Source organism: Nonomuraea sp. AD125B, assembly GCF_041402765.1.
Taxonomy (GTDB): domain Bacteria; phylum Actinomycetota; class Actinomycetes; order Streptosporangiales; family Streptosporangiaceae; genus Nonomuraea; species Nonomuraea bangladeshensis.
This window is the reverse complement of sequence record NZ_JBGLOU010000010.1, coordinates 1-54,685: the sequence shown is the minus strand read 5'-3', so window position 1 is coordinate 54,685 and position 54,685 is coordinate 1. Positions and strand designations below refer to the sequence as shown.

The 54,685-nt window shown below is 73.3% G+C and carries 53 protein-coding genes (1 of these 53 cut by a window edge); 25 read left to right on the top strand and 28 right to left on the bottom strand.

What is annotated here, in order from left to right; genetic code table 11:
- Window positions 1–110, top strand: the end of a protein-coding gene (locus tag ACBR40_RS25880) for an Lsr2 family protein (RefSeq protein ID WP_344206354.1). 229 nt of this gene lie to the left of the window's left edge; the window shows 110 of its 339 coding nt (coding positions 230–339); its start codon lies beyond the left edge, outside the window; its stop codon occupies window positions 108–110.
- Window positions 111–257: 147 nt separating this feature from the next.
- On the top strand, window positions 258–935 hold the full coding sequence (locus tag ACBR40_RS25875) for a DNA alkylation repair protein (RefSeq protein ID WP_371250409.1): 678 nt from the start codon (window positions 258–260) through the stop codon (window positions 933–935).
- Between the two features lie 134 nt (window positions 936–1,069).
- Here ACBR40_RS25875 and ACBR40_RS25870 read toward each other — a convergent pair whose 3' ends face one another.
- The 9 genes from ACBR40_RS25870 to ACBR40_RS25830 all read right to left on the bottom strand — a co-directional run bounded on the left by ACBR40_RS25870 (window position 1,070) and on the right by ACBR40_RS25830 (window position 11,328).
- Window positions 1,070–1,942 (bottom strand): aldehyde dehydrogenase family protein, encoded by an 873-nt coding sequence (locus ACBR40_RS25870; protein ID WP_371250408.1) that lies wholly within the window; start codon window positions 1,940–1,942, stop codon window positions 1,070–1,072.
- Window positions 1,935–3,356: an aldehyde dehydrogenase family protein gene (locus ACBR40_RS25865; RefSeq protein ID WP_371250621.1), complete on the bottom strand. Its 1,422-nt coding sequence runs from the start codon at window positions 3,354–3,356 to the stop codon at window positions 1,935–1,937. Before ACBR40_RS25865 ends, ACBR40_RS25870 begins: the two co-directional genes overlap by 8 nt.
- A 14-nt stretch (window positions 3,357–3,370) precedes the next feature.
- Entirely contained in the window at window positions 3,371–4,291 is a 921-nt protein-coding gene (gene deoC, locus ACBR40_RS25860) for a deoxyribose-phosphate aldolase (RefSeq protein WP_371250407.1), read from the bottom strand.
- Window positions 4,284–5,282, bottom strand: a complete 999-nt coding sequence (locus tag ACBR40_RS25855; RefSeq protein WP_344206349.1) for an ABC transporter permease — start codon at window positions 5,280–5,282, stop codon at window positions 4,284–4,286. Before ACBR40_RS25855 ends, deoC begins: the two co-directional genes overlap by 8 nt.
- Window positions 5,279–6,775, bottom strand: coding sequence for a sugar ABC transporter ATP-binding protein (locus ACBR40_RS25850; protein WP_371250406.1), 1,497 nt, complete (start codon window positions 6,773–6,775; stop codon window positions 5,279–5,281). Before ACBR40_RS25850 ends, ACBR40_RS25855 begins: the two co-directional genes overlap by 4 nt.
- Complete coding sequence (locus tag ACBR40_RS25845) at window positions 6,772–7,707, bottom strand: sugar-binding transcriptional regulator (protein ID WP_344206347.1); 936 nt, start codon at window positions 7,705–7,707, stop codon at window positions 6,772–6,774. The genes ACBR40_RS25850 and ACBR40_RS25845 overlap by 4 nt, the downstream gene beginning before the upstream one ends.
- Complete coding sequence (locus tag ACBR40_RS25840) at window positions 7,697–9,205, bottom strand: ribulokinase (protein WP_371250405.1); 1,509 nt, start codon at window positions 9,203–9,205, stop codon at window positions 7,697–7,699. The genes ACBR40_RS25845 and ACBR40_RS25840 overlap by 11 nt, the downstream gene beginning before the upstream one ends.
- Before the next feature lie 2 nt (window positions 9,206–9,207).
- Window positions 9,208–10,272 carry a galactitol-1-phosphate 5-dehydrogenase gene (locus tag ACBR40_RS25835; RefSeq protein ID WP_344206345.1) on the bottom strand — a complete coding sequence of 355 codons (1,065 nt, stop codon included), beginning with the start codon at window positions 10,270–10,272 and terminating at the stop codon, window positions 9,208–9,210.
- Between the two features lie 66 nt (window positions 10,273–10,338).
- On the bottom strand, window positions 10,339–11,328 hold the full coding sequence (locus ACBR40_RS25830) for a substrate-binding domain-containing protein (protein ID WP_344206344.1): 990 nt from the start codon (window positions 11,326–11,328) through the stop codon (window positions 10,339–10,341).
- A gap of 309 nt (window positions 11,329–11,637) precedes the next feature.
- On the opposite strand from ACBR40_RS25830, the gene ACBR40_RS25825 reads away from it, so the two are divergent.
- Together ACBR40_RS25825 and ACBR40_RS25820 are read left to right on the top strand one after the other, a co-directional pair.
- Complete coding sequence (locus tag ACBR40_RS25825; RefSeq protein ID WP_371250404.1) at window positions 11,638–13,227, top strand: pectate lyase; 1,590 nt, start codon at window positions 11,638–11,640, stop codon at window positions 13,225–13,227.
- A 66-nt stretch (window positions 13,228–13,293) separates the two neighbouring features.
- The gene (locus ACBR40_RS25820) at window positions 13,294–13,767 is read left to right on the top strand and encodes a hypothetical protein (protein WP_344206342.1); all 474 of its coding nucleotides are present in this window, start codon (window positions 13,294–13,296) and stop codon (window positions 13,765–13,767) included.
- Here ACBR40_RS25820 and ACBR40_RS25815 read toward each other — a convergent pair.
- The 10 genes from ACBR40_RS25815 to ACBR40_RS25770 form a co-directional block, all read right to left on the bottom strand.
- Window positions 13,764–14,729, bottom strand: a complete 966-nt coding sequence (locus tag ACBR40_RS25815) for a helix-turn-helix domain-containing protein (protein ID WP_344206340.1) — start codon at window positions 14,727–14,729, stop codon at window positions 13,764–13,766. The two genes, ACBR40_RS25820 and ACBR40_RS25815, sit on opposite strands and share 4 nt — an antisense overlap.
- 51 nt (window positions 14,730–14,780) lie before the next feature.
- Complete coding sequence (locus ACBR40_RS25810; RefSeq protein WP_371250403.1) at window positions 14,781–15,500, bottom strand: SDR family NAD(P)-dependent oxidoreductase; 720 nt, start codon at window positions 15,498–15,500, stop codon at window positions 14,781–14,783.
- The gene (locus tag ACBR40_RS25805; protein WP_371250402.1) at window positions 15,497–16,552 is read right to left on the bottom strand and encodes a 2,3-butanediol dehydrogenase; all 1,056 of its coding nucleotides are present in this window, start codon (window positions 16,550–16,552) and stop codon (window positions 15,497–15,499) included. The genes ACBR40_RS25810 and ACBR40_RS25805 overlap by 4 nt, the downstream gene beginning before the upstream one ends.
- Complete coding sequence (locus ACBR40_RS25800) at window positions 16,549–17,826, bottom strand: MFS transporter (RefSeq protein WP_371250401.1); 1,278 nt, start codon at window positions 17,824–17,826, stop codon at window positions 16,549–16,551. The genes ACBR40_RS25805 and ACBR40_RS25800 overlap by 4 nt, the downstream gene beginning before the upstream one ends.
- A 33-nt stretch (window positions 17,827–17,859) precedes the next feature.
- Entirely contained in the window at window positions 17,860–18,393 is a 534-nt protein-coding gene (locus tag ACBR40_RS25795) for a 2,4'-dihydroxyacetophenone dioxygenase family protein (protein WP_344206335.1), read from the bottom strand.
- Window positions 18,394–18,508: 115 nt separating this feature from the next.
- Entirely contained in the window at window positions 18,509–20,455 is a 1,947-nt protein-coding gene (locus ACBR40_RS25790; protein ID WP_371250400.1) for an ABC transporter ATP-binding protein/permease, read from the bottom strand.
- An 84-nt stretch (window positions 20,456–20,539) separates the two neighbouring features.
- Complete coding sequence (locus ACBR40_RS25785; protein ID WP_344206332.1) at window positions 20,540–21,016, bottom strand: (2Fe-2S)-binding protein; 477 nt, start codon at window positions 21,014–21,016, stop codon at window positions 20,540–20,542.
- Window positions 21,017–21,033: 17 nt separating this feature from the next.
- The gene (locus tag ACBR40_RS25780) at window positions 21,034–23,343 is read right to left on the bottom strand and encodes a molybdopterin cofactor-binding domain-containing protein (protein WP_371250399.1); all 2,310 of its coding nucleotides are present in this window, start codon (window positions 23,341–23,343) and stop codon (window positions 21,034–21,036) included.
- The gene (locus tag ACBR40_RS25775; RefSeq protein WP_344206327.1) at window positions 23,340–24,548 is read right to left on the bottom strand and encodes an oxygenase MpaB family protein; all 1,209 of its coding nucleotides are present in this window, start codon (window positions 24,546–24,548) and stop codon (window positions 23,340–23,342) included. Before ACBR40_RS25775 ends, ACBR40_RS25780 begins: the two co-directional genes overlap by 4 nt.
- Window positions 24,549–24,578: 30 nt before the next feature.
- The gene (locus ACBR40_RS25770; protein ID WP_371250398.1) at window positions 24,579–25,793 is read right to left on the bottom strand and encodes an oxygenase MpaB family protein; all 1,215 of its coding nucleotides are present in this window, start codon (window positions 25,791–25,793) and stop codon (window positions 24,579–24,581) included.
- A gap of 159 nt (window positions 25,794–25,952) precedes the next feature.
- On the opposite strand from ACBR40_RS25770, the gene ACBR40_RS25765 reads away from it, so the two are divergent.
- Window positions 25,953–26,633 (top strand): TetR family transcriptional regulator, encoded by a 681-nt coding sequence (locus ACBR40_RS25765; protein ID WP_344206324.1) that lies wholly within the window; start codon window positions 25,953–25,955, stop codon window positions 26,631–26,633.
- Window positions 26,634–26,891: 258 nt separating this feature from the next.
- On the top strand, window positions 26,892–27,308 hold the full coding sequence (locus ACBR40_RS25760; protein WP_344206322.1) for a winged helix-turn-helix domain-containing protein: 417 nt from the start codon (window positions 26,892–26,894) through the stop codon (window positions 27,306–27,308).
- Between the two features lie 161 nt (window positions 27,309–27,469).
- Here the strand turns inward: ACBR40_RS25760 and ACBR40_RS25755 are convergent, their stop codons facing one another.
- Window positions 27,470–28,333: an SDR family oxidoreductase gene (locus tag ACBR40_RS25755; RefSeq protein WP_344206321.1), complete on the bottom strand. Its 864-nt coding sequence runs from the start codon at window positions 28,331–28,333 to the stop codon at window positions 27,470–27,472.
- 154 nt (window positions 28,334–28,487) lie between these two features.
- Here ACBR40_RS25755 and ACBR40_RS25750 point away from each other — a divergent pair, with 154 nt between their 5' ends.
- The 4 genes from ACBR40_RS25750 to ACBR40_RS25735 all read left to right on the top strand — a co-directional run bounded on the left by ACBR40_RS25750 (window position 28,488) and on the right by ACBR40_RS25735 (window position 31,978).
- Complete coding sequence (locus ACBR40_RS25750; protein ID WP_371250397.1) at window positions 28,488–28,892, top strand: winged helix-turn-helix transcriptional regulator; 405 nt, start codon at window positions 28,488–28,490, stop codon at window positions 28,890–28,892.
- 459 nt (window positions 28,893–29,351) lie between these two features.
- Window positions 29,352–30,278: an arabinan endo-1,5-alpha-L-arabinosidase gene (locus ACBR40_RS25745; protein ID WP_371250396.1), complete on the top strand. Its 927-nt coding sequence runs from the start codon at window positions 29,352–29,354 to the stop codon at window positions 30,276–30,278.
- Between the two features lie 98 nt (window positions 30,279–30,376).
- Window positions 30,377–31,561, top strand: coding sequence for an MFS transporter (locus ACBR40_RS25740; RefSeq protein ID WP_371250395.1), 1,185 nt, complete (start codon window positions 30,377–30,379; stop codon window positions 31,559–31,561).
- 54 nt (window positions 31,562–31,615) lie between these two features.
- Window positions 31,616–31,978: an anti-sigma factor antagonist gene (locus ACBR40_RS25735; protein WP_344206315.1), complete on the top strand. Its 363-nt coding sequence runs from the start codon at window positions 31,616–31,618 to the stop codon at window positions 31,976–31,978.
- Between the two features lies 1 nt (window position 31,979).
- Here ACBR40_RS25735 and corA read toward each other — a convergent pair whose 3' ends face one another.
- Window positions 31,980–32,981 carry a magnesium/cobalt transporter CorA gene (gene corA, locus ACBR40_RS25730; protein ID WP_344206313.1) on the bottom strand — a complete coding sequence of 334 codons (1,002 nt, stop codon included), beginning with the start codon at window positions 32,979–32,981 and terminating at the stop codon, window positions 31,980–31,982.
- A 21-nt stretch (window positions 32,982–33,002) separates the two neighbouring features.
- Window positions 33,003–35,297 carry a WD40 repeat domain-containing protein gene (locus tag ACBR40_RS25725; RefSeq protein ID WP_371250394.1) on the bottom strand — a complete coding sequence of 765 codons (2,295 nt, stop codon included), beginning with the start codon at window positions 35,295–35,297 and terminating at the stop codon, window positions 33,003–33,005.
- A 208-nt stretch (window positions 35,298–35,505) separates the two neighbouring features.
- Here ACBR40_RS25725 and ACBR40_RS25720 point away from each other — a divergent pair, with 208 nt between their 5' ends.
- The 4 genes from ACBR40_RS25720 (at window position 35,506) to ACBR40_RS25705 (ending at window position 38,277) form a co-directional block, all read left to right on the top strand.
- Window positions 35,506–35,997, top strand: a complete 492-nt coding sequence (locus ACBR40_RS25720) for a hypothetical protein (RefSeq protein ID WP_371250393.1) — start codon at window positions 35,506–35,508, stop codon at window positions 35,995–35,997.
- Between the two features lie 36 nt (window positions 35,998–36,033).
- Complete coding sequence (locus ACBR40_RS25715; RefSeq protein ID WP_344206308.1) at window positions 36,034–36,447, top strand: hypothetical protein; 414 nt, start codon at window positions 36,034–36,036, stop codon at window positions 36,445–36,447.
- Between the two features lie 70 nt (window positions 36,448–36,517).
- Window positions 36,518–37,372 carry an aldo/keto reductase gene (locus tag ACBR40_RS25710; protein WP_371250392.1) on the top strand — a complete coding sequence of 285 codons (855 nt, stop codon included), beginning with the start codon at window positions 36,518–36,520 and terminating at the stop codon, window positions 37,370–37,372.
- Between the two features lie 68 nt (window positions 37,373–37,440).
- Entirely contained in the window at window positions 37,441–38,277 is an 837-nt protein-coding gene (locus tag ACBR40_RS25705; RefSeq protein ID WP_371250391.1) for a hypothetical protein, read from the top strand.
- Here the strand turns inward: ACBR40_RS25705 and ACBR40_RS25700 are convergent.
- Both ACBR40_RS25700 and ACBR40_RS25695 read right to left on the bottom strand, forming a co-directional pair.
- Window positions 38,267–38,725, bottom strand: a complete 459-nt coding sequence (locus ACBR40_RS25700) for a hypothetical protein (protein WP_364455975.1) — start codon at window positions 38,723–38,725, stop codon at window positions 38,267–38,269. The two genes, ACBR40_RS25705 and ACBR40_RS25700, sit on opposite strands and share 11 nt — an antisense overlap.
- Before the next feature lie 100 nt (window positions 38,726–38,825).
- A complete protein-coding gene (locus ACBR40_RS25695; protein ID WP_344206303.1) occupies window positions 38,826–39,266 on the bottom strand; it encodes an SRPBCC family protein in 441 nt (146 codons plus the stop codon).
- A gap of 178 nt (window positions 39,267–39,444) precedes the next feature.
- Between ACBR40_RS25695 and ACBR40_RS25690 the strand changes: the two genes are divergently transcribed.
- Entirely contained in the window at window positions 39,445–41,139 is a 1,695-nt protein-coding gene (locus ACBR40_RS25690) for a hypothetical protein (protein ID WP_371250390.1), read from the top strand.
- Between the two features lie 15 nt (window positions 41,140–41,154).
- Here the strand turns inward: ACBR40_RS25690 and ACBR40_RS25685 are convergent, their stop codons facing one another.
- Together ACBR40_RS25685 and ACBR40_RS25680 are read right to left on the bottom strand one after the other, a co-directional pair.
- Complete coding sequence (locus ACBR40_RS25685) at window positions 41,155–42,417, bottom strand: NAD(P)/FAD-dependent oxidoreductase (protein ID WP_371250389.1); 1,263 nt, start codon at window positions 42,415–42,417, stop codon at window positions 41,155–41,157.
- A gap of 28 nt (window positions 42,418–42,445) precedes the next feature.
- Entirely contained in the window at window positions 42,446–43,327 is an 882-nt protein-coding gene (locus ACBR40_RS25680) for an MBL fold metallo-hydrolase (RefSeq protein ID WP_371250388.1), read from the bottom strand.
- A 60-nt stretch (window positions 43,328–43,387) separates the two neighbouring features.
- On the opposite strand from ACBR40_RS25680, the gene ACBR40_RS25675 reads away from it, so the two are divergent.
- Both ACBR40_RS25675 and ACBR40_RS25670 read left to right on the top strand, forming a co-directional pair.
- Entirely contained in the window at window positions 43,388–43,960 is a 573-nt protein-coding gene (locus ACBR40_RS25675) for a TetR/AcrR family transcriptional regulator (RefSeq protein WP_344206297.1), read from the top strand.
- 2 nt (window positions 43,961–43,962) lie between these two features.
- A complete protein-coding gene (locus ACBR40_RS25670) occupies window positions 43,963–45,696 on the top strand; it encodes an SDR family oxidoreductase (protein WP_371250387.1) in 1,734 nt (577 codons plus the stop codon).
- A gap of 82 nt (window positions 45,697–45,778) precedes the next feature.
- Here ACBR40_RS25670 and ACBR40_RS25665 read toward each other — a convergent pair whose 3' ends face one another.
- A complete protein-coding gene (locus ACBR40_RS25665; RefSeq protein WP_371250386.1) occupies window positions 45,779–46,246 on the bottom strand; it encodes a hypothetical protein in 468 nt (155 codons plus the stop codon).
- A 217-nt stretch (window positions 46,247–46,463) separates the two neighbouring features.
- Between ACBR40_RS25665 and ACBR40_RS25660 the strand changes: the two genes are divergently transcribed.
- Together ACBR40_RS25660 and ACBR40_RS25655 are read left to right on the top strand one after the other, a co-directional pair.
- The gene (locus ACBR40_RS25660; protein ID WP_344206292.1) at window positions 46,464–47,255 is read left to right on the top strand and encodes a DUF1206 domain-containing protein; all 792 of its coding nucleotides are present in this window, start codon (window positions 46,464–46,466) and stop codon (window positions 47,253–47,255) included.
- Between the two features lie 143 nt (window positions 47,256–47,398).
- Window positions 47,399–47,887: a hypothetical protein gene (locus tag ACBR40_RS25655; RefSeq protein ID WP_364455993.1), complete on the top strand. Its 489-nt coding sequence runs from the start codon at window positions 47,399–47,401 to the stop codon at window positions 47,885–47,887.
- A gap of 64 nt (window positions 47,888–47,951) precedes the next feature.
- On the opposite strand, the gene ACBR40_RS25650 is transcribed toward ACBR40_RS25655, so the two are convergent.
- Window positions 47,952–48,428 (bottom strand): MarR family winged helix-turn-helix transcriptional regulator, encoded by a 477-nt coding sequence (locus ACBR40_RS25650; RefSeq protein WP_371250385.1) that lies wholly within the window; start codon window positions 48,426–48,428, stop codon window positions 47,952–47,954.
- A 76-nt stretch (window positions 48,429–48,504) separates the two neighbouring features.
- Between ACBR40_RS25650 and ACBR40_RS25645 the strand changes: the two genes are divergently transcribed.
- The 6 genes from ACBR40_RS25645 to ACBR40_RS25620 form a co-directional block, all read left to right on the top strand.
- Window positions 48,505–50,634, top strand: coding sequence for an MMPL family transporter (locus ACBR40_RS25645; RefSeq protein WP_371250384.1), 2,130 nt, complete (start codon window positions 48,505–48,507; stop codon window positions 50,632–50,634).
- A gap of 47 nt (window positions 50,635–50,681) precedes the next feature.
- Window positions 50,682–51,365, top strand: a complete 684-nt coding sequence (locus ACBR40_RS25640; protein ID WP_371250383.1) for a transglutaminase domain-containing protein — start codon at window positions 50,682–50,684, stop codon at window positions 51,363–51,365.
- A gap of 9 nt (window positions 51,366–51,374) precedes the next feature.
- Window positions 51,375–52,340, top strand: coding sequence for a helix-turn-helix domain-containing protein (locus tag ACBR40_RS25635; RefSeq protein ID WP_344206284.1), 966 nt, complete (start codon window positions 51,375–51,377; stop codon window positions 52,338–52,340).
- A 124-nt stretch (window positions 52,341–52,464) separates the two neighbouring features.
- On the top strand, window positions 52,465–52,614 hold the full coding sequence (locus tag ACBR40_RS25630; RefSeq protein ID WP_344206282.1) for a putative ATP-grasp target RiPP: 150 nt from the start codon (window positions 52,465–52,467) through the stop codon (window positions 52,612–52,614).
- Between the two features lie 102 nt (window positions 52,615–52,716).
- Window positions 52,717–53,718 (top strand): hypothetical protein, encoded by a 1,002-nt coding sequence (locus ACBR40_RS25625; RefSeq protein ID WP_371250382.1) that lies wholly within the window; start codon window positions 52,717–52,719, stop codon window positions 53,716–53,718.
- Window positions 53,715–54,685, top strand: a 971-nt coding sequence (locus ACBR40_RS25620) for a TIGR04500 family putative peptide maturation system protein (RefSeq protein WP_371250381.1), incomplete at its 3' end; no start/stop codon positions are given. The genes ACBR40_RS25625 and ACBR40_RS25620, both read left to right, overlap by 4 nt.

The following is a 54,685-nucleotide window of genomic DNA, read 5'->3' as shown; positions in this document are numbered from 1 at the left end:
GGGAGAAGGCGACGGAGATCCGCAAGTGGGCCAAGGCGCAGGGCCTGCCCGTGAGCGAGCGGGGCCGGATTGCCGCGACGCTGATCAAGCAGTACGAGGCCGCGCATTAAGAAGTGACCGCATTTGCCGGCCACTCCTGTATCAGCTTCCGCGCCCTCGCCGTGACACCCCGGTCCCGGCGAGGGGCATCATCGAGAACCACCGCGCATTTGTTGTGAACAGCCCGGGATTTCGCGCCGAAACGACAGGAGACCGGCATGACGGTGGCCGAAGTGACGGTGGCCGAGGTGATGGCCGAGCTGGCCGAGCTGGAGGACCCGAAGATCCGCGCGGTCAACGCGCGGCACGGCGACGATCACGGCGTCAACCTCGGCGCGTTGCGCGCCCTCGCCAAGCGGCTGAAGACGCAGCAGGAGCTCGCGCGCCGGCTCTGGGAGACCGGTGACACCGCGGCCCGGCTGCTGGCGCTGCTGATCTGCCGCCCCAAGGCGTTCGAGCGCGACGAGCTGGACGCCATGGTGCGCGAGGCGGGCGCGCCCAAAGTGCACGACTGGCTCGTCAACTACGTGGTGAAGAAGAGCCCGCACGCCGAGGAGCTGCGGCAAGCCTGGCTCGCCGACCCGGACCCGGTGGTCGCGAGCGCCGGATGGGCGCTGACCACCGAGCGCGTGGCGAAGAAGCCCGCCGGTCTCGACCTCGCGGGGCTGCTCGACGTCATCGAGGCCGAGATGAAGGCCGCGCCCGACCGCCTGCAGTGGGCGATGAACCACTGCCTGGCGCAGATCGGCATCGAGCACCCCGAGCACCGCGCCCGCGCCGTCGGCATCGGCGAGCGCCTGGAGGTGCTGAAGGACTACCCGGTCTCGCCGGGGTGCACGTCCCCGTACGCGCCCGTCTGGATCGAGGAGCTGGTGCGCCGGCGGGACGGCGCGTAGGCCCGGGGCAGAGGCGCCTGGCCTCGTCACCGATCCCGGTCCACCCGGCCGCGTCCGTGCCGTCCCAGGCGATCCACCGCTCATGACCCCCGCCGCCATCCCCCGTAAGGCACGGGGGATGGCGTTGAGGGCGGTCAGCGGCCGATCGGGTGCCAGACGGTCTTGATCTCCAGGAAGGGGCGGACGCGGGCGAGCCCGGGGTCGGCGTCCGTCCAGTCGTCCTCGGGCCCGGGCCGCAGGACGCGCTTGAGCGTGGTCGCCGCCAGCTCCTCCAGCTCGCCCGCGAGGCCGCCCGCGCCCGCGAGATCCAGCGCGTTCACGTCGGCGTGCCCGGCGAGCGGCGGGGCCAGCTCGGCGAGGCGGCCGGTCAGGATGTTGGCCACGCCGCCCGGCAGGTCGGAGGTGGCGAGGGCCTCGGCGAGCGTGACCGCGGGCAGCGGGGCGCGCTCGTCGGCGACCAGCACCGCCGTGTTCCCCGACGTGATCACCGGGGCGAGCACGGAGACCAGCCCGAGCAGCGAGGAGCCGGCGGGCGCGAGCACGCCCACGACGCCGGTCGGCTCCGGCTCGGAGAGGTTGAAGAACGGGCCCGCCACCGGGTTCGCGCCGCCCACCACCTGGCTGATCTTGTCGGCCCAGCCGGCGTAGTAGACCCACCGGTCCACGGCGGCCGACACCAGCTCCTGGGCCCGCGCCGCGCTCACGCCGTCGGCCGCGGCGACCTCGGCGGCGAACTGCTCGCGCCGCCCCTCCATCATCTCGGCGACGCGGTAGAGGATCTGGCCCCGGTTGTAGGCGGTGCGGCCCGACCAGCCGGGGAACGCCTTGCGCGCCGCCACCACGGCGTCGCGCACATCCTTGCGCGAGGCCAGCGCGGCGTTGGCGAGGTGGGATCCGTCCGCCGACGTCACGGGGTAGGACCTCCCTGATTCCGAGCGCGGGAACGCGCCGCCGACATAGAGCTTGTACGTCCTGCGCACCGCGATGCGCGGCGGGGTCTCAGCCAAGGTAGGCCTCCAATCCGAGCAGCCCGCCCTCGCGGCCGTACCCGGACTCCTTGTAGCCGCCGAAGGGACTGGCGGGATCGAACACGTTGAAGGTGTTGGACCAGACGACGCCGGCGCGCAGCCGGCTCGCGGTCCAGAGCATGAGGGAGCCCTTCTCCGTCCAGACGCCGGCCGACAGCCCGTACGGCGTGTTGTTCGCCTTGGCGACGGCCTCCTCCGGCGTGCGGAAGGTGAGCACCGACAGGACCGGCCCGAAGATCTCCTCGCGGGCGATCCGGTGCGCCTGCGTGACCCCGGTGAACACGGTGGGACGGAACCAGTAGCCGCGCTCGGGCAGCGGGCAGGACGGCGACCAGCCCGTGGCGCCCTCGGCCTCGCCGGCGGCGGCCAGCTCGCGGATCCTGGCGAGCTGCGCGGCCGAGTTGATCGCCCCGATGTCGGTGTTCTTGTCCAGGGGGTCGCCCAGGCGCAGCAGCTCGATGCGGGCGCGCAGCCGCGGCAGCAGCTCCTCGGCGATCGACTCCTGCACCAGCAGCCGCGAGCCGGCGCAGCAGACGTGGCCCTGGTTGAAGAAGATGCCGGACACGATGCCCTCGACGGCCTGGTCGATGGCCGCGTCGTCGTAGACGATGTTGGCGCCCTTGCCGCCGAGCTCCAGCGTGAGCCGCTTGCGGGTGCCCGCGACGGCGCGGGCGATCTGCCGGCCCACCTCGGTCGAGCCGGTGAAGGCCACCTTGTCGGCCTCGGGGTGGGAGACGACGGCCCGGCCGGTGTCGCCGGCGCCGGTCACGATGTTCACGACGCCGGGCGGCAGGCCGGCCTCCTGGCAGATCTCGGCGAACGCGAGCGCCGTCAGCGGCGTGGTCTCGGCCGGCTTGAGCACGACCGTGTTGCCGGCGGCCAGGGCGGGCGCGACCTTCCACGCGAGCATGAGCAGCGGGAAGTTCCACGGGATGACCTGCGCGGCCACGCCGAGCGGCCTGGTGCCGAGGCCGGTGTGCGCGAGCTTGTCGGCCCAGCCGGCGTAGTAGAAGAAGTGCTGCGCGACGAGCGGCAGGTCGACGTCGCGGGTCTCCTTGATCGGTTTGCCGTTGTCGAGCGACTCCAGCACGGCCAGCTCGCGGGCGCGCTCCTGGATGATGCGCGCGATGCGGAACAGGTACTTGCCGCGTTCGGCGCCCGGCAGCCGCGACCACACCCGGTCGAAGGCGCGGCGGGCGGCGGCGAAGGCGCGGTCCACGTCGGCGTCGCCGGCGGCGGCCACCTCCGACAGCGGCTCCTCGTCGGCCGGGTTGACGGTGACGATGCGCGCGTCGCTCTCGGCCGCGACGAACTCGCCGTCGATGAACAGGTCGTACGACGGCCGGATGGACACGATGGCTCGTGACTCCGGCGCGGGCGCGTACTCGAAGATCTCCACGCCTCTCCCTAGTCGATGGTGTAGTAGTCGGGCCCGGAGTACTGGCCGGTGCCGAGCTTGGTCCGCTGCATGAGCAGGTCGTTCAGCAGCGTCGAGGCGCCCAGCCGGAACCACGCGGGGTCCAGCCAGTCGTCCCCGGCGATCTCCTTGACCAGCACGAGGTAGCGGATGGCGTCCTTGGTGGTGCGGATGCCGCCGGCCGGCTTAACGCCGGCCTGCCGGCCGGTGGCGGCGCGGTAGTCGCGCACGGCCTCCAGCATCACCAGCGTGACCGGCAGGGTGGCGGCGGGGGCGACCTTGCCGGTCGAGGTCTTGATGAAGTCGGCCCCGGCGTGCAGCGCCAGCCACGACGCGCGGCGCACGTTGTCGTAGGTGACCAGCTCGCCGGTCTCCAGGATGACCTTCAGGTGCGCCTCGCCGCACTGCTCCTTGACGGCGACGATCTCGTCGAAGACCTTGGCGTAGTCGCCCGCCAGGAACGCTCCACGGTCGATGACCATGTCGATCTCGCTCGCCCCCGCCGCGACCGCGGAGGCCGTGTCGCTCAGCTTGACCTCCAGCGACGTACGCCCGGCGGGGAAGCCGGTGGCGACCGAGGCGAGCTCGACGTTGGTGCCGGCCAGCGCCCGCGCCGCCGTCGGGATCATGTCGGGGTAGACGCAGAGCGCGGCGACCGACGGCACGCTCGGGTCGGCCGGGTCGGGGCGCACGGCCTTGGCGGCCAGCGCGCGTACCTTGCCGGGGGTGTCGGACCCTTCGAGCGTGGTGAGGTCGACCATGCGGATGGCGAGGTCGATGGCCTGCCGCTTGGCCGTGGTCTTGATCGACCGGGTGGCCAGGCCGGCGGCCCGCCGCTGGACGCCGACCTCGTCGACGCCCGGCAGTCCGTGCAGATAGGCCCGCAACGAGCCGGGGATGGTGTCAGGCACGAGCGCCACGCCTCTCGATGAGCAGGTTGAGTACGAGGGCGACCAGCAGGATGAGGCCGGTCACCACCATCTGGAAGAAGGAGCCGAGGCCGAGCAGGTTGCACAGGTTGCGCAGCACCGACAGCAGCAGCACCGCGACGAACGTGCCGAACACCCCGCCCCGGCCGCCGAACAGGTTCGTGCCGCCGAGCACGACGGCCGCGATCGCGTCCAGCTCCAGCCCGTTGAACGCGGTGGGCTGGCCCACGGTCAGCCGGGAGGTGAGCAGCACCCCGGCCAGCGCGGCCAGGCCGCCCGACACGGCGAACACGGTCGTGATCACGCCGCGTACGGGCAGGCCGGACAGCCGGGCGGCCTCCTTGTTGCTGCCGACGGCGTAGACGTACTCGCCGAAGGTGGTGCCGCGCAGCACCACGGCGGCGAGCACGGTGATCACCACGAAGATGACGCCGACGATCGGCACGTAGCCGATGAACCCGCCGCCGAGGAGCTGGAACCCCTCCGAGCCGCCCGCCTCGGCGGGCTTGCCGTCGGTCAGCAGGTACGTGAGCCCGCGCACCGCCGTCAGCCCCGCCAGCGTCGTCATGAACGACGGCAGCGTCAGGTACGCCGACAGCCCGCCCATGAACGCGCCGAACGCCGCGCCGGCCGCCACGCTGATGAGGATGGCCGGCAGCACGGGCACGCCCGACCCCATGAGCAGCGCGATCGTCATGCCGCCGAAGGCGGCCACGCTGCCCACGGACAGGTCGATGCCGGCCGTGAGCACGACCATGGTCATGCCGATGGCCACGATCCCGGTGAGCGAGGACTGCTGGAGCAGGTTGGCGATGTTGCGGCCGGTCAGGAACTGCGGCGCGAGCAGCGAGGCGACCACGCACAGGCCGAGGAAGACCAGCAGCAGGTTGGACTTGACGATCAGGTCGGCGCCACGGCGGGCGCGGGGGCGGCCTTCCTGGGTGGCGGTGTCGGCCACGGTGGAAGCTGTCATGGTGCGGCTCCTGTGATGACGGTGTGCGCGATGACGTTCTCGGGGCTGACCCGGGGGTCGAAGTGCGCGACGTTGCGGCCCTCGTACAGGACCTCGATCCGGTCGGCGTTGGCGGTCAGCTCGTTCAGCTCACTGCTGGCGAGCAGGACGGCCACGCCCTGGTCGGCCAGGTGGCGCACCTGGCGGTAGAGGTCGGCCTTGGCGCCGACGTCGAGGCCGCGGGTGGGCTCGTCCAGCAGCAGGACCCTGATCCCGCCGCGGGTGATCCACTTGGCCAGCACGACCTTCTGCTGGTTGCCGCCGGAGAGCTGGCCGACGAGCTGGCCGGGGCCGGACGCCTTGACGCCGAGGTCGGCGAGCGACGGCGCGGTCAGCCGGCGGCCGGTCCTGCCGGGCAGCAGCCACGGCGGCCTGCCGAGCGCGCCGATGGCGGCGTTGCGGCTCACGGACAGGCCCAGCATGAGGCCCTGTTCCTTGCGGCTCTCCGGCACCAGGGCGAGGCCGGCGCGGACGGCGGCGGCCGGGCTGGTGGCCTTGAGCGGGCGGCCGTCCAGCCGGGCGTCCACCTGGGCCTTGAGGTCGCCGAACAGGGCGCGCAGCAGGGTGGTGCGGCCCGCGCCGCCGAGCCCGGCCAGCCCGACGACCTCGCCGGGCCGTACGTCGAGGTCGCGTACGTCGAGCAGCCCCGGCACGTGCGCCCGTTCGACGCGGAGCAGCGGCTCGCCCTGCGGGGCGGGCCGGTCGGTCGCGCCCACGAGCTCACCGGCCTCGCCGATCATGGCGGCGACGAGCTCGTCCGGGCCGGTCGAGGCCAGGTCGTAGACGCCGACCGCGCGGCCGTCCCGCAGCACCGTGGCCCGGTCGCCGATCTCCATGACCTCGTCCATGCGGTGCGAGATGAAGATCACCGACCGGCCCTCGGCGGTGAGCGACCTGATGACCTCGAACACGGCCAGCAGCTCGCTCTCGCCGAGCGTCGCCGACGGCTCGTCCATGACGATCACGCGGGCGTCGGCCGTCAGCGCCTTGGCGATGGCGGTGAGCTGCTGCGAGGCGATCGGCAGGTCGCCGACGCGGGCGGTCACCGGGAAGCTCGCGCCCACCCGGTCGAGCGCCGCGCGGGCCAGCTTGGCGCGCTGCCCCCGCCGGACGAACGGGCCGAGCGCGGGCGCCCGGCCCAGCAGCAGGTTCTGCGCCACGGTGAGGTCGGGCAGCAGGTCGAGCTCCTGGTAGATCACGGCGATGCCGGCCGCCAGCCCGGCGTGCGGGGTGGCTGGCGCGTACGGCTGCCCGTCCAGCAGGATCGTGCCCTCGTCAGGACGGTACGACCCCGCGAGGATCTTCATGAGCGTGCTCTTGCCCGCGCCGTTCTCGCCGAGCAGGCAGTGCACCTCGCCGGGCCGCACGCTCAGCTCGACGCCGTCGAGGGCGACGGTGCCGGGGAACCGTTTGACGATCCCCGTCATGCGCAGGCGTTCCGTGGTGGCCGTCATGCCGCCTCCAGCAGGTGTCGGGCGTTCTGGTCGTCGGTGATGAGCACGTCGCACAGCCCGCTCGACACCACCGCCCGGCACACCGCCCGCTTGGCCGTGCCGCTGACCAGCGCCACCGAGGTGGTGGCCGAGCGCAGCACGTCCAGGGACAGGCCGAGGGTGCGGCCGTCGAGGTCGGGGTCGACGATCTGCCCGCGCGCGTCGATGAAGCGGCCGAGCACGTCGCCCACCGCGCCGGCCCGCGCGAGCCGGGCCAGGTCGCCCGCGTCGATCTGGCCGGAGTCCACCAGCACCGAGTCGCTGCCCATGCCGCCGGGGCTGTAGAGGAACAGGTCGGCCCGGGTGGCGAGGGCCAGCACGTCGGCGACGGCCCGGTCGCTCTCCAGCACCGCGCGGGTGCTCTGCTGCTGGAGTATCGCCGGCGCGGCCAGCAGCGTGGCGGTGCCGCCGCCGCGGTGGGCGATCGTGCTGGCCATGCTGTGCGCGCTGGTCGGCTGCCGCGAACGGCTGAGCGCGCCGTTGATCTGCACCACGTGGACGCCGTTGGCCCAGCCACGGGTCAGCGCCTCGGCCAGCCGGTCCAGGGTGCGGCCCCACGACACGCCGATCAGGCGGGGCGCGGGCCGCATCTCCATGAGGTGGTCGGCGCCGGCCGCGCCCACCCGGTCGCGGATCTGCTCGGGGTCGCCGTCCACCGAGACCACGACGGCGTCGCGGAGCCCGTACCGCTCCTTGATCGCCTGCTCCAGCGAGCGCACCCGGGAGCGCGGGTGCAGCACCTCGATGCGCACGATGCCGGCCTCGCGCGCCTCGGCCAGCATCCGGCCCACCTTCCAGCGGGTCAGGTGCAGGGCGTGCGCGATCTGCTCCTGGGTCTCGCCGTCCTCGTAGTAGCGCACGGCCACCTGGTAGAGCTGCTCGTCATCGCTCATGGCGGGCTCCGCTCAGCTTGTGGGAGATGCCCGTCGTCGCGGCCGTGGCCTCCAGGTAGTCGGCGTAGCCGGCCCGGTACGCCTGCGCGTGCGCGGCGTCCGGTTCGACGGTGCGGCACTTGGGCGCGTACGCGGCCGCCGCCTCCGCCAGGGAGGCGTGCCGCCCGGTGCCTGCGGCGGCCAGCACCGAGCAGGCCCGCAGCGTCAGGTTGTCCCCGGTGACCAGGTGGACCGGGCGGCCGAGCACGTCGGCGGTGGTCCGCAGCCACAGCTCGTTGTGCTGGATGCCGCCCGAGACGAAGATCTCCTCCACGGGGACGCCGCCGGCGGTGAAGGAGTCGATGACCTGGCGGGTGCCGTACGCGACGCCCTCCACGGCCGCCCGGTAGACCTGCTCGGGGGTGCTGGCCAGGGTGAGGCCCAGCACCGCGCCCCTCAGCCGCGGGTCACGCAGCGGGGTCCTGTTGCCCATGAAGTAGTCGAGCACGATCAGGCCGTGCTCGACCGGCGGCACTTCCGCCGCCGCCTTGATGAGCCCGCCGATCTCGGCGCGGGGGCGGCCGATGAGTTTCTCGCCGGTCCAGGCGAGGACCGAGCCGGCGCTCACCTGCCCGCCCTCGACCAGCCAGCGCCCGGTGCGCAGCGCGTCCGGGTACGGCCCCCACACCGTGGGCGGGAAGACCGGCTCGGTGATCTCGGTGACGAAGGCGTTGGAGGTGCCGCAGACGATCGACACCTGGCCCTCGTGGCCGCCGCCGATCGCCAGCAGCGACAGGTGGGCGTCGATCCCGCCGGACACCACCGTGGCCGGTCCTGCGACGCCCAGCTCCTCGCGGGCGGCCGCGGCGAGCGGCCCGACGGGGTCGCCGACGGGCACGATCTCGTCGGGGAGCTTGGCGGCCAGGTCGGCGACGCCGAGCCGCTCGTACAGGTCGTGCGGGAAGCCGGCGCCGCGCGGGTCGTAGTTGCTCTTGCAGACCGCGTTCATGCGCGAGCCGGCCCAGCGGCCGGTGAGCCGCCACACCATGTAGTCGACGGCCTCGACGATCCGCGCGGCCGCCCGGTAGGTCTCCGGCTCGTGCCTGGCCAGCCACATCGCCTTGGGCACCAGCCACTCGACGGCGTCGCTGCCGCCCGCGTAGCGGAGGACCGGGTGGCCGGTCCGCGCGGTCAGCTCCGACTCCTCGCCGGCCCGGCCGTCCATCCACAGCAGCGCCGGGCGCAGCGGGCGGCCCCGCTCGTCGAGCACGGCCACCGTCGAGGCGGTGGTCGCCACGGCGACGCCCTCGACCTGCGGGCCGCCGGCCTCGGCGAGCGCCTGCCTGGCGGCGGACACGCTCGCCCGCCACCAGTCGTCCGGGTCCTGTTCGGCCCAGCCCGGCCTGGGGAAGCGGGTCGGGTACCGCTCGGCGCCCGACCCCAGCAGCGCCCCGTCTGCGCCGTAGACCGCCGCGCGGGCGCCTTCGGTCCCCAGATCGAGGGCGAGGAAGCCAGCCATGCTCACTCCTCGTTCGGCAGGAAGAGAACCTTGGAGCTGAAAATGGAACGTTCCCCGAGAGCCGCCATGGTCTCCGGCAGGGCGTCCAGCCCCAGCTCGTGCGTGATCATGAACTTCCACGCCAGCTCGCCCGAGGCCAGCGCGCGGGCCGCGACCCGCCACTCCTCACCGGGGAACGGCGCGGAGAAGGAGTTCCAGGCGCCGTGCAGGGTCACCTCGCGGCGCAGGAACGAGCTGAACGTGGCCTTCGGCAGCACCACGGGGTCGTGCGGGATGCCGATGAACACCGCCTCGCCGTGCCGGGCCGTCAGCGCCACCGCCTGGTCCACCGTGGCGGGCACGCCGGCCGACTCGATCACGATGTCGTAGCCGTCGCCGGCCACCTCGTCGGCGGCCTCGGCGGCGGTCGCGGTGCGGGTCGCGCCCGCCTCCACCGCCATGGCGGCCTTCTGCTCGTTCAGCTCGACGACCAGCACGTCGGAGGCCCCGGCGAGCCTCGCCCACTGGACGGCGAACAGCCCGATCGGGCCCGCGCCCACCACCGCCACCCGGCGGCCGCCGCGCATCTTCGTCCGCCAGAGGGCGTGCAGGGCGATCGCCGCCGGGTCCAGCATGGCCGCGGCCCGGGGGTCGAGGTCGGCCGGCAGGACCATGAGGTTCTCGTCGGGGACGGTGACGTACTGGGCGTACGCGCCGTCGCGGCGGCTGCCGAAGTAGCCGTAGTTCTTGCACAGGCTGAAGTGGCCCTGGCTGCAGGGCTCACAGACCTTGCAGGGGATCAGCGGGGGGACCGTGACGAGGTCGCCCTCGCGTACCCGGCCCTTGGCGGCCAGACGGTCGCCGAGCCGGACGACGTGTCCCGAGAACTCGTGGCCGCAGATGATCGGGAAGTGGTAGGCCACTCCCGGGTGCAGCATGCGTGCGATGTCCGATCCGCACACCCCGCAGGCCGCCACCCGCACGAGCGCCTCGTCCGGGCCGGGCTCGGGGACGGGCACCTGCTCGACCCTGATGTCGCCCGGGGCGTGGAGCACCGCCGCCTGCATGGTTTCCGCCGTCTGGAACAACCGTCTCGCCTTCCTACTGTCGATTGCCTGGGTCCTGGGCGCCCGGGTCGCGGGCGCCTCGGGCCCCTATTTCGTGGATGCCTGGGCGAACTCGCCCTCGCCGACGAACCCGGCCGCGTTGGCCTTGTCGATCAGCTCGGTGCCCGCGTCGATGGAGGCCTCGACCTGCTCGCCCTTCTGGACCTTGAGCACGGTCTCGATGGCCTTCGAGCCCAGGGAGATGGGGTCGTTGAGCGCGGTGGCGACGTACTGGCCGTCCGGGATCTGCTTGACCGCCTCCATGAGGCCGTCGACGCCGGAGACCAGGACGTCGTCCTTGCCGTTCTCCTTGAGGACCTGCAGCGCGCCGAGCGCCATGTCGTCGTTGTGCGCGTACACGGCGGCGACGTCGGGGTGCACCTGGAGCAGGTCCTGCATCGCGGTGACCGCCTTGGAGCGGACGTAGTCCGAGTACGGCCCCTCGACGATCTTGATCTTGTCGTTGCCCGCGACGGCCTCGTGGAAGCCGGCGCTGCGGTCGCGCGCGACCGCGCCGCCCGCGTCGCCGCGGATCTCGATGACCTTGCCGCCCTTGTCGCCGAGCGCCTCGCTCAGGCGCTTGCCGACGAGCGCGCCCATCGCCTTGTTGTCGCGCCCGACGTGGGCGACCGCGCCTTCGGGGACCGGCCGGTCCACGGTCACGACCTGCACGCCGGCCGCCTTGGCCGCGGCGATGCCCGGCTGCACGCCCTGGGGGTCGACCGGGTTGACGAGCAGCACGTCGACCTGGCGGGTGATCAGGTCCTGGATGTCGTTGTTCTGCTTGGTCACGTCGCCGCCCGCGTCGGCGAAGTAGAGCGTGGCGCCCGCCTCCTTGGCGGCGGCCTCCGCGCCCTCGCGCAGTTGCACGTAGAAGGGGGACTGCTGGGTCGCCTGGCTGAAGCCGATGGCGACGGGGCCGGCGGACTTCTGGTCGCCCGCTTCGGCGGACCCGCCGGGGTTCGAGGACACCGAGCAGGCGCTCAGCGCGGTGACCAGGAGGAGAGCGGGGATTGTGAGCAGCCGAAACTTACTCATAGGGGCCTCCGTATGTGACGTAGGTAACGCACCGTAAGTCGTGAATTAACCTCAGTGCAACACTTGAGCCGAAGATTGCTCATATGAGCAGAGTTGGGGCCCTTGCCCTGTTCGTCCGTTGACGGTCACAGGCGTTTTCGCAGGTCACAGCCGCATCACCGATCGTACGCGAGGAGCGTGATGAAAGTTTCAGGGCGCATTGACACCTAGGAAAGCGCTTTCCTACGGTGTGGGGGCGATGCGCACGCGCTGGGGGGACCCGGACGCAGGCCCGACGGGCCTGCCGGACCAGCAAGGAGTTCGGCTGTGATGAGCAAGTTCGACAGGAGGGCCGTGGCCGCCCGTGGACCGAGGACGAGACGGGCGGTCGCGGCACGGCTCGCGGCCGCGCTGGCCGCGGTGACCGCCGCGGCCGCCGTCGGCGCGGCCCTGCCGGGCCTCCAGGCGTCGGCGGCGACCGGCACCGTCACCGGCTACGCCGCCGTCAACGGCGGCACCACCGGCGGCGCGGGCGGGCAGACGGTGCGCGCCACCACGGGCACCGCGATCCACCAGGCCCTGTGCAACCGGGCCAGCAGCAGCACCCCGATCACCATCCAGGTCGAGGGGACCATCAACCACGGCAACACCGCCAAGGTGTCGGGCGGAAGCTGCAACACCGCCGCCGGCGTGATCGAGCTCAAGCAGATCAGCAACGTCACGATCGTCGGGGTCGGCGGCGGGGCCGTCTTCGACCAGCTGGGCATCCACATCCGCGAGGCCAGCAACATCATCATCCAGAACGTGACCGTCAGGAACGTCAAGAAGTCCGGCTCCCCCACCTCCAACGGCGGCGACGCCATCGGCATGGAGAGCGACGTCCGCAACGTGTGGGTCGACCACGTCACGCTGGAGGCGTCGGGCGGCGAGTCGGAGGGCTTCGACGGCCTGTTCGACATGAAGGACAACGTCCAGTACGTGACGCTGTCGTACAGCACCCTGCGCAACTCCGGCCGCGGCGGGCTCATCGGCTCCAGCGAGAGCGACCGCTCCAACGGCTACGTCACCTTCCACCACAACCTGTACGAGAACATCGACTCCCGCACCCCGCTGCTGCGCGGCGGCATCGCCCACATCTACAACAACCACTACGTGAGCCTGCACGAGTCCGGCATCAACTCCCGCGCCGGCGGCCGCGCCAAGGTGGAGAACAACTACTTCGAGGACTCCAAGGACGTCCTCGGCACCTTCTACACCAGCGAGGCCGGCTACTGGCAGGTCGCGGGCAACATCTTCGACAACGTGACCTGGTCGAGCCCCGGCAGCGAGAACAACCCGGCCGGGCCGAACGTGCAGTCCAACACCTCCGTCAGCGTCCCCTACTCCTACGGCCTGGACCCGGCGAGCTGCGTGCCGGACGTCGTGCGGCGGACGGCGGGCGCCAACAAGGGCCTGCAGGTGTCGAACGGCAGCTGCACGCCCCAGTCCCCCACGGCCTCACCCACGTCGTCCCCGACGTCCAACCCCACGACGACCCCGACCACGTCGCCCGGCGGGACCAACCTCAGCATCGGGGCCGGCTCCGACGGCTCCAGCAAGGCGAGCGGCACGAGCTACGGCAACGTGCGCGACGGCGACCTGAGCACGTACTGGTCGCCGTCCGGCTCGACCGGCGACATCTCGATCAAGTGGGGCTCGGCCACGACGGTCTCCAGGGTCGTCATCCGTGAGGCGGCCGGCTCCTCGGGCGCCATCGGCTCCTGGCAGCTCCTCAACGCCGGCACCGGCGCGGTGCTGAAGTCGGGCAGCGGCGCGGGCACCATCACCTTCACCGCGACCCCGCTCACCAAGATCACCTTCAGGATCACCGGCGCGTCCGGCACCCCGAAGGTCGCCGAGTTCGAGACCTACGCCTCGTGAGGCGACCGGCCGGGGCGCGACACCGTCCCGCCCCGGCCGGCGCTCCTCCGTGAGAGGCTACGGCGCATGAGGCGAAGATCATCCGCCGTCCTGGCCGTCGCCCTGCTCGCGGCGAACGCCGTCGCCGCGACCGGCTGCGCCGCGTGCACCGTCGTCAAGGGCCCGCCCGTGAGCCCGCCGGCGGCCGGCGCGCCCGCCGACGCCGTGGTCCGGGCCTACCTGGCGGGCATCAGGGCACGCGACGCCGAGGTGGTCCGGGCCGTGACCGCGCCGTCCTTCCACCAGCGCTACCACGACTACTGGAGTGACCCGATCAGGAGCTGGATCGACGTGCGGGTGTCCGAGGTCGGCGCGCCGGCTCCCGACACGTACGGGCCCGGCGGCTATCGGCAGGTGCGGCGGGTCTTCGTGACCGTCGACGTCCGCCGCTGCGACGAGGAGCCGCCGAACGACGACCCGCACTACCCGTACACCTTCCTCCTCGGCAGGCAGTCGGACGCCGCCCCGTGGAAGATCATCGACATGGGCGGGCTGGGCTAGCGCGTCACCTCCGCGCGGGCCTCGCTCGGGGTGAGGCCGAAACGGGAGCGGAAGAGCCGGGCGAAGTGCGCCTGGCTGGAGAACCCCCACCGGTGCGCGACGTCGGCGATCGTCGTCTCCCGCGCCCCGGGCCCGGTGAGCTCCTGGTGCGCCCTGGCCAGGCGCCGCTCCGTGATGTGCCGGGCCGGGGTGCGCCCGGTCGGCTCGAAGATGCGCGCCAGGTGCCGTACGGAGATGCCCATGACCCCCGCCACCTGCGCGGCCCCAAGGCAGGGATCGTGCAGGTGACGTTCGATGTAGTCCTCGGCGACGATGAGCTGCGAGCGGTAGGAGTCGGGCCGGGGCCGCCCGCCGGTGCGCTCCTCGGCGAGCTGCCTGAGCAGGTCGAGCACGGTCCGCTCGGCGCCCGCGGGGTCGTGGTCGCCGCGCAGCGCGGTCAGCCCGCCGAGCAGGGAGCCGAGCGCGGCCACGAGCGCGCCCTCCCGCGCCGTGCCGCGCCCGAACAGCATCGGCCCCGGCAGCCCGCCGCCCACGCACGTCCGCGCGAACAGCTCGCGCGGCACGTCCACGAGGATCTGCCGCATCGAGGAGGAGAACCCGAACAGGTAGGGCCGGCGCGTGTCGTAGACGACGAGCTCGCCCGCCGTGGCCGAGAGGCAGCCGTTCTCGTGCAGGAACACGGCCTCGCCCTTGAGCAGCAGGGTCGCGAACACCGAGTCCTTGGGCGCCGACCTGACGGTCTGCGGGCTGCGCTCGATCGCGTGGGCGTTGCCGGTGATGTCGGCGAGCCGCAGCCCGCCCAGCTCGATGTTGGTCTGCCTGGCCAGCAGGCCCTGCTCCGAGTACGAGGTGCAGGACAGGCCGACCAGCGCCTTGCGGTTGTAGTCCTCCCAGTAACCGATGCGCTCGGCGGGTTCGAGGTGCTCGGTGGTGGCCTGGGAGATCACGGAGAGGGCGGACATGCGACCTCCTGATGTTCGTGCATGTCAGGGGGGCTTCAGCTTAGGCGAACGTCATCCGGCCAGGTAGCCTCCGTCGACGGGGACGACCGCGCCGGTGACGTACGACGCCGCCGCCGAGCACAGGAACGCGACCACCGTGGCGACCTCGCGCGGCCGGCCGAGCCGCCCGGCCGGGATGCGGGCCAGCACCTGGGCCTTGGCCTCGGGGTCGTCGAGCACGCCCCGCGCGAGCGGCGTGACCACGAAACCGGGCGCGACGGCGTTGACCCTGATGCCGTCGGCGGCGTACTCGGCCGCCAGCGACTTCGTGAGCTGCGAGACGCCGCCCTTGCTGGCGCTGTAGGCGGGCCGGTCCCTGCTGCCGGAGAAGGCGAACATGGACGAGACGTTGACGACGGCGCCGCCGTTCTCGGCCAGGGCCGGGCGGGCGGCCTGGCAGGCGACCATGGTCGCGGTCAGGTTGATCTCGATGACCCGCTGCCAGCGCGCGAGGTCGTACTCCTCGCGGTCGTGGCTGACGCCCGCGCAGTTGACCAGGGCGGCCAGCAGCTCCCCCGCCGACAGCAGATCGGCCAGCCCCGCCCGGTCCAGGACGTCGTGCTCGACGACGCGGACGCGGGGGTGGTCCGGCAGGTCGGCGGGGTCGGCGGGCGGCAGGCCGAGCGCGGTCACCTCGGCGCCCAGCTCGGCGAGGAGCACGGCCGTGGCCGCGCCGATGCCGGACGTGCCGCCGGTCACGAACGCCCGCCTGCCCGCGAACTCCCCGCTCATGGCCGCTCCCCCGGTCGTACCAGCACCTTGACCTCCTGCTCCGGTCCGCGCAGCAGCGCCTCGAATCCGTCCCTGACCACGTGTTCCAGGGGGATGACGGAGGTGACGACGGCGCTCAGGTCCTCGCCCTCCTCGGCGACCATCCGGATCAGCTCCGGATAGACGTCGCGGTATCCCACGCTGGTCATGATCGTCTGCTCGTCGTTCACCAGGGCGAAGGCGTCCAGTGTGACGGCGCCGGTCAGCCCGAGGAACATCACCCGCCCGCCGCGCCGGGTGGCCGCCAGGGAGGCCCGCAGGGTGTCCGGCGAGCCGACCGCCTCGAACGTCACGTCCGCGCCCTCGTCGCCCTCGTCGCCCACGAGGCCGGCGAGGTCGGGGCCGGTCGCGGAGGCGCCCAGGCGGAGGGCCAACTCGCGGCGGGCCGCGGACCGGTCGGCGGCGACCACGCGGCCCCCGTGACGGGCCGCGTTCCGGGCCGCGAACCTGGTGACGAGCAGCCCGATCGGGCCGAGCCCGAGCACCGCGACGCTCTCGCCGGGCCGGATCGCGGCCCGGCGCACCGCGTGCAGGGCGACGGCGGCCGGCTCGAACACCGCCGCCTGCTCCAGGGAGACCTCCTCGGGCAGCCGGTGCAGCATGTACGCCGGCACGGTGGCCCGCTCGGCCAGCCCGCCGTGCCCCATGAGCCCGGCGAACCCGAAGTGCCGGCAGATGTTGTACTCCCCCGCCAGGCAGCGCGGGCAGCGTCCGCACCGGTAGTGGGGCTCCACCGCCACCCGGTCGCCGGGGGCGAGGCCGGTGACGCCGTCGCCGGTCTCGCTGACGGTCCCGCAGAACTCGTGGCCGAGGACGAGCGGCGCGGCCACGCCGGACTCCGGGTGCGGGTCGCCGACGGGGACGGCGTGCGGGCCGTCGGCGTACTCGTGCAGGTCGCTGCCGCAGATCCCGCAGTAGGCCACCTCGATCGTCACCTCGCCGGGGCCGGGCGGCCGGACCGGGACGTCCTCGACGCGGACGTCCCTGGCCCCGTGCCAGACAGCCGCCCTCATGCCGCGCTCCCGTCCGGCACGGCGGCGGCGCGGCGGCGCAGCACGGCGGGAGCGGTCTCCTTCAGCGCGAAGCAGAGCGCCACCACGGCCACGGCGCCGCCCGCGGCGATGAACATGGCGGCCTGCAGCCCCCACTGGTCGGAGGCCCAGCCCGCGACCATCGGCCCGAGGAACCCGCCGGCCAGCTCGCCCACGCCCATGATCACGCCCAGCGCCGTGGCCAGCGCCGCGCGGGGCACCGTCTCGGCCGGGATCGTGGCCATGAACAGCGTGAAGCAGCCGAGCCCGGTGTAGGTGACCACCATGATCGCGCCGAGCAGCACAGGGCTCTCGACGTAGACGACGGCGAGCGGGCAGCACACCGCGAGCACCGTGAACCCGATGAGCGCCGGCTTGCGCCCGATCCGGTCGGAGATGGCCGGGGTCGCGAACCCCCACAGCACCCACGCCACGCCCAGGCAGGTCATGACGCCGCTCATGGTGCCGGGGTCGAAGCCCTTGACCTCGGTCAGGTACGTCGGGGTGAAGGTGATGATGGTGACGAACCAGGTGAGGTAGCAGCAGGCGATGAGCATGCAGACGACGATGTTGCGCAGCCTGAGCACCTCGCGCAGCGGCACCTTGACCGCCGCCGCCCGCTGCTCCTGAGAAGCCTCGGCGAGCGTACGCGGCGACTTCTCGCGGACGAACCGCCAGATGAGCGCGGCGACGACCAGGCCGGGGATGATCGTGACGTAGAACGCGACCCGCCAGTTCCAGGTCTCCGCGATCCACACCACGACCAGCGGCGCCACGATGCCGCCGAGCAGCCCCGCCGACGAGCCCTGGAGCAGGCCCATGTTGAAGCCCCGGCGGCTCTCCCTCGACGCCTCGACCATGAGCGACTGCGCCATCGGCAGCACCGCGCCCTCGGCCGTGCCCATGAGCGCCCGCGCCGCGAGCAGCCCGGCGAAGCCGCCCATCAGCCCGGACGAGGCGGAGAACAGCGAGAACAGCACCACGGCCGCGACCAGGATCGGCTTGCGCCGGCCGAGCGCGTCCGACAGGCGGCCGGCGAACATGCCGGCCAGCGCCCAGGTGAGCGCGAGCACGCCGGACAGCGTGCCGAGCTGGGCGTTGGTCAGGCCGAACTCCGCGTCCATGTACGGCGCCAGGAACGACAGCGCCTGACGGTCGAAGAAGACGAACCCGAACGACAGGAAGAGGATGACGAGGAGGCGGTTCTCGTACCGGTCGGCCGCTCGGGAGCCGGCCGCGACGGTGGTGTCGGTCATGACGATCTCACTTAGGGGGTGTGCGCCGGGGGCTCAGCGGAACAGGGAGTTGACGTAGTCGGCGCCGATCCCGACCTTCTCGTAGTGCTCGCGGCACATCTTGATGTAGTCGTGGACGTCGAAGAACCCGTCGGGCTCGCCGTTCTCGTCCAGCCAGATGAGCGGGCCCTTGACGATGAAGAACGTCTTCATCGGCTCGCCGCTGTCGTAGGCGACCAGCGTGTGGCCCTCGCCCGGGGCCTCGTAGACGAAGTCGCCCGCGGTGGCCGTCCAGGGCCGCTCCAGGTAGCCCCACTTGCCGGAGATCGTGTACGCGAACACCTCGTGCGGGTGGTAGTGCCGGTTGACCAGCCCCGCCTCCTTGGCCCGCAGGATGTCGGCCCAGCTGTTGTCCTTGACGTTGATCCACAGCGGCCGGGAGCCGACGGTGTCGGTGAACGGCACGTAGTAGCGGTCGTCGTCGGTGGCGACGTCGGACAGGTAGACCTCGGGGAGGGCGTCGGGCCGGAAGGAGTTCTCGATCGGCCTGAGGTCCTTCCAGAACTCACCGGTGGGCATGTCGGGCATGTGAACGGCCCCTTTCGTGTCGTGTTTCCCGGAAGTGAATCCCGGAGGGGCCGACGCCGTCTTTCCCGAAGCAGACCTCACCACTTGCAGATTTCGGACATTCCTCCCTGCTTGATCACGGGTGGGCCGGGCTGGAGGGCCGGCCGAGGGAGTCGCCGTCGTCGGCGCTCACCGGCGTGACGTGCCACTCGCCGTCGCCGAGCAGCCGGAGCTCCTGGGCGTGGTGCCGGTCGACGGTCGAGCGGTGGCTGACGCTGACCACGATCGTGCCGGGCAGCCGGGTCCGCACCAGCCGGTAGAGAAGGAGCTCCAGGCCCTCGTCCAGCGCCGAGGTCGCCTCGTCGAGGAAGACCACCTTCGGCCCGGTCAGCAGGATCCGGGCGAACGCGACCCGCTGCTGCTCCCCCGGTGAGAGGATCTTGGCCCAGTCCTGCACCTCGTCGAGCCGGTCGGCGAGGTGCGGCAGCGCGACGTCGCGCAGGGCGGCGCGCAGGGTCTCGTCGTCGGTGCTGCCCTCCTTGCCCGGATAGGTGACGACGGCGCGCAGGTCGCCGAGCGGCACGTACGGCAGCTGCGACAGGAACATGGTCTCGTTGGCCCCGCCGGGGCGGGTCAGCGTGCCGCTGGTGAACGGCCACAGCTCGGCGAGGCTGCGCAGCAGCGTGGTCTTGCCGGTGCCGGACGCCCCCGTGACGACCAGCGTGTCGCCCTCCTCCAGCCGCAGGTCGAGCGGGTCGATGAGCTGCCGCCCGTCCGGCGTGCGGACCTCGACGGCCGTCAGCTCGACCTCGGCGCCGGCGCTCGGCCGGGTCGTCACCTCCGGCAGCGCCCTGGCCTCCTCGTTGGCGACGACCAGGCCGTGCAGCCGGATGATCGCCGCCCGGTAGCCGGCGAAGGCGTCGTAGGCGTTGCGGAAGAACGACAGGCCGCTCTGGATCTCGTTGAACGCCGACGCCGACTGCGTGAGGTCGCCGAGGCGGATCTCGGCGGCGAACAGCCGCGGCGCCTGGAGCACGTAGGGCAGGGGCACGATGCTCTGGCTGATCGCGAGGTTCCAGCCGTTGAAGCCGATGGTGCGGTTCAGGTAGCGCTTGTAGTTGGCGACGACGGGGGCGAACAGCCGCCGCAGCCCCGTGCGCTCGGCGACCTCGCCGCGGTAGAACGCGACCGCCTCGGCGGCGTCGCGCAGGCGGACCAGGGCGTAGCGGAAGGCGGCGTTGTACTTCTCGTTCCTGAAGGCCAGCCAGATGATCGGCCGGCCGATCCAGAACGCGACGACGGAGGCGAACAGGACGTAGACCAGCCCGATCCAGAACATCGCCCGCGGGATCTCCAGCCCGAACAGGACGAGCCTGCCCGACAGGTGCCACAGGATCGCGGTGAACGACACGATCGAGATGACCGCCGAGATCGCGCCGAACAGCAGCGTCCCGGCCGTCCCTCCGTTGCTGGGCAGGTTGGGCAGCGGCCCGTAGCCGGCGGTGAGCACGTCGATGTCGGACTGGATGCGCTGGTCGGGGTTGTCGATCGTGTCGTCGATGAAGCGCGACCGGTAGTAGGCCTTCCCGTCGAGCCAGTCGCCGGTGAGCCGGTCGGTGAGCCAGGCCCGCCAGGCCAGCACGAACCGCTGGAGCAGGAACAGGTCCAGCAGCAGCCGGGCGATGTGGATGGCCGCGAGGACGCAGAAGACCCAGAGCGACGTCCAGAAGCCCTGCTCGCCGGAGCCGCGCACCGGGGCCTTGCCGGTGGCGATGCCCTGGACCGCGACCTGGAGGCTGGAGAGCATGTCGTTGCCCTGATAGCTGAACAGCACGTCCAGCCGGACGCCGGTGACCACCGACAGCAGCAGGGCGCCGAGCCCGAGCCAGACCTTGACGCTGTCGCGGCCGGTGAAGTACGCGCCGGTGATGCGCCAGAACTGCCGTCCCCACGTGGTGGTGAGGCCGATGAGGACGAGGACGCCGAGCGTGCACACCGCGGCGATCGCCCAGGCCTTGGCGATCCACAGCAGCGAGATCCAGAGCTCGGAGCTCCAGTCGAGCGTCGGGGTGAACAACTCCATTCCGGAAACGTATACGCACGGAGAGTGACGGGCGCGCGGAAAAGCCCAACTCGCGGCAGGAGTCGCCCAGCCGGTCCTCTGCCGTCACATGTTCTCCGCGCCCTTCCTGATGGCCTGGCGGATGCGGACGTAGGTGCCGCAGCGGCAGATGTTGCGGATGCCGTCGAGGTCGGCGTCGGTGATCGTACGGCCCTCCGCGGCCACCCGGTTGACCAGCGCCACGGCGGCCATGATCTGGCCGGGCTGGCAGTAGCCGCACTGCGCGACGTCGTGCTCCAGCCAGGCCCGCTGCATGGGGTGCAGCTCCTGGCCGACCGTGGCGGGCAGGCCCTCGATGGTGGTGACCTCGTCGGTCGGCCGCAGGTCCTTGACGGGGATGGCGCAGGGGTTGACCGCCTTGCCGTTGAGGTGGCTGGTGCAGGCCTTGCAGACGTTGATGCCGCAGCCGTACTTCGGGCCGGTGATGCCGAGGACGTCGCGCAGCACCCACAGCAGGCGTACGTCGTCGGCGACGTCCACGGTGACCTGCTCGCCGTTGACGCGGAAGGTGTGTTCGGGCACTCCTGGGGCTCCTCGGTTCAGCGGGCGTGGTCGAGGCCGTCGGTCGGGGACGGCGGGACCGGCGGGACGGTGGGCTTGGGGGTGAAGGAGAGCGTGCCGTGGTTGATCGGGAACGTGGTGGGCATCGTGCCGGTCGCGCGGCCGTAGGCGCAGGCGACGGCGGCCATCGACGCGGCCACCCCCAGCTCCCCCGCGCCGCCCGGCTGCTCGGACGTGCTGGGCATGACGATGACCTGGAGGTCGAGCGGGGTGTTCCACTGCCGGGTGTAGAAGTAGTTGTCCCAGCTCGCCTCCAGGAAGTAGCCGTCGCGCAGGTGCAGGCTGGAGGTGAGGGCCAGCGCGATGCCGTCGGAGACGCCGCCCATCATCTGCGCCTCCAGCCCGCGCGGGTTGACGGCGAGCCCGACGTCCACGGCGAAGACGACCTTGGTGACGCGGGGTCCTGTCACGGCGTCGCGGACGGTCCTGTTGACGGTCTCGGGCCGGCAGTCGATCTCCACGAGGCAGGCGCTGACCGATTTGTACTCGGCGTGGAAGGCGATGCCCTGCGCGGTGCCCGGCGCCATCGCGCGGCCCCAGCCGCCCGCCTCGGCCGCCCGCGCCAGCACCGCCCGCGCGCGGTCGTCGCGCAGGAAGGAGTGCCGGAACCGGTACGGGTCCTTGCCCATCCGCGCCGCGAGCTGGTCCACGACGAGCTCGCGGGCGCAGGTGACGTCGGGCGAGTAGACGTTGCGCATGCTGCCGGTGTTGAAGTCCTTGTCGGTCTCGGCGAGCAGGTGGCTGGCGGCGCCGAAGTCGTACGACATGGCCTGGCTGAGGTGGAAGAACGTCTGGGAGAAGCCGACGTCGCCGACGGGGAGCCGGGCGGCCAGGGCCGTGAAGATCTCGCCGAGCCCGTGGCCGAGGTCGGTGGAGACGCTGGTGTGCCGCTGCTTGTAGCTGAGCACCGTCTGGCCGAGGTAGGCGGCCCGGACCCGTGAGGTGGCCATCGGGTGCACGCGGCCCTGGCGGGCGTCGTCGGCGCGGTGCCACATGAGCTTGACCGGCTTGCCGATCTTCTGCGACACCTCGGCGGCCTCCAGCGCGGCGTCGAAGAAGAGCTTGCGGCCGAAGGAGCCGCCGCCCTCGGTGACGTGCACGGTGACCTTGCCGACGGGCAGGCCGAGCTTGGCGGCGATGGCCTGCTGGGCGACGATCGGCGACTTCAGGGCCGACCAGATCTCGGCGCGGCCGGGCCGTACGTCGGCGATCGCGCAGTTGGGCTCCAGCGCGCTGTTGCCGCGGAAGTGGAAGGTGAACGTGGCCTCGACGGTCGGCGTCGGCGGCCTGAGCCCGAGCGGCAGCTCCGCGGCGGCCAGCTCGCGCAGCACGCTCTCGTCGGACTTGCCGGCCGCGGTGCCGGGCTTCCAGGTGACCCGCAGGGCGCGTACGGCGTCGATGCACTGTCCGAACGTCTCGGCGCGCACCGCCACGCCGGTGGCGATGACGACGGCGTCGGTGACGCCCGGCATGGCGCGGACCTCGGCGAGGTTGCTCACGGATGCGACCTTGCCGTTGATGGTCGGCGCGCGGCAGACCATGGTCGGCTTGGCGTCCGGCACGTCGAGGTCCATGGTGAACTTCTTGCGCCCGGTCACCGCGGCCAGCGCGTCGACCCGGTTGTGGGGCCGGCCGATGACGGTGAAGCCGGCGCGCGGCGCGAGCTCCACGCTGACCTGCCGGGTGCGGCTGCTCGCGGCCTTGGCGGCGAGCGCGCCGATGTCGAGCCGGTGGCCGGACGGGCCGACGACCGCTCCGCCCTCCAGTCTCAGCTCGCCGGCGGGCGTCCCGAGCTCGGCCGCCGCGGCCTCCAGCAGCCGCAGCCGGGCGACGGAGGCGGCGACCCGGATCGGCGTGTACGTCGAGACGGTCGTGTTCGAGCCGCCGGTGAGCTGGTTGAACAGCAGCTCCGGCCGGGCGTCGGCGAGCGTGACGCGGACCCGCTCCAGGGGCACGGCCAGCTCCTCGGCGATCAGCATGGCCGTGGAGGTGGTGATGCCCTGCCCGACCTCGGCGCGCGGCAGCGCGAAGGAGACCATGCCGTCCGCGCCGACCTCGACCGAGATCAGGTTCGAGGTCGGCAGGGCGGCCGCGGTCATGACGTCGTTGAGGTCGATGAGCTCGGTGAGGTCGGGCGAGGGCAGCCCGGCCGCCGCCGCGGTCTCCGGGGAGACAGCGGCGGCGGAGGCTGAGGGAACGATCTCGGCGGCGGCCACCAGGGTCGGCGCCGCCACCACGTAGCCGAGGAACCGGCGGCGCCCGATGGCCTCGTCGGCCGGTCCGGTCATGTTCCGGGGCGGTTGGTCGTCGGGATCTCGATCTTGGTCTCCTTGCCCTTGGTGAGGAAGAACAGGATGTACTGCCGTACGGCCTCGTCGATGACCCAGGCGATCGAGGGCACCAGCGGCAGCGGGATGAGCCCTTCGCGGAACCTGACCAGCTTCGGCCAGGCGGAGCTGATCAGCGGGTCCCACACCGGCTCGCGCCGGATGCCGTCCCAGTCGGCCACCTGGTCGCCGACGAGGTAGCGGGCGAGCGCGTTGCACAGCGGCCGGCTGACGCTGCCGGGGCTCGTCTGCTCGGCGAGCTGGCCCAGCAGGATGTCGGTCAGCTCCACGCCCTCGGGCGTCGGGCCCATGTTGCGGGGCAGGATCTGGTCGGACTGGGCGTTGGCGGCGTCCCAGGTCATCGGGATGTACTCGTCCCTGATGCCGAGCATGTGCGCGGTCACCTGCCACACGTGCAGGTACGCCGCCGACTCTGCGGGCTTGATCGGCACCTGCCATTCGAGCATCTTGCGCATGGCGTAGGTCGGCAGGGTGTGCCAGGTGACGAGCATGTCCTCCTGGCTGATGGGGATGTCGCCGCCCCAGTGCGGCGACTGCTGGAGCAGGTGCCGCACCGCCGCGTGCACCAGCCGGGTCTTGACGGACTGGACGATGCACGTGCCGTCGGGCCGGTAGGCGTTGAGCGCCCCGACGGCGAAGCCCAGGAGGCTCGTCTTGGCGACGCGGTCCTCCATGTCGGCCCCGCCCTTGGAGTAGTAGACGGCGCGGGCCTCCTTGGGGATCGCGGTGCTCAGCATGCCGCCGCCGACGCCGTTGAGCAGGTTGAGGTAGAGGCCGCGCGACTTGTTGAAAGTGGCCGCGGTCTCCAGTTTGGCGCGGTCCGCCCACGGCGGCAGTTGCCTGGCCTTCTCGATGAAGGCGACGAGGTCGGCGGGCAGACCGTCGGGCAGGGGCTGGTCGTTGCGGTTCCAGTCCCAGAGCAGCCGGTTGACCTCGGGGACGGCGCCGCGGTCGAGCAGCGAGGCGACGAGCGGGTCGGCCTCCTCGTCCCAGACCCAGCGCGGGTCGAGGCCCGCTCCGGCGCCCGCGACCGAGCCCGCAGGCGACCAGGTCCACGCGTGCGCCGGGCTCGCGATGCTCAGGGCGCCCATCGCCCCGAGGGCGCCACCCGTGATCAGCATCTTGCGCCTGCTCAGATCCGCCATGGGCGGGAGCTCCTTTCCTCGGTCCTCACCTCAGGAGGGGCGGTTGCTGTCCGGGATCTCGATGCTGATCGGCCGCGCCTCGGACAGGAAGAGCAGGGCCGCCTTGCGGAGGAACTCGTCGAAGAGCCAGTACGCCTCGGGCGCCAGCGGGAACGGCAGCAGGCCCTCGCGGACGGCGATGAAGGGCCCCCAGGCGACCTTGAGCAACGGGTCCCAGATGGGCTCGCGGCCGATCTTCAGCCAGCCCGCGATCTGGTCGCCCAGCATGAAGCGGGTGAACGCGCCGAGAATGGGCTTGCTGAGGATGCCCGCGTCGACGGACGAGCCGAGGTTGAGCAGGATGTCGGCGAGCTTGATGCCCTCGGGCGTCGGCGCCAGGATCGGGGTGAGCACCTGCGCGGCCTGGCTGTTGGCCTCGGCCCAGGAGGCGGGGATGTACTCGTCCTTGATGCCGAGCATGTGCGCGCCCACCTGCCAGGAGTGCAGGAACGCCGCGGACTCGTTGGACGGGATGGGCACCTTCCAGGCGACCAGCTTCTGCATGACGGTCGTGGGCAGGCTGTGCCAGGTGACCATCATGTCGCGCTGGCTGATGGGGATCTCCTCGTCGGCGACCTGCGACCAGTAGGGCGACTGCGGCAGCAGGTGCCGCACCGCCGCGTGCACCAGCCGGGTCTTGACGGCCGTGACGATCATCTCGCCGTCGGGGCGGTAGGCGTTGTTGGAGCCGATGTCGTAGCCGAGCTTGGCGGTCTTGGAGATGCGGTCCTTCATGTCGGCGCCGCCCTGCGAGTAGTAGACCGCGCGCGCCTCCTTGGGGATGACCGTGCTCATCATGCCGCTGGCCAGGCCGTACAGGACGCCCAGGTAGAGCCCGCGTTTCTTGTTGAACTCGACGGCGAGGTCGAGTTTGCCCTGGTCCGCCCACGAGGGCAGCTGCCGGGCGCGCTCCATGAAGTCGCGCAGGTCCGCGGGAAGGCCGGCCGGGAGCGGCTGGCCGTTCTTGGTCCAGGTGCGCAGCAGCGTGTTGACCCGGGTGACGTCGCCGCGGTCGAGCAGCGAGGCGACGAGCGGGTCGGCCTCCTCGTCCCAGACCCAGCGCGGGTCGAGGCCCGCTCCGGTGCCGGCCACCGATCCGGTGGGCGACCAGGTCCACGCGTGTGCCGGGCTCGCGATGCTGAGCGCGCCCACCGCGCCGAGCGCGCCACCCGCTTTCAGAATGTTGCGCCGGCTGAGTCCGTCCATTGCCGCTGTTCCTCCTTCTCCCGAGGCCGGGGGGAGTGCCTTCTGATACGGTGAAACAACGTACGATTCTGCGTATCATCAGAGCACACCGTGACGGACATCACAAGACCGCGACCGCGGCTGTTGGCGCGTGAGGCAGAATCAGGACAGGAGGTGATCGTGGAATCTGTGCTGTCCGGCCTCTCGACGCCGTCCGAGTCGGAGTCGTTGCTGGAGCGCGCCTACCTTGATGCGGTCGAGCAGGTCGGCGACACCGACGAGCTGCGCGGGCGCATCCTCGACGCGGCCTACGAGCAGTTCAGCCGCATGGGCATCCGCCGCTCCACGATGGAGGACGTCGCCCGGCGGGCGAAGGTCTCGCGGATCACCGTCTACCGGCGTTTCGCCACCAAGGACGCGCTGGTCGAGGACGTGGTGCGGCGCGAGTTCCGCCGCTACTTCGACCAGTTCCTCATCGACATCGAGCGCGCCGGCACCCCCGCCGAGCGGGTGGTCCTGGGCTTCGTGAGCTCCATGCGCGCGATCCGCGGCAACCCGCTGATCGGCGGGCTGATCGACGTGGAGCCCGACCTGCTGGTCCCCTCCATGGTCAGCGACGGGGGACGGACGCTCGCCGTCGTCCGGCAGTTCGTCGCCGGCCAGCTCCGCCGCGAGCAGCGCGCCGGGAACGTGCGCGCCGACCTCGACATCGATCTCGTGGCCGAGCTCATGGTCCGGGTGTCGGCCTCCTTCCTGGCGATCCCCAGCGAGATCGTCGACCTCGACGACGACGCGCAGCTCGCCTCCGTGGCCCGACGCTTCCTCGTCCCGATGCTGCAACCGCCACCCGACGGGGAGTGACGCGAGCGGCCCCGCCATGAAAGTTGGGTGCACCTCTTCCTTGGACTCGGCTACTCAGCCGGGATTTGACCCCTGAAGATCGATAACTGAAGAAGGTGCCCCAGGTCAGATCTGAAAATCGCACGGAACGGACGAGGCCATCCGCGCCGCCCGCGCCACCGCCCGCGACCGCACCTGGCACCGGCTTTCACCCGATGACCGCCATCGCCGACCAACCGGCTCGCCCTGGCCCAGTTCCCCGAGCACCCGCGCCAGGATGTGCTCATCGGCACCGACTCCGGTGGCGGCACCCGCGAGTTCCTGAACTGGCTCACCCGCCCCGGATGCTGGCTGAAATGCTCCATCGGCTTCACCATCACCGACGACATCGCCGCTGCACGCCGACCGCCGGCGACGCACCGCCGCCGCGCCCGAGCCGAGGACCGCTTCCGCTCCGCCGAGGACACCGGCAAGACGGTGATCGGTCGGCGCTTTCACAGGGCCTGCATGATCCAGGGCGTGCGGAAACTGCTGGCGCGTAACGGCTGGTCCTGGCAGGTCCCGGGCCGACGGGCCGTGGAGCGGGACGACGGGGTGGTGGCCGGGTGGGCCAAGGAGGTGTGGCCCTGCGCGGAAGACTCGCGGCGGCCCGTGGAGCCTGGCTCGTCTTCGAGGACGGAGCCGGATTCTCCATAACGTCGCCGCACGCGAAGACCTGGTCACAGCGCGGCCGGACCCCGGTGGTGCGGGTCCGCGGCCGCTCCCGCAGACGGATCTCCATCGCCGCGCTGACCTGCTACAAACCCCCCTGGCAATCAGACCCACCTGAGCAACCCGGCCACATCACGAGTTCAACGTCAGTAATGCAGGGCGGCCGCGAGTGCCTCGGCCAGGGTCACGGGCGGGCGGCCGATCAGGCGGCGCAAGTCGCCAGAGTCGGTGTACATCTCGCCGCGGCCCATACCGCGGTCAGCGTCAGCGAGGACCTCCGCCAGCTCGGCGGGTAGGCCCGCGGCGTCCAGCACCTGGGCGAAGTCGGCCACCGGGAGGTCAGCGTAGGTAACCTGCTTTCCGGCCGCAGCGGAGATCGCGGCGGCGAGCTCAGTCAGGGTGAAGGATTCGTCGCCGCCGAGCTCGTACACGGCGCCGGTGTGGCCTTCAGCGGTGAGGACGACCGCTGCGGCCTCGGCGTAGTCGGCGCGGGACGCGGCGCTGATCCGCCCCTCGCCTGCGGCGCCGACGACCGCGCCGTTCCGCAGGATCTGCGGCAGTTGGCTGGTGTAGTTCTCCAAGTACCAGCCGTTGCGCAGCAGCACGCTGGGGATTCCGCGGTCCCGCAGATACGCCTCGGTCTCGCTGTGCGTGGCACCGATGACGGTGGTGGCCGTGTCCGCGTGCGTCGTGCTCGTGTACGCCACCAGCGACACGCCTGCGGATGCCGCGGCGTCGATCACGCGGCGATGGTTGGCGACCCGCTCGCCCACGGGGACCGAGGCCGAGATCAGCAGCAGCCTGTCCGCCCCCGCGAATGCCTCGGCCAGGCCGTCCGTGTCCGCGAAGTCGGCGCGGCGTACCGTGATGCCTCGGTCGGCCAAATCCTTGATCCCGGCGATGTCCCGGCCGGTCGCGATGATGTCCGCGGCCGGGATCCCGCGCCGCAGCAGTGCCTCGACGGTGAGCCTGCCCAGCTGGCCAGTGGCTCCAGTGACGACGATCGGCATGATGGTCATTCCTTCCTTCCGCGCGTGCCTCGCACGCCTGCCGCGGTCCGCCCCGCCGCGGGATAGAACACAGAATGACCTGGACACTCTCTGTTGGGGAGTAGCCACTTCTTGGTAGGGTACTTACCGCAGCGAAAGCATTGAGGTGAGCCATATGGCTGCTGTCAAGAATGTGACCGGGCACACGCCGTCATTCGATCCGTACGAGCGCGGCTGCCCGTCGCGGGACCTGCTCGACCACATCGGCAGCAAGTGGGCGGTCCTCGTGCTGGGCGAACTCGGCCGGAACGGGACCTCCCGGTTCGGTCATCTCCGGCAGGCGCTGGCGGGCGTGAGCGAGAAGATGCTCACCCAGACGCTGCGCACCCTCGAACGCGACGGGCTGGTCAGCCGGACCGTCTACCCAGAGGTGCCGCCGCACGTGGAGTATGAGCTGACCGCGCTCGGCCAGACGCTACGAGAACCGCTGAAGGCGCTCACGGAGTGGTCCGTGCTGCACATCGAAGAAGTCATCACCGCCCGCGAAGAGTACGACGACCGCACTGAGCACACCAGGTAATCAGCGGCGGCCAGCGGTCTGGTCATAGACGGCCGCCTCACCGAGACCGGCCCGACGATCAGACCCACCTAAGCCACCCGGCGACATCACGCGTTCAACCTCAGTAACGGCGGATCCGATGATCAAGGAAGAGACGCTCGATGTCCGAGACCGCCGTGGAATCCGGTGGTCATCTCGCGAGCCACCGGTTCGGCTATTTCCGCCCGCAATGAGCCCACCATCACTACCGCGCCACCGAGGGAGAGCCGCATTCATGAAACTTTCGGCCCGCGCGCGGCGGGCCGTACCCGGCGTGACCTGAGGCGAGGGGCCGTCCGGGCGGGGCGGCCGGGTCCGCTGGATTGACCGCGCCCGGCGAGGCTCCTAGCGTCGGCCCTGCCCCCGGACCTCATACAGATGGGTGGAGTCATGAAGACCGCTCAGTCAATCCGGCGCGGAATGTTAGCGCTAACATCGGTGGTGGCGTTGCTGCTCGGGCTCGCCCCGGCCGGGTACGCCGCCGCCTACCCCGGCCCCGGCGTGGTGACCGGCGACATCGGGGTGCACGATCCCTCGGTGGCCCGCCGGCCCGGTGGCGGCTACCTGCTCGCGCACACCGGCGACAACATCGCGCTGAAGACCTCGACCGACCGCACCGCCTGGCGCAACGCCGGGGTCGTGTTCCCGAACGGAGCGCCCTGGACGACCTCCTACACCGGCGGCAGCCGGAACCTGTGGGCGCCGGACATCTCCTACCGCAACGGTAAGTACTACCTGTACTACTCGGCGTCCACCTTCGGCTCGAACAACTCGGCGATCTTCCTGGCCACCAGCACCACCGGCGCGTCCGGCTCGTGGACGAACAACGGGCTGGTCATCTCCACCAGTTCCTCCAGCACCTACAACGCGATCGACCCCAACCTGCTCGTGGACGACCAGGGGCGCTGGTGGCTGAGCTTCGGCTCGTTCTGGACCGGCATCAAGCTGATCCAGCTCGACCCGGCCACCGGCAAACGGCTCGACAACACCGTACGCGGCATCGCCCAGCGGCCCGGCAGCACCGCGATCGAGGCGCCGTACATCTACAAGCACGGCGGCTACTACTACCTGTGGGTGTCCTTCGACGCCTGCTGCCGCGGCGCGGCCAGCACGTACCGGGTCATGGTGGGCCGTTCGACGAGCGTCACCGGGCCCTATCTCGACCGCAACGGCGTGGCGATGACCTCGGGCGGCGGCACCCAGGTGCTGGCCGGGCACGACTCGGTGCACGGGCCTGGCCACCAGGCGGTCTTCGGTGACGTCGACGGCGACATCCTCGTCTACCACTACTACGCCGACAACGGGACGGCGCTGCTCGGCATCAACAAGATCGGCTACGACGCGGCCGGCTGGCCGTACGTCTACTGATTCTGAGGGCAGGCGGGGCGGTTTGTCCCCGTTAGTATTCATTCGTACGCCGATGCCCACGCCTGCCCCCCGGAGAGCCCTCGTTGATGGACCTTGCCATGCGCCGGCGCAGGCACGCCCTGTTCCTGCTGTTCTTCCTGCCGGGCGTCGCGATGGCCTCGTGGGTGACCCGTACCCCCGACATCCGCGACCGGCTGGAGGCGTCCACCGCGCAGATGGGCTGGATCCTGTTCGGCCTGTCGCTGGGCTCCATGATCGGCATCCTGCTCTCCGGGCGCCTCACCTCCCGGTACGGCACGAGGCCCGTCATCGTCACCGGCTCCCTGGCGATCATCGCGAGCCTGGCCGTCATCAGCGCCGGCGTCCTCCTGGCGTCCGTGCCGCTGGTCACGGCCGGCCTGGCCGCGTTCGGCGCGGGCATCGGCGCCGGTGACGTCGCCGCGAACGTGGACGCCACCGACGTCGAACGCGCCACCGGCGTCACGACGATGCCCGCCCTGCACGGCTGCTTCAGCCTCGGCACCGTCGTCGGCGCCTGCGCGGGCATCGCGGCCACCGCCTCCCGCCTCCCCGTCCACTGGCACCTGGCCGCCGTCACCCTGATCTCGCTCGCGATCTTCCTGTACGCCGCCCGCTCCGTCCCCGCGGGCACCGGAGTCGGGACGCCCGGCGAGGCCGGGGAGTCCGGCCCGCGGCCGGCGGTGTGGAAGGACGGCAGGCTGCTGCTGATCGGCGCCATCGTGCTGGCCATGGCGCTCGCCGAGGGCGCGGCCAACGACTGGCTGCCGCTGCTCATGGTGGACGGGCACGGACTCGGCACCGCGGCCGGGTCCCTCGTCTACGCCGGGTTCGCGGCCGCCATGACCGCCGGCCGGTTCGGCGGCGCGTACTTCCTCGGCCGGTTCGGCCGCACGACGGTCATCCGCGCCAGCGCCGTCTCGGGGGCGCTCGGCCTGCTCCTGGTGATCTTCTCCGACAGCGCCCTGCTGGCCGGGGCGGCCGTGCTGCTCTGGGGGCTCGGCGCGGCGCTGGGCTTCCCCGTCGCGCTGTCGGCCGCCGGGGAGAGCGGGCCCGACGAGACCGCCCGCGTCAGCCTGGTGGCCGTCATCGGCTACATCGCCTTCCTCGTCGGCCCGCCCGGCCTCGGCTTCCTCGGCGAGCACTGGGGGCTGCGCACGGCCATGCTCGTGGTGCTCGCCTTCGTCGTCTCCGCCGTCGTCCTCGCTCCCGCCGTGGACACCAGCAGCCGGCGTCCGTCGCCGGGTGACCTGCCTGTTCGGTAACGATCGCCCCGACCCCTGATGCCGGGCGGGACCGCGACCACTACGATGACAGCCATGATCGCGCAGGACGGTGAGAGCGACCGGCCGAGGAGCCTCACCCTGACCTCCAGGGTCGTCGACGACATCACCGTGATCACCGTCGACGGGCTGCTCGACGCCACCACGCGCGAGGAGTTCGCGGAGTTCCTCTCCCAGGCCGGCCCTTCGCTGATCCTCGACCTGGCCGGGGTGACGTTCATGGACTCGCGCGCCCTGGGGCTGATCGTGCACCGCTGGCAGACGGCGCTCTCCTCCGGCGGCGGGTTCGCGCTCATCGGCGTCGACTACGCCCGCGCCCGGGTGATCTGGATCACCGGCCTCGCCGACCGCCTGCCGCTCCACGGCAGCCTGGAGGAGGCGCTGGCCGCCCTCGCCTGACTCACAGCCAGCCGCTCCTGCGCAGCAGCCGGAACACCACGAGCACCGCCACCGCCATCGTGCCCAGGCACAGCGGGTAGCCGTACGCCCAGTGCAGCTCGGGCATGTGGTCGAAGTTCATGCCGTACACACCGGCGATCAGCGTGGGGACGGCGATGAGGGCGGCCCAGGAGGAGATCTTGCGCATGTCGGCGTTCTGCTGCATGGCGACCTTGTTCTGCTCGCTGCCGACCAGCGCCAGGTGGGCGCTGAGCGCGCTGGACAGCAGCTCGTTGTGCTCGTCCACCTTGCCGTCCACCCGCAGCAGGTGGTCCAGGACGTCGCGGAACAGCTCCCGGTTGCTCGCGCACAGCTCCACCCGGCCCTTGACGATCTCCTCCAGGACCGGGATGAGGGGGTCCTGGGCGGTACGGAACTCCAGCACCTCGCGCTTGAGCGAGTAGATGTCCTCGGTCACGTCGGACTGCTCGCCGCTGAACACGCGCCGCTCCAGCGCGATGAGGTCGTGCTCGACCTCGTACGAGACCAAGGAGTAGGTGTCGACGACCGCGTCGCAGATCGCGTACATGACGCCCGCCGGGCCCGCGGCCAGCAGGTCGGGGTCCGACTCCACGCGCCGGCGCACCCCCTTCAGCGGGTTGGCGCCGCCGTGGCGGACGGAGATGACGAAGTCGTGGCCGAGGAACAGGTTGATCTCGCCGACCTCGATGTCGGAGGTCTCCTCGACGTACAGCAGCGTCTTGAGCACCACGAACAGGGTGTCGTCGTAGCGTTCGAGCTTGGGCCGCTGATGGGCCTTGATGGCGTCCTCCACCGCCAGCGGGTGCAGCCTCACCTCGCTGCTGATCAGGTCGAACTCCTCCTGCGTGGGCTCGTGCAGGCCGATCCACAGGAAGCTGCCGCCCCGGGCGCGGGCGGCGCTCCAGGCGTCGCTGATGTCGCCGGTGATGGTCTCGCGCGTGCCGTCGCGGTAGATCGCCTTGTCCACAATCACAGCGAGCATTCTCGCGCGAACCGCCCCGGGTCAGGGGCAGAGGTCCCGCCGGTAGGGGCGGCCGGGGACGCGGGCCGACCATTCGGCGGGCGTGAGGGTGCGGGCCGCCTGCGCGCAGGCCGTGGTGACGGGGTCGGCGGCGAGGGCGGCGGTGTCCCACCGCCACAGGGCGTAGGAGTCGCCGCGCACGTCGGCGCGGTCGGCGGCGGCGGCCAGCAGGGCGCGCCCGTCCGGGGTGAAGGCCAGCGCGGCCACCGCGCCCCGGTGCCCGGCGAGCGGCGGGCCGATCGGGCGGCCGGTGGGCGCGTCCCAGAGCCGGACCGTACGGTCGGCGCCGCCGGTGGCGAGGACGGTCCCGTCCGGCGCGAAGGCCACGGCGTCCACCGGTCCCGCGTGACCGGCGAGAAGCAGGCCGCGCCCGGTTCCCACGTCCCAGAGCCGCGCCGTGCGGTCCGCGCCCCCGGAGACCAGCGTGGGCGGGGTGGAAGGCGCGAAGGCCAGGGCGGTGACGACGCCCGTGTGGCCGGTGAGCTCGGCTCTGCGGCGGCCGGTGGCCACGTCCCACACCAGGACGGGGCCGGCCGGCGTGCCCACCGCGAGCAGCGCGCCGTCGGCGCTGAACGCCGCCGCGACCGGCTCGCCCTCCCCCGCCAGCGTCCGCCCCGGCGCGCTTCCGTCCAGGGTCCAGACGCGTGCCTCGCTGCCGGAGACCGCGGTGGCGAGGAGCCGGCCGTCGGGGCTGAAGGCGAGCGGCCGTCCCCTGACGGGCGGCGCGCCGGCGGGCCCGCCGCGGATCGTGACGTCCCTGCCGTGAGCGGGGTCGTCGAGGCCGGAGGCGGCCAGCGTCCGGCCGTCGCGGCTCAGGGCGAGGGCGTCGACGGGGGTGTCCTTACGGATCGCCAACAGCCCGCCGGGCAGGGGCCCGCCCGGCGCGTCCCAGGACCGTACGGACCCGGTGTTCCAGGACCAGAGCCGGCCGGGGCCCGGGCGGGTGGCGTCGTACGGCTGGACCACCAGCCGCGTCCCGTCGGCGCTCAGCACCGCGCGGGCGCCGGGCCCGGACACGGGCCGGTCGGCGGGGACGGGGCCGGGCAGGGTGAGGAGGCGGGCGCGGGCGCGCGGGAGGCGCCACAGCCGTACGGTGGCGTCCGCGCTCGCGCTGGCCAGCGTGGCGCCGTCCGGGCTGAACGCGACGGCCGTCACCGCGCCGGAGTGGCCGGTCAGGGGGTCGCCGAGCGGCGCGCCGGTGGCGGCGTCCCAGAGGCGGACCGTGCGGTCCCCGGAGGCGGTGGCCAGGATCGCGCCGTCCGGGCTGAAGGCGACCGCGGTGACGGGGCCCGCGTGCCCGGTCAGGTGCCGGGCGGCGGGACGGCGGGTGGCGACGTCCCAGAGCTGGGCCTGCTCGCCGCCGGTGCTCGCGGCGAGCAGCCGGCCGTCGGGGCTGAACGCGAGCGCGGCGGCCTCATCCACTGCTTCATCCGTGGCCGGCAGCGGGTCGCCGGTCAGCAGGCCGGACGCGGCGTCGAAGAGGCGGACGGGGCCGCCGAAGTAGGCGACGGCCAGCAGCGTCCCGTCCGGGCTGAACGCGACCGGCCCCGGTGTGCCCTCCAGCGTGCGCAGGGCGGCGACGGGCGCGGCGGCGGCCGGGTCCCAGAGCCTGGACTCCTCGAAGCGCGTCCGGGTGGTGGCGAGGAGCGCGCCGTCCGGACGGTACGCGGCCCAGGAACGCGACGACTTCCTGGTCTCGCCGCCGATGCGGCGGGCGCGGGTGGCGGTGTCGAAGAAGTGCACCCGCCCCCAGGTGTCGGCCACGGCCAGCTCGCGGCCGTCGGGGCGGTAGGCGAGCGCCGTTCCGCTCGCGCCGTCGTCGCCGGGGATCGGCCAGGTCACGGGGGCGAGGCTCCTGGCGTCCCAGACGCGCAGCAGGTCGTCGCGGCCGGATGCGGCGACGTACGCGCCGTCCGGGCTGAACGTCACGGCGTCCACGTCGGACGGGAAGCCGCGCAGCACCGCCAGCTCGGGCCGGGCCGCGGCGGCGCGGACGGCGGCGCGCGTCCACGGCGACGGCGGCACGATCCTGGCGGCGGCGACGGCGAGCAGCCGGGCGGTCCGAGGGTCGGTCACGGCCAGGCTCGCGCTCTCGGCCATGAGCGCCCGGCTGAGCGCGGCGTCCCGTGCGGCTTCGGCCCGCTCACGCTCGCCCGTGGCGGTCGTGGCCCGTACGAGCAGACCGGCCGTCAGCACCACCAGGACGGCGACCGCCACGCCCAGCACGACGACCTGACGACGGCGGCGGTCCTGTTCCGTGAGCGGGACGCGGGCCATCGCGGACCTCCACCACGCGCCGACGGGAGCCACCCGCCACGGTAGACCAGCCCATCGGAACGCTCCACCCCTCTTAGCCGGACATGGCACCACATGCACTGTTAGCCGGAATCAAGGCGTTCGCAGGCGATTGCTACGGGTCGGCAAGCGGGTTGAAATCGGTCCCGCGCATGCTGTGGTCACCGCCTCCCCAGGAAGGACGCTCCCCATGACCGCCACCCGCGCCCTCGCCGCCCTCGCCGTCACCGCCACCTCCGCAGCCCTCCTGATGACCCCGGCCGCCGCCCAGGCCGCCACCACGCAGCCCACCGCCGCCCAGTCGGCTCCCGTCACCTGGGGCCCGTACTACGCGCCCGGCAAGGCGGCCAAGGCCGCCGGCAAGCTGACCGCCACCGGCGAGGACCACGCCGACCTGCCCACCGCCGACGTCGTCACGATCTCGGGCACGATCCAGGACTCCACGAAGTCCGCCTCCTGCGGCTGGGCCGTCTTCCGCGTCACCTACCGCTCCGGCAGCAACCTGCCGAACAGGAACCACTGGGTGCGCGACTGCTCCTACCGCACGCCGAAGCACTTCTCCGTCAAGCACCACGACGTCTACCAGGTCGAGCTCAAGGTCTGCACCGAGGCCAAGGCCGCCAAGCCGTCGCTGAACTGCCTGTACGCCGGCACCTGGAAGACCCTCTACCTGTCCAAGTGAGGCGTGGGACGGCCACCTCCGGGTAGCCGCAGGAACGTGAATCACGACGGAGAGACACGGCGCTTCGCCTTCGCCTTCGAGGACCGCTACCGGCCGCTGCTGCGCCTGCTGGGCATCAGACCGGACACCTGCGAGCTGACGCTGAGCGCGGACGTGCTGCGGGTCCGGTTCGGGCCGTGGGTGGTGCTGTCGCCGCGCGCGAACGTGGCCGGCGCGGAGCTGTCGGGGCCGTACTCGGCGATCAAGGCGATCGGGCCGCACCTGTCGCTCGCGGACGGCGGCCTCACCTTCGGCAGCAACACCCGGCTGGGGGTGTGCATCCGCTTCCGCCGGTCGGTGTCGGGCAGCGAACCGCTCGGCGTGCTGCGCCACCCCGCGCTGACGGTCACCGTCGAGGAGCCCGCCAAGCTCCTCGACGAACTGCGGGCCACCCAACGGGCCGCCCAATAGACCGCCGCGTGGGCGCCGGGCTTGACCTGGAGCGCGCTCCAGCGGACAGGGTGGTCCCATGCACAACGCCATGAGGACCCGTACCCTCGGAAACCGGCAGGTCGGAGCCATCGGGCTCGGCGCCATGCCGATGTCGGTGGCCGGTCACATGCCGGACGAGGACCAGTCGATCCGTACCATCCACGCGGCCCTGGACGCCGGTGTCACGCTCATCGACACGGCGGACGCCTATACGCCCTCCCACACCGACGTGGGCCACAACGAGCGGCTGGTCGCCCGCGCCCTGTCCCTGTGGCCGGGCGACGCCGCCGCCGTGCTCGTCGCGACCAAGGGCGGCCACACCCGGACGCCCGGCGGGTGGGACGTGGACGGCAGCCCCTCCTATCTCAAGCGGGCCTGCGACCGCTCGCTGAAGGCCCTCGGCGTGGACGCCATCGGCCTCTACCAGCACCACCGGCCCGACCCGAGGGTGCCGTACGAGGAGACGATCGGCGCGCTGAAGGACCTGCACGACGCCGGCAAGATCCAGTTCGCCGGGATCTCGAACGCCGACCCCGCGCAGATCAGGCTCGCCCACGCCATCCTCGGCGACCTGCTGGTGAGCGTGCAGAACGAGTTCTCGCCGCGCTTCCGCTCCAGCGAGCCCGAGATCGACGTGTGCGCCGAGCTCGGCATCGCCTTCCTGCCCTGGTCGCCGCTGGGCGGGATCGGACGCACCGGGGAGCTGAGCGGCCACCCCGCCTTCCACGCGATCGCCGGCGAGCGCGGCGTCTCGCCGCAGCAGGTCTGCCTCGCCTGGGAGCTGGCCCGCAGTCCGGTCGTCATCCCGATCCCGGGGGCGAGCCGCCCGGAGACCATTCTCGACTCGGTCGCGGCGGCGGAGCTGGAGCTCACGGAGGAGGAGCTGGCCCGGCTCAGCGCTTGATCGACTTCGCGCCGGACCGCCGATAGGGTGAGCGCCCGACCTCCGCTCACCCCCCTCGGAAGTGTCCCGTGCCGTCTCGCCGCTCCGCCCTGCCCGCCCTGATCGTGACGGGCGTCTACGTCGCCGCGGTGGCGGTGGCCGTCGTCGTCGCGACGGCCACCGGCGACCTGGCGCCGCTGTGGCGGCTGACGATCATGCGGGATCCCGACGCCGGCGAGACGGGCTCGGACGTGCCGATCGCCGCCCTGACCGCCGTCCCCTGGGCCTGGGCGCTGTGGCAGGTCCTGCGCGGTCCCCTGGAGACGGCGCCCCGCGACGAGGAGGAGCCGAGGGTCCGGCGGGCGCGGTTCTCCCTGTACGCCGCCGCGGCCACCACGCTGCTGCTCCACCCGATCCCGACGCCGTGGCCGGGGTGGGCGGAGGTGATCAGCGCGCTGTCGATGTGGGCGGTCGTCGTGCTGATCCACCCGGTGCTGGTCCGCCCGGTGCTGCGGCCCCGGCTCAAGGGGGCGGAGCTGATCAGGAGCGCGGGCGCGCTGGGGTTCGGGGGCACGACGGTCGTCGCGCTGCTGGACCTGACCGGCCTGCCCGACATCGGCCTGCTCTACCTGGTGATCGCGGTGGCGACCCTGGCCTGGACGGTGCTGGTGCTGCGGGCGCAGCGCGACGACGACGGCCGCTGGCGTCCCGGCACGGTCGCGTACGGCATCGCCGCCCTGGTGACGCCGTGGCTCGGGCTGCTGGTGCCGGCCGTCCTCGCGATGTCGGGCACGCCGGTCGAGTCGGGCTGGACCCTCATCGGCGGCGTCGGGGCGCTCGCCGGGGCGCTGCAGGTGGTCTGGCTGGCCCGCTCCGGCCACGACCTGGCGGCGCCCGTCTCCCGGCCGGTCCCCGTCACAGGATGACCCGGCCGACGAGCTCGCCGCCGTCGGCCCGGACCGCCAGGCAGTACGCGGTCCGGTAACGGGGCCAGTCCGCCTCCTCCGGCACCAGCGCGGCCACGGTGAGCTCCGCCCTGCGCTCGGGCACGTACCGCATCCTGGGCGCGCATCCCTCGCGGGCGAGGAGGTCCACCGCCTTCTCGCCCGGCCATGGCTGGTCGGGCACCACGTACGTGGTGGCGTACTCCGCCGCGTGCGGCTCCGAGCAGGACACGAGCGTCACGACGAAGCTCTCGGGCATCGGCGCGAGGCAGTCGCCGGGCCGCAGTTCGGAGGCGTGCAGCTGCTCCACGCCCGGCTGCGCCGCCCCCGCGGGCGCGGGGACGGCCGAGGGCGGGGGCGCGGGCGCGGCGGCGCAGCCCGCGAGCACACCCGCCAGGAAGGCGGCCACGGTCAGGTGACGGGGGGTCATGCGCCGGATCGTGGCAGGCGCACATCACGAGTTGATCGCCGTCGCGGCTCGGTCGGGCGGCCGTCGGCGCACCGCAGCCCCCGGCGGCTGTGCGCCGGGTTCAGAGGGCGGGCGCGCGCTCGGCGAGGATGCCGGCGCGGGCGAGCTGCACCCCGCGGGCCGTACGGGCGGCGTAACCGAGCAGGGGGCCGAAGGCGGCCCGCAGCCGCAGCTCGTCGGTCACCTCGGTGCCGCCGTCGCGGGCGGTCAGGCCGAACCGGTACGTCATCCGGATCCCGCCGGGGCTGTCCACCTCGCCCTCGACGGCGTCCTCGGTGGGCCGCAGCGTGACCTTGATGAGGTTGTCGTAACGCAGGAAGCCGAGGAAGCGGAAGCGCTCGACGCTGACATAGTGGATCAGACCGGCCTCGCGCCGCACGTCGCGCACCTCGACCACCAGCGGCGACAGGCCGATGTAGCTGGCCGGTTCGCTCAGATGGGCCCGTACCGCGTCGGGCGGGGCGGGAACGTGGAACGTGTTGCGCAGCAGGGTTTCGGGCACCGCTCACCTCGGCTCGGGGGAAGAGGTTCCCAGCTTGGCGGGGTCGCCGCTCCCTGTCCAGACGGCCGCGCCGGACCGGTGGACGAATTTCGGCAACCTGCCCATGCGCGGAAAGAACGGCCGTTACCCTGCTGTCGCGGTGCGCAATCCCCCCGTCACCGAAGGTGAGGAGCAGCCTGTGCGACGGTCCGTCAGAGACAGCAGGAGCCTCGCGCGGCCGTACCGCGACCTGGTGTGGCTCGCCTACCTGGTCCTGCCGCCGTCCGCCGGTGAGGAGCGCAGGCTGGTGCTCGCACACCGGCTCGCCGCCGCCGCGCTGGCCCGCCATCGCGGGCGCGACCAGGCGCGGCTGCGCCGGACAGTGCTGCGGCGGGCGCTGCGGGCCCGGATCCTGCCCTGGTCCGGGCGGCTCGCGCGGCTGGAGGTGGTGCCCGCCACCACCCGGGGCGCCGACGCGGCCGTCACCGAGGAGCTGATGGCGCTGCGGCCGGGGGCGCGGGCGGCGTACGCGCTGCTGCGGCTGGAGGGGCGGCCCGCCGGCGAGGTGGCGACGATCCTGGCCGGGGCGCGGGTGGCCGATCCCGGCGGCGCGCTGGCGGAGGTCGCGGCGCTGGAGGGGCGGTTCGGCGACGGCGCGGCGGCGATGTTCCGTCCCTCGTCCGACCCGACGCTCGCCCGCTGCTACGGCCGGCTGCCCGGCGGCCGGCCGCGGGCCCGGCTGGTCGCCGGCGCGGTCACGGCGGCGCTGGCGGCGGCGGTCACGGTGGCGGTCACGGTGGCGGTGGTGTTCGGCACGCCCGAGGTCGTCGCCGTCGGCGCGGCCGGCGAGCCGCCCGTCCCCGCGGCCGTGTCGGCCGCGCCGGGCGCCTGGCGGCGCGGCACCGAGCTGGACCTGTCCACGTGGGAGCCGCGCGGCGCGCTCACCCGCGACGCCGCGCTCGTCGGCCGCGCCCTGCGCGCCTGGGGGCGGCGCACCGGGCAGCTCCTGTACGCCGGGCGCGTGGACGGCGCGGCCGTGGTGCTGGCGCGCGACGGCGAGCAGGTCGCCCGCTACACCGAGGCGGGCGGGCCGGGCAGGCTGGAGGTGTTCCCCGCGCCGCGCGCCAGGCCCGGCGGCGCTCCCCCGCTCACGCTGCGCGTCACGGCGGCGGGCAGCCGTTACCTGGTGCCGCCGTGGGTGCGCGAGCTGTCGGCCGCGCCGCTGGCCGGCCGGTCCCCGGTGTGGCGTCCGGTCGGGATCGAGGGCGGGGTGACCGCGCCGGTGACTGTGCCGGTGCCGGCGGCGGGCGGGCGGTGTCTGCGGGGGCCGGTGCTGCGGCTGCGGGCGCCGGAGATCGCGCCCGGACTGCCGTACACGATGCTCGATCTCGGCGGGATCTCCCCCGCCGAGGCCCGCTACCGGCCGCCGCAGGGCGGCCCGCTGGACGGGTTCGGCGTCTGGAAGGGGCTCGGCTGCGCGGCCGAGTGGCCGGCCGGCGGCGCCGAGGTGGCGGCGGCGTGGGAGTTCTGGCGCGGCGCGCTGCCCGAGGGGGCGCGCGGGCGCTGGATCTGCCTGCGGCTGGCCGACGCCAGGGGCGGGAGCGTGGTGCGGGGCGTGCTGTTCAGCACCTCTCGCGGGCGTACGTCCGCCCTGCGCACCGGGGGCCGGAGCGGCACCTGGGACTGCAGCCGGCTCCGGCGCGACGTGGTGGCCGGCGCGTGGTGGCGGGCGCCCTCCGGCCGGCACTACTACGTCGCGGCCGGGAGCCGCGGGGTCGCGCGGATCACGCTGGACGGGCGGACGACGCCGGGCCCGTACGCGGTGACGCGCGCCCGCGTCGCCGCCCTGTCGGCGGCGAGCGAGCCGGGCGAGGAGGTCGCCGTCCTCCGCTGACGGCAACGGCCGTGCTCAGTGCTGACGCGCGGCCGGCGCGCGGCGGGGCGCCGGTGCGTGGAGGGCGGACAGCACGGCCTGGGCCGCGCGCCGCCCCGAGACGAGGGCGCCCTGCTGGGAGCCGGTGTCGCGGTGGTCGCCGCAGACGTACACGCCGTTGGGCAGCCGGACGGGGCTGCGCAGCGGGTGCGGCGGCGGCATCGCGGGCAGCGCCTCCGGCACCTGGTACGTGGCCAGGTGCTCCCAGGACGAGGTGTCGCCGTAGATCTCGGTCAGCCGTTCGCGCACCGGCCTTTCGTCGCCGGTGACGCCGAGGACGGACGTGGAGATCAGCGCCCGCCCGTCGGCCGCGTACGTGGGCGCGGCGTCGGTGAGCACGATCGTGTCGGTGATCGCGCCGGTGGCGTCGATGACCTGGACGGGCTCTTTCAGCGGCGAGCGCGGCGCGACGTGGTAGAAGGTGGTGACCGGGCGCATCCGCGGGGTCTCGATCCCCGGCAGCAGCCGGCCGGCCGCGCCGGGATCGGCGGCCACCACCACCGCCGCGCCGTCGTACGTGCCGCCGCTCTCGATCACGACCCCGCCGGAGGCGACGCGGGTGACGCGGGCGCCGAGGGTGACGGTCCCCGGCGGCAGCCGGTCGGCGAGCTGGCGCGGGATCTCGCCCATGCCGAACGCGGGCACGCCGGTCCTGCCGCGCGCGAAGGAGCGCCAGAGCAGGTGGAAGACCCGGCTGGAGGTCTCCAGGCCGCGTTCGAGCAGCACGCCGGCGAGGAACGGGCGCAGCAGGCCGTCGATCATCGCGTCGGACATCCCCCAGGCGTACAGCTCCTCCAGGGTGGTCCGGTCGTGGCCGCGGCGCAGCCGGGAGGCGGGAAAGGTCATGTCACGGGCGGTGATCGCGGCCAGCACGGCCTTGTCGCGCGGGGTGCCGATCCCCGACAGCAGCCCGCTGAACGCGTGCCGGGGATGGCGCCACGGCAGCATCACCCGGGAGCGGACGCCCGCGCCGCAGACGAGCAGTCCCGAGGCGAACGCCCGTATGTCCAGGGCCGAGAGGTCGAGGACGCGGCGCGCCTCGGGGTAGCCGGTGAGCAGCACCTGGAAGCCGCGGTCGAGCCGGAACCCGTCCACGACGTCGGTCCGCACCCGGCCGCCGACGCCGTCGGACGCCTCCAGGACCCGTACCGGGACGCCGGCCTCGTGCAGGTGGACGGCGCAGGCCAGGCCCGCGAGGCCGGCGCCGACGACGATGACGGGCGCTTGTCGTTCGCTCATGGGCTCCGCCTACCCGTGAGCCTCCGGATCAGGCCGCGACGACGGTGGGGCGCCAGCGGAACGCGTCGCCGTGCCGCTCGATCCGGCCGAGGCCGGGGAAGGGCAGGTGGTAGGCGTGCACGAGCAGGTTCTCTGCGGCGGCCAGGGCGAGGAGGCGGCGGCGGCTGCGTACGGATCGGGCGGCGTTCCAGTCCCAGGGGGTGCGCCAGGACGGGTGGCTCAGCTGGAGCGGGTCGTAGAAGGTGTCGCCGAGGCAGAGCAGCCGCTCGCCGCGCGAACGCACCAGGTAGGCGGTGTGCCCGGGCGTGTGCCCGGCGGCCTCGACGGTGTGGAGGCCGGGCAGGATCTCGGCGTCGTACGTGAACGTCCGCAGCCGCTCGCCGAGGACGCGGATGGCCTCGCGCGCCGGCCCCCGCTGCTCGGGGAGCGCGCTCTCGGCGGCCGAGGACCAGAAGGCGAGCTCGGCGGCGTGCACGTGCCCGACGGCGCCGGGGTAGGCGGGCTCGCCGGGCCAGACGGCCCCGCGTACGTGGTCCTCGTGCAGGTGGGTGAGGACGACGGCGGCCGGTTCCGGCAGCCCGGCCGCGCGCAGCCCGTCGGGGAGCCTGCCGACGAGGGGCCGGAAGTAGGGGCCGTAGCCGAGGAAGTCCTTGCCGAGGCCGGTGTCGATCACCGCGAGGCCGTCCGGGGTCTCGACGCAGAGGCAGTTGTAGCCGCAGGTGAGCGTACGCCTGCCGAGGCCCTCCGCGGCGACGGCGGCGGCCAGTTCGGGCTCGGGCACGCCGCTGCCGGGGGTGAAGAACGACGACAGCTCGGGCTCCAGGGGCGGTCCCGGCTGGCCGTCGCTGATCACCGTGCAGGCGAGGTCGCCGACGTGGAAGCGGTGGATGAGCAGGCCGTCGTCGCGCACGTCCGCATTCTGCCCTGTTTCCGTTTCGCAAAAATATATAGACCGGTCTATTATGTCGCCATGACCGAGCAGACCAAGGGCGGCCGGACGAGCGCCCGGCTGGTGGAGTCGATGCTGGAGCTCATCCAGGCACGCGGCTACAGCGGCACCGGCCTCGCCACCGTGACCGAGCACGCCCGCGCCCCCAAGGGGTCGCTGTACTTCCACTTCCCCGAGGGCAAGGAGGCCCTGGGCGAGAAGGCGATCGAGCTGGCCGCCGAGCGGTTCCGCGCCCTGCTGGCCGACGCGCCCGGCGGGCCGCCCGGCGAGGTCGTCGGACAGGTCGTCGAGGTGCTGGCCGGGATGCTCGCCGACAGCGACTTCCAGCTCGGCTGCCCCGTGTCGGTGGTCGCCCTGGAAATGGGCGGGCAGAGCGAACGGCTGCGCGAGGCGTGCGCGCGGGCCTTCGACTCCTGGATCGAGCCGGTCGCCGCCCACCTCGCGGCGCACGGCCGCTCCCCCGCCGAGGCGAGGACGCTGGCCACCGCCGTAGTGAGCACGGTCGAGGGCGCGATGATCGTCTCCCGGGCCCAGCGGTCGGTGGAGCCGATGCGCTGCGCCGCGCACGCCCTCACCGTGCTGCTGGCGGCCTGAGCATGGGCGAGCGGCATGCCCTGGTGTTCGGGGCGGCGGGGTACGTCGGGCGCTCCCTGGTCCTGGAGCTGGGCCGGGCCGGCGCGCGGGTGAGCGTGGCCACCCGGAGTCAGGAGTCGTACGAGCGGCTGGCCCGGTGGCTGGCCGAGCGCGGGCACGACCCGGCGCCGGCCCGCGTACGCGCGGACTTCGCGGCCCCGTCGCTGCTGGCGGACGGGAGCTGGGACGACGTCACGGAGATCTACAACTGCGCCGGGGCCTACCGGTTCGGGATGACGGCCGAGCAGGCCCGCCAGGCCAACGTGGACAGCGTGCGGGCGATCGTCGCCTTCGCGGCGCGGCTGCCCCGGCTGCGGCGGCTGGTCCACGTGTCCGGCTACCGGGTGGGCGGGCAGGACCCGGGGGCGTGGAACGAGGAACGGCGGCGGGCGGCGTACGCGGCGCTCGGCGCGTACGAGGCGTCCAAGGCCGAGGCGGACGCCGTCCTGCAATCGGAGGCGGACGAGCTGGGCGTGCCCTGGTCGATCGTCAACCCGTCCAGCGTGATCGGCGAGGCCGGCCAGTACCTCGGGCTCGCGGCGAGCGTCGCCGACATCTGGCGGGGGCGGCTGGCCGCGCTGCCCGGGAACGGGCGGACGTTCGTGCCCGTGGTCGAGGCCGGTCACCTCGCGCGGTTCATGGTCCTGCTGCCGGAGGATCCGGGGGCGGCGCGGCGGGCGTACTGGGTGCTGGACGAGCGCACACCCGCCCTTCCCGACCTGCTCACGCTCGTCGCCCGCCACTACGAGGTGCCCGCGCCCCGGCTGCGGGTGCCGGTGGCGCTGATCAGGCGGCTGCCTCCGCGCCTCACCAGGACCGATCCCGAGACGCTGACGTTCCTGTCGGAGGAGCGCTATCCCACGGGGCCGGCGGACGAGTTCGCCGCCCGGCACGGGCTCGACCGGCCGGACACCGCCGGCGCGATCCGCCGGTGGGCCGACGAGCTGGCGGCGCATCGGTTCGGGGAGGCGCCGGAGGACGGGCGGCGGCGGTTCACGACGGTGGGCGGGGTGCGGACGTTCGAGCTCGGCCCGGCGGGCGCGCCGGCCGTGGTGCTGCCCGGCCTGCCGGTCAACGCCGACACGTGGGCGGGGGTGGCGGCCGCGCTGGGGGACGTACGGGTCGCCGACCTGCCGGGGCTCGGGCTGAGCGGCGGCGGGCCCGGCGACTGGGGGTCGTGGGTGGCCGCGCTGGTGTCCGGGGGCGTGGACCACGTGGTGGCCCACTCGATCGGCGCGGCGGCGGCGGCGCTGGAGGCAGGGGTCTCACCGGGTCGGCTCACGCTGGTCGCGCCGTTCTTCCTGCAGCGGCGTACGGCGTCGTGGGCGCCCGCCACCCGCCTGTACCTGAAGCAGGCGGGCCCCGGGACACTGGCCCGGCGCCTCACGGGGGACCCCGCGCACGCGGACGCCCTCCGGACCAGCGCCGCCGACCTACGCCGTCCCGGCGTCGCGTCCCGCGTCGCCCACGCCCTGGCGGCGGCCGGCAACCGCCGATGGCGCGCCGACCTGCGAGAGCGGCTGCGCGAGTACGAGGGGCGGCTGCACGTCGTCATCGGCGACCGCGACCCGCTCACCCCGGAGGGACGGCAACTCCTGGACGCCCTCCCCCGAGCCACCGTCACCGTCATCCCGGGCGCGGGCCACCACCCGCAGCTCACCCATCCGAAGGAGCTCGCCCACGCCATCGGAGGGTGACGGCCGGACCGGAGGCGGGCGTCCGCCGCGCCAGGCGAACGCGCGTCAGTGGTGAGCGTCCCTCGCTCTGGGCGGACCCGGGTCAGGGGTGGGCGTCCGCCTGTTCCAGGCGGACGAATGTGGCGCCCGCTGAGACGGCGCGTGCGCCGAGGACGTGGCCGTCGCACATCCGCGTCTCCGCGCCGGCGCCGTCGATGACCTTCCAGGTCACCGGCTCCTCGCACGGGCGGCCGAAGCGGTCGTGGGGCCACTCGCGGCGGCAGACCCGGCAGGTGGAGATGCCCGCGCGGGTGGAGAGCGTGTTGCCGTGCTCCGGGCAGACGCCCCACGGCATGCCGCACGGCCGGGCCTGGAGCGCGGCGAGGTCGCCGGCCGCGCGCCCCAGGTCGTCGGCGCCGGCCGACAGCCGCTCGACGGCCTGCCAGGCCGCCCCGAGGTGGTCGCGCTCGGGCGTCCCTGCGGGAGCGCTCAGGCAGAGCTCGCGCACCTCGGCGGCGAGCGCGTCGGCGCGGCTCGCGAGGGCGCGCAGCTGCGCGGGGGTCACGGTCATGCGGGCTCCCCTCCCGACGACGGAACGGCTCTGCGGACGCGGTCCCGACGTCGGGACGGCGCTCCGGACGCAGATCCTACGTCCGCGGGGCCGTGCCCGTGCGCCGTTCACGATCATGCCCTTCCACGCCCCCGCCGGGCGTCCTGACCTGGAAAACGCCTAGGCGCCCCGTTACGGGGAACTTCGTTGGTCTTCCAACGCATGACCGGAGGATTGTATGAGCGAGACGGAGACCCTGGCGCGACGGGCGACCGACAGCCCGGCCGTGGACAGGCTTGCGCGCGTCGGCCTGGTTTGCCGTGCGGTGCTGTACGCGCTGATCGGCGTGCTGGCGATCCAGATCGCCTTCGGCGGCAACGGTGGCCGCGAGGCCGACAAGAACGGCGCGATCAGCGAGGTGGCGTCGCTGCCGTTCGGCTCGGTCATTCTGTGGATCATGGTGGTGGGGTTCGCCGCCCTGATCGTCTGGCAGGTCGGTGAGGCCATCAAGGCCCGCAAAGTGAAGGACCGGGTCGAGGCGATCAGCCGGGTCGCGGTGTACGCGTTCATCTGCGTCGCGCTGCTGACCATGCTGCTGACCGGCGAGACGAACTCCGACGACGAGAAGTCCAGGGACATCACGGGCAAGCTGCTCGACCTTCCCGGCGGCCCGCTCCTGGTCGGCGCGGTCGGGCTCGGCATCATCGCGCTGGGCGTCTACTGGATGCACTACGGCTTCAAGAAGAAGTTCCGCGAGAACCTCAAGCCGATGCCGGCGAAGGCGAGCGCCATGATGGACCGGCTCGGCCTGGCCGGCTACCTGGCCCGCGGGCTGATCGCGGCCGGCGCCGGCGTGTTCGTCATCCAGGCGGCCGTCACCCACGACGCCGACAAGGCGGGCGGCATCGACGCCACGCTCAGGGCGTTCGCCGACACCCCGGTCGGCCCGTGGCTGCTCGTGGTGGTGGCGCTGGGCCTGCTGCTGTTCGGCGTGTACTGCCTGGGCGAGGCCCGCTGGCGCCGTACCTGACCGGAACGCCAGGATCGGGTGTCCCGCGGGCGGAGCTCCCCCGCGGGACACCGTGCTGTACGGGACCGGCCGCGCCGCTAAGTTGATCGTTTTCGCACGTGCGCTTGATCCACTGTTGAGGCCGCAGGCCGTAGGTTCCGAACATGCGTGCAGACATCACCTGGACGGACACGGCCGCCCCCTGGGGCGCCGCCGGGATCTCGGCGGCGGGCATCCCGGTGGCGGCCGTCGTGGCGCTGGCCGTGTGCACGGCGGCGACGTTCGCGATCGGCTGGCGGACCAGAGTGCACGCGGTGCGCCAGGAGCACGCCCGCCGGGCGATCCAGGACCTCATCGCCGCCGTCGGCGACCTGCGCGCCGACCTCCAGGCGGCCGGCACGAGCGCCGAACGCGGCCTCGCCGTCGCCCGCTGGCGCTCGCGGTGGATGCTCGGCGCCGCCCTGCTCGACCTCGTGGACCCCGGCTACGCCGAGATGGTGCGGGTCAAGGGCCGCCGCCTGTACGCCGACCTCATGGCCGCGGGGAAGGACGCCCCGCCGCGCGGGCTGCCGCGTACGAACATCGTCAGGGAGCTGGCCGCCCACCGCGCCCGCCGCATCCGCCCGACGGCCCGCCCGCTGGTCCCCCGGTAATCCGGCGCCCCGGAACGCAACCGTTCCCGCCCCCGCACCCGAAGAAGAGAGCAGCAGGACAGGGTCAGCGGGAGCGGGGCGCCGAGCGCAGCACGGCGAGCTCCTCGTTCATGGCGTCGAGGAAGGCGGCCACGGTGCGGAGCTCGTCGGGACCGAAGCGGGCCAGCGCGTTGCCGGTGCTGCGCCCCAGCGGCCGGAAGAACGCGGCGGCGAACTCCTGCGCGGTGGCGAGGTAGTGCAGGTGGACCACGCGGCGGTCGTGCGCGTCGCGCACCCGGCGGATGTGCCCGGCCCGCTCCAGCCGGTCGAGGCAGGCCGTGACGGCGCCGGAGGTGAGGTTGAGCTCGTCGCGCAGCCGGCTCGGGGTGATCGGCGTCGGCGCGTCGTAGATCATGATGAGCGCCTGGACGTCGGTCGTGTGCAGCCCGTGCTCGTTGGCGAACTCGTGGGCGATGCGGTTGAACTCGGCCGTCATGCGGCGCAGCCGCGCCGCGAACGCCTGGAGCCCGAGATCCCCGCCCCCTGCGGTGTCGCCGTTCATGCGCCCATGCTACATTAACTCAATAATTGAGAGACTCAGTGATTGAGTTATCGGTCGTGACGGAGAGGTGATCACGATGGCGCGGCGGCATGTCCGCTGGCTCGTCCCGGCGCTGCTGGTGCTGGTATGGCTGGCGGTGGGCGGCGGCCTCGGGCCGTTCGCCGGCAAGCTCGGCGAGGTGTCCACGAACGACCAGGCCGCCTTCCTCCCCCAGAGCGCGGAGTCCACGCGGGTGCTGGAGGAGCAGGAGAAGTTCCGGCAGGGCGAGGCGCAGCCGGTCATCGTGGTGTGGACGGCCGACGGGGGCGAGGCCGCCCTCACCGAGGCGCAGCAGGCCGCCGCCACCCGGGCGATCGCCGCGCTGAAGGGCGCGCGGGACGTCGCCGGCACGCCCTCCCCCGCCTTCCCCTCCGACGACGAGCGCGCCCTGCAGGGCGTCGTCCCGCTCAACCCCGAGCTCTCCGGCTCCGACCTCCGTGACGCCCTCGACCGGATCGGCGACGCGGTGGCCGTGGACGGGCTGCGGGCGCAGCTCGCCGGCCCCGCCGCCTCCCGCGCCGACCTGGCCGGCGCCTTCGCCGGCATCGACGGGCTGCTGCTCCTGGTGGCGCTGGTGACCGTGCTGGTCATCCTGCTCGCGGTGTACCGGAGCGTGCTGCTGCCGCTGGTCATCATCGTCGGCGCGGTCTTCGCGCTCGGCCTGGCCTGCGCCGTCGTGTACGTCCTGGCCGACCGCGACATCGTCCGCGTCGACGGCCAGGTCCAGGGCATCCTGTCCATCCTCGTGATCGGCGCGGCCACCGACTACGCGCTGCTGCTGACCGCCCGCTTCCGCGAGGAGCTGGCCGCCGGCCGCGACCGCTACGCCGCCGGCCGGGTGGCGCTGCGCCGCTCGGTCGAGCCGATCCTCGCCAGCGCCGCCACCGTGGCCCTGGGCCTGCTGGCGCTGCTGCTCAGCAACCTGACCAACAACAAGGCACTCGGCCCGGTCGGCGCGATCGGCATCGCCTGCGCCGCGCTGAGCGCCCTGACGTTCCTGCCCGCCGCCCTCGTCCTGCTGGGCCGGGCCGCCCTGTGGCCGGCCAGGCCGCGCTCGGCGGAGGCCGGGGCGAGCGGGATCTGGAGCCGCGTCGCCGGCTGGGTGGACCGCCGCCCGCGCCGGCTCTGGGTCGCCACCGTCCTGCCACTGGCCGCGCTCGCCCTGCTCGCACCGCAGCTGGAGGCGCGGGGCGTGCCCCTCGACGAGACCTTCGTCGGCGAGACCCCCTCGGTGGCCGCCCAGGCGACGCTCGGCGAGCACTTCCCCGGCGGCTCGGGCCAGCCGGCCGTCATCGTCGCCCCGGCAGAGCGGGTGGAGGACGTGGTGGCCGCGGCCGAGGCCGTCAGAGGCGTCTCGGAGGCGGCGGCGGTCAGCGCGGGCGGCCGGCCGGGCGGCGCCCCCACGGTCGTGGACGGCAAGGTGCTCGTCGAGGCCACGCTGCGCGACGCGCCGGACAGCGACGCCGCCCTCGACACGGTCGCCCGCCTGCGCGCCGCCCTCGACCGCGAGCAGGGCACCATCGTCGGCGGCTACACCGCGCAGCGCCTGGACACGACCGACACCGCGCGGGAGGACACGCTCATCATCGTCCCGGTGGTGCTGGTGATCATCCTGCTCATCCTGGTCCTCCTGCTGCGCTCGCTGGTGATGCCGCTGCTCCTGGTGGCCACGGTGGCGCTGAACTTCCTGGCCACGCTCGGCGTCTCGGCGCTGGTCTTCACGCACCTGTTCGGCTTCACCGGCAGCGACGCCTCCGTCCCGCTGTACGGGTTCGTCTTCCTGGTCGCGCTGGGCGTGGACTACAACATCTTCCTCATGTCCCGCGTACGCGAGGAGACCGGGCGGCACGGGCCGCGGGAGGGCGTGCTGCGCGGCCTGGTCACCACCGGCGGGGTGATCACCTCGGCGGGCGTGGTGCTGGCCGCCACGTTCGCCGCGCTGGTGGTGATCCCGCTGTCGTTCCTGGTGCAGATCGCGTTCATCGTGGCGTTCGGCGTGCTGCTCGACACCCTGGTGGTGCGGTCGCTGCTGGTCCCGGCGCTGGTGCGGGAGCTCGGCGGCCGGGCCTGGTGGCCGAGCCGCCTCGGCCGCCCGGCCGACGCCGGAGCCGGCGACCCGGCGAAGGTGCCCGCCCTGGCGCGCTCGGACGACGAGCGCCGTCCCTGAGACGCCGCCCTTCTCCAGGGGCGGGAGCGTCCCTATGCTCCCGTTCCATGAGCGACTTGTCGCCGTACCTGGCCGCCACGCCGATCCTCGACCACGGCCATCCGCGGGTGCTCGCGCTCGCCGCCGAGGCCCGCGCGGCCGGGGCGGCGGGACGTGACCTGCTGATCGCCGCGCACCGGCTCGTCGCCGCACGGGTGCGGCCCGTGTACGCCCTGGACGACGAGCAGCCGGCGTCCCGCACCCTGCTCCGCGCCCGGGGGTCGTGCAGCCAGCGCCTGGCGGTGCTGGAGGCCGTCTCCCGGGCCTGCGGCATCCCCACCCGCGTCAGGGGCCTGCTGGTGGACGGCCGTTTCTGGCACGCCCGCTTCCCCCTGCTGCGGCCGGTGGTCCCCGACCTGGTGGTGCTGGCCTGGCCGGAGTTCCGTACGGCGGACGGCTGGCTGCCGGTCTCGGAGCTCTACGGCGACCTGGACACGCTGCGGGAGGCCGCGCCGTTCACCAACACGGGCGCGGAGACGCTGTTCGACGCCGTGGCGCGCACCGCCGTCGACTGGGACGGCGGCGGCTGCGCGGCCTGCGACCTGTCCGGGCACGTACGCGCCGACCTCGGCCGGTTCGTCGCGCGGGACGTGCTGTTCCGGGAGCACGGGCAGACGGTGTGCCGGCCGGTCCGGGTCGCCGTGGACCCGGTCATGAGCCGTTACGCCGCTTCCGCCGGGAAAGCGAACTAGATTCGTCTCATGGACGTGCGCCGGGTCGCCGTCGTCGGCTACGACGGCGCCGAGCTGATCGACATCGCCTGCGTCACCACGAGCCTCGGCATGGTCAGCGAGTACGGCCGCGCCCGCGTCCCCTACCGCACCCAGCTGCTGACGCCGGGCGGCCACCCCATCAGCCTGCCCACCGGGCTGAGCCTGCAGGGCGGTCACCCGCTGGAGCGCGCCACCGGCCCGTTCGACACCGTGCTCGTCTCGGGCGGTCTCGGGCACGAGAAGGCCGCGGGCAACCCGCTGATCGTCGCCCACGTACGCCGGCTGGCGCGCGAGAGTCGCCGCATCGCCTCCATCTGCACCGGCGCGGGCATCCTGGCCGCCGCCGGCCTGCTGCACGGGCGGCGCGTCACCACCCACTGGCGCTACGCCGGCGAGCTGGCCGCCCGCCACCCCGAGGTGACCGTGGACGCCGACCCCATCTACATCCGGGACGGCAACCTCATCACCTCGGCCGGGGTGACCAGCGCGCTGGACCTGTCGATCGCGCTGATCGAGGAGGACCACGGCGCCGAGATGGCCCGGCTGATCGCCCGCCACCTGGTGATCTACCTGCAGCGCCCCGGCAACCAGGCGCAGATGAGCATCTTCACGGCCGCGCCGCCGCCCGGCAACGACGTGGTGCGCGGCGTGGTCGAGCACGTCCTCGCCTGCCTGGACGACGACCTGTCCGCCGCCGCGCTGGCCGCCCGCGCGGGGATCAGCGTCCGGCACCTGACCCGGCTGTTCCTCACCCATCTCGGCCGCACGCCCGCGCAGTACGTCAGGCACGCCCGCCTGGAGGCCGCCGCCCACCTGCTGGCCGGCACGTCCCTGCCGATGCCGGCCGTCGCGGCCCGCTGCGGCTTCGGCTCCGCCGAGACCCTCCGCCAGGCGTTCACCACCAGGTACGGCATCGCGCCCTCCCGCTACCGCCAGGTCCACGGCGGCCACTGAGAAGGGCCCGTAGTGGATCACAAGTCAGTCTCAAGTGCTCATCCCTAACGTTCGGGACGACCGGCGCTCATCGTGGGCGCCGGGAACCCGGAGGGCCGCGGTGACGCGGCCAGGAGAGTGAGTCATGTCGAAGATCACGATCGACGATCTGCCGTTCGAGGGGGCCGAGCTCTCGCAGGCCGAGCTGGGCGAGGTGGCCGGCGGCCGGCGCAAGGAGTGGACCGCCAGCGCCTGGACCCTCGACGACGTGCCCTACGAGTGGTGGCTGATCTGAGATCCGGCGAGAGCCGATAGCTGAACCGCGCGGTGGGACGGCGACGTCCCACCGCGCTCTTTCGTGAGGACGTTCTGGACGGGACCGGCAGTGATAATGATCATGAGCGCGCGCGGGGACGGCGCCGCCGAGAAGGTGCTGGGCGCGCTGCTGCGGCGCGGCGCCCGGCTGCTCGGCGACGACGGGCCCGGCGTACCCGTGCTCTGGTGGGACAACGGCGACTTCCCCGGCGCGAGCCGGATCACCGCGGAGCTCGCCGGCGACCGGCGGCGGCTGCTCCTCGACACCGGCGAGCACACCGTGGACCTGTCGGAGGTCACCGCGGTGTGGCGCAGCCGGCCGAGCGGGCCGCGCGCGGCCGCGGAGGTGAGCGAGGACAGCCACCGGGAGCACGCCCGGCTGCAGGCCGAGGTCATGCTCGACGGCGTGTGGAGCCTGCTCGGCGCCCGCTGGCTGCCCGGCACCCGCGCCGACGAGCTGCGCGCGCACAACAAGGTCTTCCACCTGGCGCGCGCCGCCGCGCTCGGCTTCACCGTGCCCGACACGATCTACACCAACGACCCGGCGCGGCTCGCGCCCGCGTACGAGGCCGCGGGCGGACGCCTGGTGGCCAAGCAGATCGCGGCCGAGCGGTTCAGGATCGACGGCGAGCCGCACCGGGCGTACACGACCGTGGTCGAGCGGCGGCACCTGACCTCGCGGCACCGGCTGCGGCACGAGCCCGTCATCCTGCAGCCGTACGTGGACAAGGCCGTCGAGCTGCGCGTCATCGTGGTCGGTGAGCGGGCGCTCGCGGCCGAGATCGACGTCTCCGCCTCCGCCACGGCCCGGGACGACTGGCGGCACTACGACAACGACCGCGTCCGGTACGGCCCGCACGAGCTGCCCGAGGACGTGGCGCGGCGCTGTGCCCGGCTGGTCGCCGACGTCGGCCTCACCTACGCCGCCCTGGACCTCATCGTCACGCCCGGCGGCGAGTACGTGTTCCTGGAGCTGAACTCCAACGGCGCGTGGGGGTTCGTCGAACTGTGGGCCGGGCTGCCGGTCAGCGACACGATCGCGGCCTGGTTGATGGATGGGCTGATGGATGGAGGGAAACCGTGACGGGAAGCGCGTTCGCGCAGGCCCTGGAGTCGGGGGTGGAGCTGCTGCGCTCGCTGCCGCGCCGCCGCTCCGCCGTGCCCGCCGCGCGGGCGGCCGCCCGCGACTGGGCGGCGCGGCATCCGGCGGTCGCGGCGCAGCTCGTCGTGGACGAGCGGCCGGGGACGCCGGTGGTGGACTACGACCTGCTCCTCGACCACCCCGGCGGCGGGACCGTGGCGGTGACCGCGCCCGCCGAGGACGGGGTGCCGTGGCTGGTCGACCACTCGACGCACTGGGCGGCCGGGCAGCTCGTCAGCGTGGACGGGGTGCACGTGTCGGTGTCGCAGGCGCTGACCATGCTGCGGACGCTGTCGAGGGGCGACGCCTCGCCGTACCAGGAGATCGTGGACCAGTGCCTGCTGGCGGCGGCCCTGGACGAGGCCGGCGGCGACGACGCGCCCGTGAGCGCGGCGGACCTGCAGGCGACGGCGGACGCGTTCCGCCGGGGGCGCGGGCTGCACGACCGGGCGGCCACGCTGGCCTGGATGGCGGCGGCGGGCATGTCGGGCGAGCAGTTCGAGTCCTACCTCGCCGGGATCGCCCGGCGGCGGCGCTTCCGCGCGGACAAGGAGGCCGAGCTGGCCCCGCGGCACCTGGCCGCGCACCGGGCGGACTTCGCGCGGGTGCGGGCCGTCTGGGTGACCGGGCCGGCGCAGGTCGTCGCGGCCGATGCCGGCGAACTGGCCGGCGCGGCAACGGCGCACGAGGAGGCGGTGGTGACGGTGGGCGCCCGCTGGGAGCACGAGCTTCCCGAGGCGCTGCGCGGCGCGGCCCCCGGCGACGTGGTGGGACCGGTGCCCCTGGCTTCCAGGGAGTTCCTGACCGGGGCCGTGCTGTCCAGGACCGCCGCGGGCGACGACCCGGAGACGCTGGCGGCGGCCGGGCGGGCGGCGTTCGGGCGGTGGCTGGCGGAGCGGCGCGCGGCCGC

What these genes read in the sequence shown, in the direction of transcription:
- ACBR40_RS25875 (WP_371250409.1), top strand. Translation starts at nt 258, where the DNA reads ATGACGGTGGCCGAAGTGACGGTGGCCGAGGTGATGGCCGAGCTGGCC.
- ACBR40_RS25855 (WP_344206349.1), bottom strand. Translation starts at nt 5,282, where the DNA reads ATGACAGCTTCCACCGTGGCCGACACCGCCACCCAGGAAGGCCGCCCC.
- ACBR40_RS25850 (WP_371250406.1), bottom strand. Translation starts at nt 6,775, where the DNA reads ATGACGGCCACCACGGAACGCCTGCGCATGACGGGGATCGTCAAACGG.
- ACBR40_RS25845 (WP_344206347.1), bottom strand. Translation starts at nt 7,707, where the DNA reads ATGAGCGATGACGAGCAGCTCTACCAGGTGGCCGTGCGCTACTACGAG.
- ACBR40_RS25840 (WP_371250405.1), bottom strand. Translation starts at nt 9,205, where the DNA reads ATGGCTGGCTTCCTCGCCCTCGATCTGGGGACCGAAGGCGCCCGCGCG.
- ACBR40_RS25830 (WP_344206344.1), bottom strand. Translation starts at nt 11,328, where the DNA reads ATGAGTAAGTTTCGGCTGCTCACAATCCCCGCTCTCCTCCTGGTCACC.
- ACBR40_RS25825 (WP_371250404.1), top strand. Translation starts at nt 11,638, where the DNA reads ATGAGCAAGTTCGACAGGAGGGCCGTGGCCGCCCGTGGACCGAGGACG.
- ACBR40_RS25820 (WP_344206342.1), top strand. Translation starts at nt 13,294, where the DNA reads ATGAGGCGAAGATCATCCGCCGTCCTGGCCGTCGCCCTGCTCGCGGCG.
- ACBR40_RS25815 (WP_344206340.1), bottom strand. Translation starts at nt 14,729, where the DNA reads ATGTCCGCCCTCTCCGTGATCTCCCAGGCCACCACCGAGCACCTCGAA.
- ACBR40_RS25810 (WP_371250403.1), bottom strand. Translation starts at nt 15,500, where the DNA reads ATGAGCGGGGAGTTCGCGGGCAGGCGGGCGTTCGTGACCGGCGGCACG.
- ACBR40_RS25805 (WP_371250402.1), bottom strand. Translation starts at nt 16,552, where the DNA reads ATGAGGGCGGCTGTCTGGCACGGGGCCAGGGACGTCCGCGTCGAGGAC.
- ACBR40_RS25800 (WP_371250401.1), bottom strand. Translation starts at nt 17,826, where the DNA reads ATGACCGACACCACCGTCGCGGCCGGCTCCCGAGCGGCCGACCGGTAC.
- ACBR40_RS25795 (WP_344206335.1), bottom strand. Translation starts at nt 18,393, where the DNA reads ATGCCCGACATGCCCACCGGTGAGTTCTGGAAGGACCTCAGGCCGATC.
- ACBR40_RS25790 (WP_371250400.1), bottom strand. Translation starts at nt 20,455, where the DNA reads ATGGAGTTGTTCACCCCGACGCTCGACTGGAGCTCCGAGCTCTGGATC.
- ACBR40_RS25780 (WP_371250399.1), bottom strand. Translation starts at nt 23,343, where the DNA reads ATGACCGGACCGGCCGACGAGGCCATCGGGCGCCGCCGGTTCCTCGGC.
- ACBR40_RS25775 (WP_344206327.1), bottom strand. Translation starts at nt 24,548, where the DNA reads ATGGCGGATCTGAGCAGGCGCAAGATGCTGATCACGGGTGGCGCCCTC.
- ACBR40_RS25770 (WP_371250398.1), bottom strand. Translation starts at nt 25,793, where the DNA reads ATGGACGGACTCAGCCGGCGCAACATTCTGAAAGCGGGTGGCGCGCTC.
- ACBR40_RS25755 (WP_344206321.1), bottom strand. Translation starts at nt 28,333, where the DNA reads ATGCCGATCGTCGTCACTGGAGCCACTGGCCAGCTGGGCAGGCTCACC.
- ACBR40_RS25750 (WP_371250397.1), top strand. Translation starts at nt 28,488, where the DNA reads ATGGCTGCTGTCAAGAATGTGACCGGGCACACGCCGTCATTCGATCCG.
- ACBR40_RS25740 (WP_371250395.1), top strand. Translation starts at nt 30,377, where the DNA reads ATGCGCCGGCGCAGGCACGCCCTGTTCCTGCTGTTCTTCCTGCCGGGC.
- ACBR40_RS25735 (WP_344206315.1), top strand. Translation starts at nt 31,616, where the DNA reads ATGATCGCGCAGGACGGTGAGAGCGACCGGCCGAGGAGCCTCACCCTG.
- corA (WP_344206313.1), bottom strand. Translation starts at nt 32,981, where the DNA reads ATGCTCGCTGTGATTGTGGACAAGGCGATCTACCGCGACGGCACGCGC.
- ACBR40_RS25725 (WP_371250394.1), bottom strand. Translation starts at nt 35,297, where the DNA reads ATGGCCCGCGTCCCGCTCACGGAACAGGACCGCCGCCGTCGTCAGGTC.
- ACBR40_RS25720 (WP_371250393.1), top strand. Translation starts at nt 35,506, where the DNA reads ATGACCGCCACCCGCGCCCTCGCCGCCCTCGCCGTCACCGCCACCTCC.
- ACBR40_RS25710 (WP_371250392.1), top strand. Translation starts at nt 36,518, where the DNA reads ATGAGGACCCGTACCCTCGGAAACCGGCAGGTCGGAGCCATCGGGCTC.
- ACBR40_RS25700 (WP_364455975.1), bottom strand. Translation starts at nt 38,725, where the DNA reads ATGACCCCCCGTCACCTGACCGTGGCCGCCTTCCTGGCGGGTGTGCTC.
- ACBR40_RS25685 (WP_371250389.1), bottom strand. Translation starts at nt 42,417, where the DNA reads ATGAGCGAACGACAAGCGCCCGTCATCGTCGTCGGCGCCGGCCTCGCG.
- ACBR40_RS25675 (WP_344206297.1), top strand. Translation starts at nt 43,388, where the DNA reads ATGACCGAGCAGACCAAGGGCGGCCGGACGAGCGCCCGGCTGGTGGAG.
- ACBR40_RS25670 (WP_371250387.1), top strand. Translation starts at nt 43,963, where the DNA reads ATGGGCGAGCGGCATGCCCTGGTGTTCGGGGCGGCGGGGTACGTCGGG.
- ACBR40_RS25665 (WP_371250386.1), bottom strand. Translation starts at nt 46,246, where the DNA reads ATGACCGTGACCCCCGCGCAGCTGCGCGCCCTCGCGAGCCGCGCCGAC.
- ACBR40_RS25660 (WP_344206292.1), top strand. Translation starts at nt 46,464, where the DNA reads ATGAGCGAGACGGAGACCCTGGCGCGACGGGCGACCGACAGCCCGGCC.
- ACBR40_RS25655 (WP_364455993.1), top strand. Translation starts at nt 47,399, where the DNA reads ATGCGTGCAGACATCACCTGGACGGACACGGCCGCCCCCTGGGGCGCC.
- ACBR40_RS25650 (WP_371250385.1), bottom strand. Translation starts at nt 48,428, where the DNA reads ATGAACGGCGACACCGCAGGGGGCGGGGATCTCGGGCTCCAGGCGTTC.
- ACBR40_RS25645 (WP_371250384.1), top strand. Translation starts at nt 48,505, where the DNA reads ATGGCGCGGCGGCATGTCCGCTGGCTCGTCCCGGCGCTGCTGGTGCTG.
- ACBR40_RS25640 (WP_371250383.1), top strand. Translation starts at nt 50,682, where the DNA reads ATGAGCGACTTGTCGCCGTACCTGGCCGCCACGCCGATCCTCGACCAC.
- ACBR40_RS25635 (WP_344206284.1), top strand. Translation starts at nt 51,375, where the DNA reads ATGGACGTGCGCCGGGTCGCCGTCGTCGGCTACGACGGCGCCGAGCTG.
- ACBR40_RS25630 (WP_344206282.1), top strand. Translation starts at nt 52,465, where the DNA reads ATGTCGAAGATCACGATCGACGATCTGCCGTTCGAGGGGGCCGAGCTC.
- ACBR40_RS25625 (WP_371250382.1), top strand. Translation starts at nt 52,717, where the DNA reads ATGAGCGCGCGCGGGGACGGCGCCGCCGAGAAGGTGCTGGGCGCGCTG.